This is a genomic window from Paraburkholderia sp. BR14320 (assembly GCF_040948665.1).
Taxonomy (GTDB): domain Bacteria; phylum Pseudomonadota; class Gammaproteobacteria; order Burkholderiales; family Burkholderiaceae; genus Paraburkholderia; species Paraburkholderia youngii.
This window is the reverse complement of the sequence record NZ_JBFPKG010000053.1, coordinates 1-50,636: the sequence shown is the minus strand read 5'-3', so window position 1 is coordinate 50,636 and position 50,636 is coordinate 1. Positions and strand designations below refer to the sequence as shown.

Annotated in this window: 41 protein-coding genes, 5 tRNA genes and 1 pseudogene; 18 read left to right on the top strand and 29 right to left on the bottom strand. The window is 65.1% G+C overall.

Going from position 1 to position 50,636, the window contains the following annotated elements:
- Positions 1–1,519: pseudouridine synthase (locus AB3X89_RS32485; protein ID WP_368586914.1), on the top strand; the 1,519-nt coding region annotated here is incomplete at its 5' end.
- Between the two features lie 96 nt (positions 1,520–1,615).
- Here the strand turns inward: AB3X89_RS32485 and def are convergent.
- From def to AB3X89_RS32460, 5 genes are all read right to left on the bottom strand, one after another.
- Positions 1,616–2,149: a peptide deformylase gene (gene def, locus AB3X89_RS32480; RefSeq protein ID WP_368586913.1), complete on the bottom strand. Its 534-nt coding sequence runs from the start codon at positions 2,147–2,149 to the stop codon at positions 1,616–1,618.
- The gene (gene ligA, locus AB3X89_RS32475; RefSeq protein ID WP_368586912.1) at positions 2,149–4,212 is read right to left on the bottom strand and encodes an NAD-dependent DNA ligase LigA; all 2,064 of its coding nucleotides are present in this window, start codon (positions 4,210–4,212) and stop codon (positions 2,149–2,151) included. Before ligA ends, def begins: the two co-directional genes overlap by 1 nt.
- A gap of 166 nt (positions 4,213–4,378) precedes the next feature.
- Positions 4,379–5,695 (bottom strand): cell division protein ZipA C-terminal FtsZ-binding domain-containing protein, encoded by a 1,317-nt coding sequence (locus AB3X89_RS32470; protein ID WP_368586911.1) that lies wholly within the window; start codon positions 5,693–5,695, stop codon positions 4,379–4,381.
- A gap of 113 nt (positions 5,696–5,808) precedes the next feature.
- The gene (gene smc, locus AB3X89_RS32465; RefSeq protein ID WP_368586910.1) at positions 5,809–9,327 is read right to left on the bottom strand and encodes a chromosome segregation protein SMC; all 3,519 of its coding nucleotides are present in this window, start codon (positions 9,325–9,327) and stop codon (positions 5,809–5,811) included.
- Between the two features lie 180 nt (positions 9,328–9,507).
- Positions 9,508–10,545: a DMT family transporter gene (locus tag AB3X89_RS32460; RefSeq protein ID WP_368586909.1), complete on the bottom strand. Its 1,038-nt coding sequence runs from the start codon at positions 10,543–10,545 to the stop codon at positions 9,508–9,510.
- Positions 10,546–10,919: 374 nt separating this feature from the next.
- Here AB3X89_RS32460 and dapC point away from each other — a divergent pair, with 374 nt between their 5' ends.
- The 6 genes from dapC to cls all read left to right on the top strand — a co-directional run bounded on the left by dapC (position 10,920) and on the right by cls (position 17,320).
- Complete coding sequence (gene dapC, locus AB3X89_RS32455; protein WP_368586908.1) at positions 10,920–12,140, top strand: succinyldiaminopimelate transaminase; 1,221 nt, start codon at positions 10,920–10,922, stop codon at positions 12,138–12,140.
- Positions 12,141–12,201: 61 nt separating this feature from the next.
- Positions 12,202–13,029, top strand: coding sequence for a 2,3,4,5-tetrahydropyridine-2,6-dicarboxylate N-succinyltransferase (dapD, locus tag AB3X89_RS32450; protein WP_008923562.1), 828 nt, complete (start codon positions 12,202–12,204; stop codon positions 13,027–13,029).
- A complete protein-coding gene (locus tag AB3X89_RS32445) occupies positions 13,029–13,394 on the top strand; it encodes an ArsC family reductase (protein ID WP_368586907.1) in 366 nt (121 codons plus the stop codon). Before dapD ends, AB3X89_RS32445 begins: the two co-directional genes overlap by 1 nt.
- Before the next feature lie 126 nt (positions 13,395–13,520).
- Entirely contained in the window at positions 13,521–14,660 is a 1,140-nt protein-coding gene (gene dapE, locus AB3X89_RS32440; RefSeq protein WP_368586906.1) for a succinyl-diaminopimelate desuccinylase, read from the top strand.
- 14 nt (positions 14,661–14,674) lie between these two features.
- A complete protein-coding gene (gene prmB, locus AB3X89_RS32435; protein ID WP_368586905.1) occupies positions 14,675–15,559 on the top strand; it encodes a 50S ribosomal protein L3 N(5)-glutamine methyltransferase in 885 nt (294 codons plus the stop codon).
- Between the two features lie 273 nt (positions 15,560–15,832).
- Positions 15,833–17,320, top strand: a complete 1,488-nt coding sequence (cls, locus tag AB3X89_RS32430; protein ID WP_368586904.1) for a cardiolipin synthase — start codon at positions 15,833–15,835, stop codon at positions 17,318–17,320.
- Positions 17,321–17,332: 12 nt separating this feature from the next.
- On the opposite strand, the gene AB3X89_RS32425 is transcribed toward cls, so the two are convergent.
- Positions 17,333–17,812, bottom strand: coding sequence for a glutathione peroxidase (locus AB3X89_RS32425; protein ID WP_368586903.1), 480 nt, complete (start codon positions 17,810–17,812; stop codon positions 17,333–17,335).
- 166 nt (positions 17,813–17,978) lie between these two features.
- Here AB3X89_RS32425 and AB3X89_RS32420 point away from each other — a divergent pair, with 166 nt between their 5' ends.
- Positions 17,979–19,934: an ATP-binding cassette domain-containing protein gene (locus AB3X89_RS32420; protein ID WP_368586902.1), complete on the top strand. Its 1,956-nt coding sequence runs from the start codon at positions 17,979–17,981 to the stop codon at positions 19,932–19,934.
- Positions 19,935–20,058: 124 nt separating this feature from the next.
- On the top strand, positions 20,059–21,114 hold the full coding sequence (locus tag AB3X89_RS32415) for a CaiB/BaiF CoA transferase family protein (protein WP_368586901.1): 1,056 nt from the start codon (positions 20,059–20,061) through the stop codon (positions 21,112–21,114).
- A 10-nt stretch (positions 21,115–21,124) separates the two neighbouring features.
- Here AB3X89_RS32415 and AB3X89_RS32410 read toward each other — a convergent pair whose 3' ends face one another.
- From AB3X89_RS32410 to alr, 3 genes are all read right to left on the bottom strand, one after another.
- Positions 21,125–21,403, bottom strand: a complete 279-nt coding sequence (locus AB3X89_RS32410; RefSeq protein ID WP_368586900.1) for a DUF2866 domain-containing protein — start codon at positions 21,401–21,403, stop codon at positions 21,125–21,127.
- Positions 21,404–21,555: 152 nt separating this feature from the next.
- A complete protein-coding gene (gene radA, locus AB3X89_RS32405; RefSeq protein WP_368586899.1) occupies positions 21,556–22,932 on the bottom strand; it encodes a DNA repair protein RadA in 1,377 nt (458 codons plus the stop codon).
- 3 nt (positions 22,933–22,935) lie between these two features.
- On the bottom strand, positions 22,936–24,006 hold the full coding sequence (gene alr, locus AB3X89_RS32400; protein WP_368586898.1) for an alanine racemase: 1,071 nt from the start codon (positions 24,004–24,006) through the stop codon (positions 22,936–22,938).
- A 218-nt stretch (positions 24,007–24,224) separates the two neighbouring features.
- On the opposite strand from alr, the gene lplT reads away from it, so the two are divergent.
- Positions 24,225–25,532 (top strand): lysophospholipid transporter LplT, encoded by a 1,308-nt coding sequence (gene lplT, locus AB3X89_RS32395; RefSeq protein WP_176108269.1) that lies wholly within the window; start codon positions 24,225–24,227, stop codon positions 25,530–25,532.
- A 61-nt stretch (positions 25,533–25,593) separates the two neighbouring features.
- On the top strand, positions 25,594–26,400 hold the full coding sequence (thiD, locus tag AB3X89_RS32390) for a bifunctional hydroxymethylpyrimidine kinase/phosphomethylpyrimidine kinase (RefSeq protein WP_368586897.1): 807 nt from the start codon (positions 25,594–25,596) through the stop codon (positions 26,398–26,400).
- 6 nt (positions 26,401–26,406) lie between these two features.
- Here thiD and AB3X89_RS32385 read toward each other — a convergent pair whose 3' ends face one another.
- Genes AB3X89_RS32385 through tsaB form a run of 4 tightly spaced genes read right to left on the bottom strand, consistent with a single transcriptional unit; the run spans position 26,407 to position 29,735 of the window.
- Positions 26,407–27,438: a DUF1853 family protein gene (locus tag AB3X89_RS32385; RefSeq protein ID WP_368586896.1), complete on the bottom strand. Its 1,032-nt coding sequence runs from the start codon at positions 27,436–27,438 to the stop codon at positions 26,407–26,409.
- Entirely contained in the window at positions 27,435–28,421 is a 987-nt protein-coding gene (locus AB3X89_RS32380; protein WP_368586895.1) for a uracil-DNA glycosylase family protein, read from the bottom strand. Before AB3X89_RS32380 ends, AB3X89_RS32385 begins: the two co-directional genes overlap by 4 nt.
- Positions 28,408–28,902 carry a ribosomal protein S18-alanine N-acetyltransferase gene (gene rimI / locus AB3X89_RS32375; RefSeq protein ID WP_368586894.1) on the bottom strand — a complete coding sequence of 165 codons (495 nt, stop codon included), beginning with the start codon at positions 28,900–28,902 and terminating at the stop codon, positions 28,408–28,410. The genes AB3X89_RS32380 and rimI overlap by 14 nt, the downstream gene beginning before the upstream one ends.
- A complete protein-coding gene (gene tsaB / locus AB3X89_RS32370) occupies positions 28,899–29,735 on the bottom strand; it encodes a tRNA (adenosine(37)-N6)-threonylcarbamoyltransferase complex dimerization subunit type 1 TsaB (protein WP_368586893.1) in 837 nt (278 codons plus the stop codon). Before tsaB ends, rimI begins: the two co-directional genes overlap by 4 nt.
- A 166-nt stretch (positions 29,736–29,901) precedes the next feature.
- Here tsaB and AB3X89_RS32365 point away from each other — a divergent pair, with 166 nt between their 5' ends.
- Positions 29,902–30,171 carry an acyl-CoA-binding protein gene (locus AB3X89_RS32365; protein WP_368586892.1) on the top strand — a complete coding sequence of 90 codons (270 nt, stop codon included), beginning with the start codon at positions 29,902–29,904 and terminating at the stop codon, positions 30,169–30,171.
- Positions 30,172–30,456: 285 nt separating this feature from the next.
- On the opposite strand, the gene AB3X89_RS32360 is transcribed toward AB3X89_RS32365, so the two are convergent.
- Positions 30,457–30,663, bottom strand: coding sequence for a hypothetical protein (locus AB3X89_RS32360; protein ID WP_152850989.1), 207 nt, complete (start codon positions 30,661–30,663; stop codon positions 30,457–30,459).
- Between the two features lie 8 nt (positions 30,664–30,671).
- Between AB3X89_RS32360 and AB3X89_RS32355 the strand changes: the two genes are divergently transcribed.
- Both AB3X89_RS32355 and aceA read left to right on the top strand, forming a co-directional pair.
- Positions 30,672–32,306 carry a DEAD/DEAH box helicase gene (locus tag AB3X89_RS32355; RefSeq protein WP_368586891.1) on the top strand — a complete coding sequence of 545 codons (1,635 nt, stop codon included), beginning with the start codon at positions 30,672–30,674 and terminating at the stop codon, positions 32,304–32,306.
- Positions 32,307–32,709: 403 nt separating this feature from the next.
- On the top strand, positions 32,710–34,014 hold the full coding sequence (gene aceA / locus AB3X89_RS32350; RefSeq protein ID WP_368586915.1) for an isocitrate lyase: 1,305 nt from the start codon (positions 32,710–32,712) through the stop codon (positions 34,012–34,014).
- A 268-nt stretch (positions 34,015–34,282) separates the two neighbouring features.
- Here aceA and AB3X89_RS32345 read toward each other — a convergent pair whose 3' ends face one another.
- Both AB3X89_RS32345 and AB3X89_RS32340 read right to left on the bottom strand, forming a co-directional pair.
- Complete coding sequence (locus AB3X89_RS32345) at positions 34,283–34,717, bottom strand: universal stress protein (protein ID WP_368586890.1); 435 nt, start codon at positions 34,715–34,717, stop codon at positions 34,283–34,285.
- A gap of 127 nt (positions 34,718–34,844) precedes the next feature.
- Positions 34,845–35,747 (bottom strand): LysR family transcriptional regulator, encoded by a 903-nt coding sequence (locus AB3X89_RS32340; protein ID WP_176108262.1) that lies wholly within the window; start codon positions 35,745–35,747, stop codon positions 34,845–34,847.
- A 161-nt stretch (positions 35,748–35,908) separates the two neighbouring features.
- On the opposite strand from AB3X89_RS32340, the gene AB3X89_RS32335 reads away from it, so the two are divergent.
- Together AB3X89_RS32335 and aceB are read left to right on the top strand one after the other, a co-directional pair.
- Entirely contained in the window at positions 35,909–36,724 is an 816-nt protein-coding gene (locus AB3X89_RS32335) for a haloacid dehalogenase type II (RefSeq protein WP_368586889.1), read from the top strand.
- Between the two features lie 79 nt (positions 36,725–36,803).
- Positions 36,804–38,396: pseudogene (gene aceB, locus AB3X89_RS32330) on the top strand (malate synthase A).
- Between the two features lie 126 nt (positions 38,397–38,522).
- On the opposite strand, the gene AB3X89_RS32325 reads toward aceB, so the two are convergent.
- Positions 38,523–38,924, bottom strand: coding sequence for a gamma-glutamylcyclotransferase (locus AB3X89_RS32325; protein ID WP_368586888.1), 402 nt, complete (start codon positions 38,922–38,924; stop codon positions 38,523–38,525).
- A gap of 182 nt (positions 38,925–39,106) precedes the next feature.
- Here AB3X89_RS32325 and AB3X89_RS32320 point away from each other — a divergent pair, with 182 nt between their 5' ends.
- The gene (locus tag AB3X89_RS32320) at positions 39,107–40,006 is read left to right on the top strand and encodes a helix-turn-helix domain-containing protein (protein WP_368586887.1); all 900 of its coding nucleotides are present in this window, start codon (positions 39,107–39,109) and stop codon (positions 40,004–40,006) included.
- Positions 40,007–40,053: 47 nt separating this feature from the next.
- Here AB3X89_RS32320 and AB3X89_RS32315 read toward each other — a convergent pair whose 3' ends face one another.
- The 7 genes from AB3X89_RS32315 to gltX all read right to left on the bottom strand — a co-directional run bounded on the left by AB3X89_RS32315 (position 40,054) and on the right by gltX (position 43,001).
- Positions 40,054–40,518, bottom strand: coding sequence for a GNAT family N-acetyltransferase (locus AB3X89_RS32315; protein WP_368586886.1), 465 nt, complete (start codon positions 40,516–40,518; stop codon positions 40,054–40,056).
- A gap of 150 nt (positions 40,519–40,668) precedes the next feature.
- A tRNA-Asp gene (locus AB3X89_RS32310) sits at positions 40,669–40,745 on the bottom strand.
- 80 nt (positions 40,746–40,825) lie between these two features.
- A tRNA-Glu gene (locus tag AB3X89_RS32305) sits at positions 40,826–40,901 on the bottom strand.
- Between the two features lie 61 nt (positions 40,902–40,962).
- Positions 40,963–41,039: transfer RNA gene (locus tag AB3X89_RS32300), tRNA-Asp, on the bottom strand.
- 90 nt (positions 41,040–41,129) lie between these two features.
- A tRNA-Glu gene (locus tag AB3X89_RS32295) sits at positions 41,130–41,205 on the bottom strand.
- Positions 41,206–41,394: 189 nt separating this feature from the next.
- A tRNA-Ala gene (locus AB3X89_RS32290) sits at positions 41,395–41,470 on the bottom strand.
- Between the two features lie 121 nt (positions 41,471–41,591).
- Complete coding sequence (gene gltX, locus AB3X89_RS32285; protein ID WP_368586885.1) at positions 41,592–43,001, bottom strand: glutamate--tRNA ligase; 1,410 nt, start codon at positions 42,999–43,001, stop codon at positions 41,592–41,594.
- Between the two features lie 490 nt (positions 43,002–43,491).
- Between gltX and AB3X89_RS32280 the strand changes: the two genes are divergently transcribed.
- Positions 43,492–44,436 carry a patatin-like phospholipase family protein gene (locus AB3X89_RS32280; protein WP_368586884.1) on the top strand — a complete coding sequence of 315 codons (945 nt, stop codon included), beginning with the start codon at positions 43,492–43,494 and terminating at the stop codon, positions 44,434–44,436.
- Positions 44,437–44,548: 112 nt separating this feature from the next.
- On the opposite strand, the gene AB3X89_RS32275 is transcribed toward AB3X89_RS32280, so the two are convergent.
- The 5 genes from AB3X89_RS32275 to AB3X89_RS32255 form a co-directional block, all read right to left on the bottom strand.
- Positions 44,549–45,214 (bottom strand): C40 family peptidase, encoded by a 666-nt coding sequence (locus AB3X89_RS32275; RefSeq protein ID WP_368586883.1) that lies wholly within the window; start codon positions 45,212–45,214, stop codon positions 44,549–44,551.
- Positions 45,215–45,349: 135 nt separating this feature from the next.
- Positions 45,350–46,981: an ABC transporter ATP-binding protein gene (locus tag AB3X89_RS32270; protein WP_368586882.1), complete on the bottom strand. Its 1,632-nt coding sequence runs from the start codon at positions 46,979–46,981 to the stop codon at positions 45,350–45,352.
- A complete protein-coding gene (locus AB3X89_RS32265; protein ID WP_368586881.1) occupies positions 46,978–48,084 on the bottom strand; it encodes an ABC transporter permease in 1,107 nt (368 codons plus the stop codon). The genes AB3X89_RS32270 and AB3X89_RS32265 overlap by 4 nt, the downstream gene beginning before the upstream one ends.
- A complete protein-coding gene (locus AB3X89_RS32260; RefSeq protein WP_368586880.1) occupies positions 48,084–49,121 on the bottom strand; it encodes a microcin C ABC transporter permease YejB in 1,038 nt (345 codons plus the stop codon). The genes AB3X89_RS32265 and AB3X89_RS32260 overlap by 1 nt, the downstream gene beginning before the upstream one ends.
- Positions 49,122–49,171: 50 nt before the next feature.
- Positions 49,172–50,636: extracellular solute-binding protein (locus AB3X89_RS32255; protein WP_368586879.1), on the bottom strand; the 1,465-nt coding region annotated here is incomplete at its 5' end.

Sequence of the window (50,636 nt, the reverse complement as noted above, 5' to 3'; positions counted from 1 at the left end):
CTTCGAAGGCAGCGCTCAGGGTGGCGAACGTGCCCCCCGGCGCGAATTCGGCGAGCGTGGCGAACGAGCACCGCGTCGCTTCCAAGGCGGCGCTGAGCGCGGCGAACGCGCGCCCCGTCGCGAATTCGGCGAGCGTGCAGAACGCGCGCCGCGTCGTTTCGAGGGCAATGCGGAGCGCGGCGAGCGCGCACCGCGCCGCGACGACGGCGAACGCCGTTCGTTCAGCGGTCCGCGCGCAGGTGCGGGCAGGCCGTCGGAAGGCGGCCCGCGTGACGACCGCCCGGTGCGCCGGGAGCGCGATACCGCCGACCGTCCGCGCTTCGGCAGCGATCGCGGTGAACCGCAACAGCGTCGTGGTGGCGATCGAGGCGAGCGCAGCGACAGCGCCCCGCGCCGCTTCGAAGGCGAGCGTGGCGAGCGCAACTTCGCGAAACCCGTAAAGGGCGGCTACGGCGAGCGCACCGAGCGTCCGGCGCGCGCCCCGCGTGAGGACCGCGGCGAGCGCGGTGCACGCGGCGGCGACTGGACGCCCACGCGACGCGAGTCTGGCGACCGTGCCGCACGCGGCGGTGAACGTACCGAGCGTCGCGAGCGTCCTGCGCGCAGCTTCGACGACACGCTGCCAGCCGCAAACCGCCGCTTCGGCGACGACCGGCCCGCCCGCGCCGCCAAGCCGCGAACCTCGGCATCGGCAACAGCCCAACCCGTTGACACCACCATCGACACCCCGCACCCGCCCCGCCGCGATCGAGAAGACGCGCCGGGCATGCTGCGTCTGTCGAAGCTGATGTCCAAGCTCGGCCTGTGCTCGCGCCGCGAGGCCGACGAGTGGATCGAGAAAGGCTGGGTCATGGTCGACGGCGAGCGCGTCGATACGCTCGGCACCAAGGTGTTCCCGGATCAGCGCATCGACATTGACCCGGCCGCCGAAGCCTTTCAGTCGAGCCAGGTGACCGTGATCGTCCACAAGCCGGTCGGCCTCGTGTCGGGACAGGCGGAGGACGGCTATCAGCCGGCCATCACGCTCGTCACGCCGGAGAATCGCTGGGAAGGCGACCATTCGGGCATCCGCTTCTCGGTGTCGCATCTGCGCCAGCTCGCGCCGGCCGGACGTCTCGACATCGATTCGACCGGCCTGCTGGTGCTGACGCAGGACGGCCGCATCGCGAAGCAACTGATCGGCGGTCATTCGGACGTGGACAAGGAGTATCTGGTGCGCGTCGCCTACGGCGATCACACGGTCGACGTCGAAAGCCATTTCCCGGCCGAAAAACTCGCTCTGCTGCGCCACGGCCTGTCGCTCGACGACGTCGCGCTGAAGCCCGCGCAGGTCAGCTGGCAAAACGGCGAGCAGTTGCGTTTCGTGCTGCGCGAAGGCAAGAAGCGTCAAATTCGCCGCATGTGCGAACTGGTCGGTCTCGAAGTGGTGGGCCTGAAGCGCGTGCGCATGGGCAACGTGATGCTCGGCGCGCTGCCGCCGGGACAGTGGCGCTATCTGTCGGAAGACGAATCGTTCTGAGGTTCGTCCAATGCGCGTCGTTGCTCGGAGCGGGCGCATCGGCACAACAAAAAACCCACGCACTCAGGCGTGGGTTTTTTGTTGGCGGCAGCCGTGTCAGTCGTCGCTATTCGGATCGAGATCGGGAAACAGGATTTCGGTAAAGCCGAACCTCGAGAAATCGGTAATCCGCATCGGATACAGCTTGCCGATCAGATGATCGCATTCGTGCTGCACGACCCTTGCGTGAAAGCCCTCGGCGACCCGATCGATCGGATTGCCGAACTGATCGAAGCCGTGATAACGGATCATCGAAAACCGGCTCACCACGCCGCGCAGTCCCGGCACCGACAGGCAACCCTCCCAGCTCTCTTCCATGTCCTGCGACACCGGCGTAATGGTCGGATTGATCAGCACCGTCTCCGGCACCGGCGGCGCGTCCGGATAGCGCTCGTTCGAGCCGAAGCCGAAGATCACCACCTGCAGATTGACGCCGATCTGCGGTGCGGCAAGACCCGCGCCATTTGCCGCGTGCATGGTCTCGAACATGTCTTCCACGAGCCGGTGCAGCTCGGGCGTGTCGAAGTGATCGACCGGCTCGGCGATTCGCAGCAAGCGCGGATCGCCCATCTTCAGAATGTCGTGAATCATCAGTGCCCCTCCAGGAGCTTGCGCATACCATCTTCGTCGAGTACGGGGATGCCGAGTTCCTCGGCCTTCGCGAGTTTGCTGCCCGCGTCGGCGCCCGCCACCACGTAACTGGTTTTCTTCGATACCGACCCCGCGACCTTCGCGCCGGCCGCCTCAAGCATTTCCTTCGCGTCCTCGCGCGACAGGTTCGGCAGCGTCCCGGTCAGCACCACCGTCTGGCCGGCCAGCACGCCCTGGGGCGCCTTCGGCGCGGGCGGACCCTCGGGCCACGTGACTCTGCCCGGCGCGCGCAGTTGCTCGATCACCGTGCGGTTGTGATCCTCGGCGAAGAACTGATGGATCGATTCGGCGACGACCGGCCCCACGTCGTTGACTTCGAGCAGCGCTTCGAGCGACGCATCCATGATCGGATCGAGCGAGCCGAAGTGCTTCGCAAGATCCTTCGCGGTCGATTCGCCGACATGGCGAATCCCCAGCGCGTAGATAAAGCGCGCGAGCGTCGTGTGCTTGGCCTTTTCGAGCGAGTCGAGCAGGTTCTGCGCCGATTTATCGGCGAAGCGGTCGAGCTCCGCGAGCGTCGCAAAGCCGAGATTGAACAGATCGGCCGGCGTGCGGACCAGGTTCTGCTCGACCAGCTGATCGATGATCTTCTCGCCGAGGCCGTCGATATCGAGCGCGCGGCGCTGCGCGAAGTGCCACAGCGCCTGCTTGCGCTGCGCCGGACAGAAGAGCCCGCCCGTGCAGCGCGCAATCGCCTCGTCGGGCAGCCGCTCGATCGCCGAGCCGCACACCGGGCACTGCGTCGGCATCACGAACTCGCGCGCATCGGCCGGACGACGGTCGAGCAGCGCGCTGACCACCTCCGGAATCACGTCGCCAGCACGCCGCACGATTACGGTATCGCCGATGCGGATGTCCTTGCGGCGCACTTCGTCTTCGTTATGCAGGGTCGCGTTCGTGACCGTCGCGCCGCCGACGAACACCGGCTCCAACCGCGCGACCGGCGTAATCGCGCCGGTGCGGCCGACTTGCACGTCGATCGCGACGAGCTTCGTCAGCGCTTCCTGCGCCGGGAATTTGTGCGCGAGCGCGAAGCGCGGCGCGCGCGACACGAAGCCGAGCCTGTCCTGCTCGTCGCGCCGGTTCACCTTGTAGACCACGCCGTCGATGTCGTACGGCAGCCTGTCGCGCTTTTCGCCGACCGCGTGGAAGAAGCCGAGCAGGCCTTCGGCGCCACGCACGACCGCCCGCTCGCCATTGACCGGCAAGCCCATTTCCTTGTACCAGTCGAGCAGTTCGCTATGCGTGGCTGGCATCTCGATGCCGTCGAGTACGCCGATCCCATATGCGAAAAACGACAGCGGCCGCTGCGCGGTGATCTTCGAATCGAGCTGGCGCAAGCTGCCCGCCGCCGCGTTGCGCGGGTTCGCGAATTCGCGTTGCCCGGCGGCGCGCTGGCGTTCGTTCAGACGCTCGAAATCGCGCTTGAACATCAGCACTTCGCCGCGCACGTCGAGCACGTGCGGCACGCGCTTGCCCTTCAGCTTCAGCGGAATCGAGCGGATCGTACGGACGTTTTCGGTGACGTTCTCGCCAGTCGTGCCGTCCCCGCGTGTGGACGCCTGCACGAACACGCCGTCGACGTAGCGCAGCGAGATCGCAAGACCGTCGAATTTCAGCTCGGCCGCGTAGTCGACGGGGACCGGCGGCTCGCTAGCGTTGTTGCCGAGCGCGTCGCCGATGCGCTTGTCGAACGCGACGATGTCTTCGTCGGCGAAACCGTTGTTCAGCGACAGCATTGGCTGATCGTGCACGACCGGTTCGAAACCGCTCGCGGCCTCGCCGCCGACGCGCTGCGTCGGCGAATCGGGCACGATCAGATCCGGATGCTCGGCCTCGATGCGCTCCAGTTCCTTGAACAGCTTGTCGTACTCGGCATCCGGCAGATCCGGCTGATCGAGCACGTAGTACGCGTAGTTCGCGCGTTCGAGTTCCGCGCGCAACCACACGGCCCGTTCGGCCGGAGCGCTGGTTGCGGAAGAAGGGACGGAGGATCGGGCCATGCTGTCGGAGGCTTCTCGAGATGAAAGTCGGACATCGGATTATCGCAGGAAGCGTGCCCCTTTACATCGGTGAATACCGGGCGAGCCATGCTGCAACGCAAGCCGGAAACGACGACGGCCGCACATCGTGCGGCCGTCGTCAAAACGGGTGGAACGCTGAAACGGCTTACTGGCTGAACAGGCGCCGCGTGGCCGGCGAACCGGCCGGAATGCCCGCTTGCTCCAGCTTTGCGTACAGCGTCATCAATTGCTTTTCGATCGCGAGCAGCGCGCTTTCGGGCAACGGCCGACGACCGTCGTCGACCACGCGGCCGCCGATGCGCTCAGACAGCGACTTCGCGTAATCGCACATCAGACGGAACGGCAGGATGTCTTCGTCGGCGACCGGCACGTCGAGCACCAGCGTGATCATCTCGCCGCCTTTGTACGTGAGGTCGTCGCGCAGGAAATTGGTGTCGCCGAATTGCAGCATGAATACCGGGTTTTGCCGCGAGTCGAGCTTGACGAAGCGCGTGCCGTCACGCGACAGCAGCAGACCGTCCTGCGACGCGACCGCCTGCACGTAATTGGCCGACCACGGCGCGCCGTCCGACAGCACGTTGATCGACAGCTGTGCGTCGCACTGGGCGGCAAAGCCGTCGAGCTCGCGCGCCATCGCGACGGTTTCGAGCATGTCGGGGAATTCCGGCGCGGCGTCGAGCGCGTCGGCGAACTGCTGCACGCCGGTCACGAACTCGGAAAATTCGAGCTCGTTGAGCGCGCCGCTGCGGTTCGCGAGCTGCGCGGCCGCGCGCAGTTCTTCGTAGCGCGTGCCGTTCTGCAGCAGCTCCCACGCGCCGCCGCCTTCAGGCTTGCCTTCGATATGCACCGGCTTGCTGCCCGCGCGACGCAAGCGCTGCGCGAGCGGCAACACTTTGTCGCCGGCCACGGGGCCATTCAGCCGGATCGGCACGATACAGTCGATGCGCCGGTCGACGATGGCCGGTGGCGCCGACGAAATCGTCGTGGCAGCCGGCAGGATCGGCTCGACCCGCTCGTGCTCGGTGGACGCCGGCTGGGGCGCGGCCGCTTCGGCGACGGGTCGCTCCACGTCCGCGTCCGGCGCCGCCGCATGCTCGCCTTCGCCGGCGGTATCGGCATCCGCCGACGGATAACCGTTCGGCGACGTCATCTCGGCCTGGATATCGGCCGGTGTATCGAGCGGCGCCGCGCCCGCGCCGAACGTCGGCTCCACGCGCGCGGCGCTCGAATGCGCGGTCGCTTCGGCGCTCACGCTGGGCTCACGCCGCGTGGTCGGCCGGGCCGGCTCGATGAACGGACTCTGCTCCTCATGCTCGTCGCGGGCAAAGCTCTCGGCGGTGTCGGCCGGCATCGGCCGCGGCATCTTGCGACGCACCTTCGCGCCCTGCCACGCGTTGTACACGACCACGCCCCCCACCACCACGGCACCTGCGCCGATCAACCCGAGTGTCAACTCGTCCATGCATGCTCCATCAGCAATTCTTCTATCCACGCGGGCCTGTCGTCCGCTCCACGTACCGCGCGGCTCTCATCGAGGCCGCTGCGCTGGATGCGGATGCCCGCGAAGGCGTTAACTCAAACAATATTCTGGGCGAAACCCGCCGCCGTTTCCATGTCGACCGCGACGATCCGCGAGACGCCCTGCTCCTGCATCGTCACGCCGATCAGCTGTTGCGCCATCTCCATCGCGATCTTGTTGTGCGAGATGAACAGGAACTGGGTTTTGTCCGACATCGCCCGGACCAGATTCGCAAAGCGCTCGGTGTTGGCGTCGTCGAGCGGCGCGTCCACTTCGTCGAGCAGACAGAATGGCGCCGGATTCAGCTGGAACATCGCGAACACGAGCGCGGTCGCGGTCAGCGCTTTCTCGCCGCCCGACAGCAGATGAATCGTCGAATTCTTCTTGCCCGGCGGCTGCGCCATCACCTGCACGCCGGCGTCGAGGATTTCGTCGCCGGTCATGATCAGCTTCGCCTGGCCGCCACCGAAGAGACGCGGGAACAGTTCGCCGAAATGACGGTTCACTTCATCGAACGTGCTTTGCAGCAGCGTGCGCGTCTCGGCGTCGATCTTGCGGATCGCGTCTTCGAGCGTTTCGATCGCGCTCGTCAGGTCGGCCGACTGCGAATCGAGGAAGCTCTTGCGCTCGGTCGCGGCCTTCAGCTCGTCGAGCGCGGCCATGTTGACCGGCCCGAGCGCGATGATCGCGTTGTTGATGCGGGTGACTTCGCCCTGCAGGTACGACGGCTTCAGGTCCGGCGTCAGCTTGGCCTGCAATTCGGCTTCATCGACCCCGGCCGCGCTCAACTGCTCGACGAACTGCTCGCCGTTGATGCGCGCGGCCTGCTCCTTCAACTGCAATTCGTTGATGCGGTCGCGCAGCGGCTGCAGCGCGCGCTCGGCGGTGAGGCGCGTTTCATCGGCCGAGCGCAGCTTCGCGGTCAGGTCGTCGAGCTCGACGCGCGCGGCGCGCAGCGCCTCTTCCTTGACGGCGCGGATATCGAGCGCGTCCTGCAGACCGGTGTGCGCGGTCTGCTCGTTGATCGTTTCGAGCTCGGCGCGAGCATCTTCGAGCGAGCCCGCGACGCGCTCGCTCTGCTCATGCGCGACCTGGATGCTGCGCTTCAGTTCGTCGATGCGGTTCGCCATGTTGCGCGCGGCGAAGCGCGCGTCGGTGGCGGCGCGGTCGAGATCGCGTGCCTCGCCGCGGGCGGTCGTCAGTTCTTCGTCGAGCGCTTCGAAGGCGAGCTGATGGTCTTCGAAGCGCGCCTGCAGTTCGGCGAGCTCGCCGTCGTGACGCTCGAAGTTCGCTTCCGATTCCGCGCGCAGCGCACGCTGCTCGTCGACCTGCGCGGCGATCTCTTCGAGTTCCTCGCGAATCTGCGTGCTGCGCTGTGTGTAGCGCTCGTGCGCCTGAGTGAGCTTCAGCACGTCCATCTGCAACGCGTGGACCCGCTGCGTCGCGCGCTCGGCCTGCTGACGCATTTCGGCGAGCGCTTGCGCGGCTTGCGTGTGCGCGGCTTCGGCGCGGATCGCGGCGGCCTTCGCCTCGTCGGCGAGCAAGGCCTGCGCACGCACCTGGCGGCCGAGGTTCTCGATTTCCTGCTGACGCGCGAGCATGCCGGCCTGTTCGGAATCGGCCGCGTACAACTGCACGCCGACGCGCGTGACCACGTGCCCCGCCTTCACGACGAATGCGCCGCCGTCGGGCAGCTGCGCGCGCATCGAAAGCGCCTGCTGCAAATCGTCGGCGACGTACGCGCGGCCGAGCCAGTCGGTCAGCACCGCGCGGATACCCGCGTCCTCGATGCGCACGAGCGACAGTAGCGAGCGCAGCGCGCCGGCCGCCAAGGCCGGCTGGCCGGCCGCGGGCGGTGCGTAGAACGCGAGCTTGGCGGGTGGCGCGTCGGTTGCGAACGCCTTGACCCAGTCGAGATTCGACACTTCGAGGGCCGCGAGGCGCTCGCGCAACACCGCTTCGAGCGCGGTTTCCCAACCGGCTTCGACATGCAGCTTCTTCCACAGACGCGGCAGGCTGCCCAATTCGTGCTTGTCGAGCCACGGCTGGATCTTGCCTTCGGTCTGCACGTTTTCCTGCAGCTGCTTGAGCGCGGCGAGGCGCGCATCGAGCTGATGGATCTGCGCGCTTTCGGCCTGCACGCGCTCCTGCGCGGCGCGCCGTTCGCCGTCGAGCCGCGGCAGTGTTTCCTGCGCATCGGCGAGGCGTTCCTGCGCGTCGTGCAGGATTTCCTCGTGCTCGGCGAGCTGCATGCGCAACTCCTCGAGCTGCGCCTCGTCGGGCGCGTCGAGCCCGCCTTCTTCCGATTTCAGCCGCTCCTGGCGCTGCTGCAGTTGCTGCAATTGCTGATCGGCATTGCGCTGATGCGCGGCTTCGAGCTTCAGCGCCTGCTCGGTCTGTGCGATGCCGGCGCGCTCGGTGTTCAGCTCCGCCTGCGCGTCGCGCCAGCGCGCTTCGAGCGCGGGCAGCGCGTCGTGCTTAGCGGCGGCGTCCTCTTCGGCCAGCAGGGCTTTTTCTTCGGCGACGGCCAATTGCTCTTCGGCGTCGGCGATATCGTCCTGCGCCTTGTCGGCTTGCGATTGCCATTGCTCGCGCTGCGCCGTGAGCGCAGCGATCTGCGCCTGCACGCGGTTGCGCGATTCGACGATGAAGCGGATCTCGGCTTCCAGCCGGCTCACTTCCGCGTTCGCCTCGTACAGCGCGCCCTGCGCGCCCTGCATCGCGTCGCTCGCCGAATAGTGCGCGACGCGCAGCGTTTCGAGTTCCGCCTCGACTTCGCGCAGCTTCGCGGTTTGCGCCTCGAGGTCGATCTGCGCCTGTTCGATCGCGCGCTGCTGGCGCTGCTGCTCGCCAGCCGCTTCGTTCTTGCGCAACAGCCACAGCAGACGCTGCTTTTCCTCGCCGTCGCTTTGCAGCTCGCGATATCGCGTCGCGACGACCGCCTGCCCCTCCAGCTTCTCGAGATTCGTGCCGAGCTCGCGGATGATGTCCTCGACGCGCGTCAGGTTCTCGCGCGTGTCGTGCAGACGGTTCTCGGTCTCGCGGCGGCGCTCCTTGTACTTCGACACGCCGGCGGCTTCTTCGAGGAACACGCGCAGCTCTTCGGGCTTCGCCTCGATCAGCCGCGCGATCATGCCCTGCCCGATGATCGCGTACGCGCGCGGCCCGAGGCCGGTGCCGAGGAAGATGTCCTGAATGTCACGGCGGCGTGCCGGCAGATTGTTGATGTAGTAGCTCGAGGTGCCGTCGCGCGTCAGCACGCGCTTCACGGCGATCTCCGCATACTGGCCCCACTGGCCGGCGGCGCGGCCGTCTGCGTTGTCGAACACGAGTTCGACGCTCGCGCGGCTGCCGGGTTTGCGGGCGGTCGAGCCGTTGAAGATCACGTCCTGCATCGACTCGCCGCGCAATTCGGAGGCGCGCGATTCGCCGAGCACCCAGCGCACGGCGTCGATGATGTTGGATTTGCCGCACCCGTTCGGACCGACCACGCCAACCAGTTGGCCTGGGACCTGGAAATGCGTGGGATCGACGAAGGATTTGAAGCCAGCGAGTTTGATCGAGGTGAGCCGCACGGCGATTTCGCTGTTTGAAAAGAGAGTGTGATAGGTGGCTCGCGAGGTTGCGCCAGTCGTTCACCGCCGTGGCGGGACGGCCCCACGCAACCTCGCGAGCCTTCGCAATTTGGTTGCCGGCTGCATGCGCTCATGCACATCGGAGGCACAGGTGCGCATGCGCCGGCTAATGAGGGGGAATCATACCATCGCGCGTGGACGATTCTTACCGCCCTTTCGGTGGTCGTCGCTGTCGCCGTCTCGGCCGTGTTGGTCACCGCGCGGGTCACCGCGCCCATCGTCGCCGCCCGGCCCGTCCGTGTCGCCGATGGCCGGATCGGGCGGCACCGTCTTCGTCCGATGCACCCAGCTCGACAACGCCGATGCGAGCACGATGCACGCGCCGCCGGCCCATTCGCGCGGCCCCGGTACTTCGCCGGCGAACAGCCACGCCGACAGCGCCGTCACGACGAGTTCGAACAGCATGATGATCGAAGCGCGATTGGCCGGCACACGCGAGAGCCCGTACTGCACCAGCATATTGTTCGACGCGAGCAGCAGACCGAGGCCGAGCACGAGCAGCGCCGCGGTACCCAGATGCGCGCCGGTGGGCGGCGCGGGCATCGGCTCGATGAGCGAGGCGAGCGCGCCGAACAACGCCGCGCCGCCGAAGATCACCGCGGTGCGCATTTCGGGCTTCATGTCCGGCAGGACGCGGCTCGTCTTCAGGATCAGCACATTGCTCATCGCGAAGCCCATGCCGCCGGCGAGCCCAGCCCATTCGGCGGGATTGCCAGGCACCGGAACGCCGAGCCGCGGCGACCACAGCATCGTCATCGCGCCCGCGAGCGACAGCGCGGCCAGCGCCGCGCCCGACCACGTGAGCCTCTCATGCAGGATGAAATGCGCGAACAGCGCGGTCCACGCGGGCGTCAGATAGAACAACAGCAGCACGCGCATCACCTGACCGTGAATCGCGCCCCACACGAAGCCCAGATTTGTGACGCCAGCGGCGAGCGCGAGCGCCGGCAGCAGCCAGTGCCATCGCACGGTCTTCAGCGCGCGATGCCGCACGAGCAGCACGAACAGGCAGCCGGTGCCGCTCGTCAGCGCGCTCGCTGCGGTGCCGGTCACGCCGAGCGCGGCGAGCATGCGCAGCGGGTACCAGACCATCCCCCAGACCGACGCGCCCAGCATGATCGCGAGCGTCGGCCAGCCGTTGCGAAGCCAGTTGGTCATGGGGCCGGACTCCGACGAGCGTCGCGGGTGGGTCGGATGAGGGCCCGGCCGGCCGTCTGCTGCTCTGCTGCGTACATTTGCTGCTCCTGCGTATTCTTTTACGCGAACCGTAGCGGATTCGCGCCGTTCCCGCCGCGGCGCGCCGGTGCGCCGCCTCACGGATTGCTGCCGCGCCGCGCGGCAAGCTCCCGCTTGGCCCGCGGGCGCGCCACGCTATAATCGTCCGTTCGCCGCCGCTGGTGGCCGGCTCGTCGCTGGCCAGTGCATCGCGCGCAGGGATGCCGATTCATGTTTGATGCGCCGACGCCCGCCGGCGCGCTTGCCCGGTTGTCCCGACTTTCATCCGCGTTCATTCCGATCAGGCCCACTCGTCCGTGAATCCGCTACTCGACTCCCTTCAGCCCTATCCGTTCGAAAAGCTGCGCCTGCTTTTCAAGGACGTCACGCCGCCGGCCGGCCTCGCGCATATCAGCTTCGGCATCGGCGAGCCTAAACATCCGACGCCGCCGCTGATCCGCGACGCCGTCATCGCTTCGCTCGGCGGCCTCGCTGCCTATCCGGCCACGCTCGGCTCGGCGCCGCTGCGTGAGTCGATCGCGAAGTGGGCCACGCAACGCTACAACCTGCCGCCGCTCGATCCGCTGACCGAGGTGCTGCCGGTGTCCGGTTCGCGCGAAGCGCTGTTCGCGCTTGCGCAGACGGTGCTGAACCCGCGCCGCGATGCCGACGGAGAGCCTGCGATCGTACTCTGTCCGAACCCGTTCTACCAAATCTATGAAGGCGCGGCGCTGCTCGGCGGCGCGCAGCCGTATTTCGTCAATAGCGACCCGGCGCGCAACTTCGCGTGCGACTACTCGGCGGTGCCCGCGGAGGTCTGGGCCCGCACGCAACTGCTGTACGTCTGCTCGCCGGGCAACCCGACCGGCGCCGTGCTCACGCTCGACGACTGGCGCGAACTGTTCGCCCTATCGGACCGCTACGGCTTCGTGATCGCGTCGGACGAGTGCTACTCGGAGATCTATTTCGACGAGTCGAAGCCGCCGCTCGGCGGTCTCGAAGCGGCCCACCGGCTCGGCCGCGGCTTCGAGCGCCTCGTGATGCTGTCCAGCCTGTCGAAGCGCTCGAACGTACCGGGCATGCGCTCGGGCTTCGTCGCCGGCGACGCGTCGATTCTGAAGTCGTTCCTGCTGTACCGCACGTACCACGGCGCGGCGCTCTCCACCGTGTACCAGAGCGCGAGCGTGGTCGCGTGGAGCGACGAGACGCACGTGCGCGAGAACCGCGCGAAGTACCTGCAGAAGTTCACGACCGTCACGCCGATGCTCGCCGACGTGCTCGACGTGCGCCTGCCCGACGCCGCGTTCTACCTGTGGGCCAATGTCGAGCGCACCGGCCTCACCGACACCGAGTTCGCCCAGCGCCTCTACGCCGACTATAATGTGACGGTTCTGCCGGGCTCGTTCCTCGCGCGCACCGCGCACGGCGTGAACCCCGGCCGCAATTTCGTGCGCCTCGCGCTCGTCGCCGATGTCGACGAATGCACGGCAGGCGCGCAGCGGATCGTCGAATTCTGCCGATCTCTCGCTGCGGCTTGAGCCGCACCCGAGCCGCACCGCACCCCATCTCCAGACATCAACCCTTCATAAAATCACGCATATGTCGCAACAACTTCAGAGCATCATCGATACCGCCTGGGACAACCGCGCCGAGCTGTCGCCGAAAGCCGCGCCGGCCGAAGTGCGCGAAGCCGTCGCCCACGCGATCGAGCAACTCGATAAGGGCGCGCTGCGCGTCGCCGAAAAGAAGGACGGCGACTGGGTCGTCAACCAGTGGCTGAAGAAGGCCGTGCTGCTGTCGTTCCGTCTGGAAGACAACGCGCCGATGCCGGCCGGCGGCTACAGCCAGTTCTACGACAAGGTGCCGTCGAAGTTCGCGAACTACACCGCTGAAGACTTCGCCGCCGGCGGCTTCCGCGTGGTGCCGCCCGCGATCGCGCGCCGCGGCTCGTTCATCGCGAAGAACGTCGTGCTGATGCCGTCGTACACCAACATCGGCGCATACGTCGACGAAGGCACGATGGTCGACACGTGGGCCACCGTCGGTTCGTGCGCGCAGATCGGCAAGAACGTGCACCTGTCGGGCGGTGTCGGCATCGGCGGCGTGCTCGAGCCGCTGCAGGCGAACCCGGTCATCATCGAAGACAACTGCTTCATCGGCGCGCGCTCGGAAGTCGTCGAAGGCGTGATCGTCGAGGAAAACTCGGTGATCTCGATGGGCGTGTACCTCGGCCAGAGCACCAAGATTTACGACCGCGAAACCGGCGAAGTCACGTACGGCCGCATTCCGGCGGGCTCGGTCGTGGTAGCGGGCAACCTGCCGTCGAAGGACGGCACGCACAGCCTGTACTGCGCGGTCATCGTCAAGAAGGTCGACGCGAAAACGCGCGCGAAGGTCGGCCTGAACGAGTTGCTGCGAGGCGACTGATGGCGCGCGGCACCAAAACCGTCATCTACGGTATTCCGAACTGCGACACCGTGAAGAAGGCCCGTGTGTGGCTCGAAGAGCACGGCGTCGAGTTCGAGTTTCACGACTTCAAGAAGGCCGGCGTAACCGAGCCGCTGGTGCAGGACTGGTTGAAGGACGTCAAACTCGACGCGCTGCTGAACCGCCGCGGCACGACGTGGCGCGCGCTGTCCGACGACATGAAGGCGGCCGCGGAAACGCAGCCGGGCGCGATCGCGCTGATGATCCACAAGCCGTCGGTGATCAAGCGGCCGGTGCTGGTCGTGAACGGGCGCGTGAAGTCGCTCGGTTTTTCCGCTGACGAGTACGCGGCGCTGTTTGCCTGAGCGACTGCCAGGCACGAGGTAGCATGACGCGCGGCCTCGCGCCGCGTCGTTCAAAGGCTGTTGCCGGCTGCGGTGGCTCACCGCGAGCCGGCATTTTTTCATTTCAAAGTGGCTTGTACTGAATCCATGTCCGGCACCCTCGCCCTTACCGAACAACTGATCGCGCGCGCGTCCGTGACGCCCGACGACCAGCATTGCCAGCGTCTGCTGATCGAGCGCCTGGCCGCGCTCGGCTTCGAGCACGAGACGATCGAATCCAACGGCGTGACCAACCTGTGGGCCGTAAAACGCGGCGTCGACGGCACCGCGGGCAAGCTGCTCGCGTTCGCCGGTCACACCGACGTGGTGCCGACCGGCCCGCTCGAACAATGGCGCTCGGCGCCGTTCGAGCCGACCCAGCGCGACGGCAAGCTGTACGGCCGCGGCGCGGCGGACATGAAGGCGTCGATCGCCGGCTTCGTCGTCGCGAGCGAGGAGTTCGTCGCGGCCAACCCTCAGCACCGCGGCTCGATCGCGTTCCTGATCACGAGCGACGAGGAAGGCCCCGCCACCGACGGCACCGTCAAGGTCGTCGAAGCATTGCAGGAGCGCGGTGAGCGCATGGACTACTGCATCGTCGGCGAGCCGACGTCGAGCGAGCGGTTCGGCGACATGGTCAAGAATGGCCGGCGCGGCTCGATGTCGGGCAAGCTGATCGTCAAGGGCGTGCAAGGCCATATCGCTTATCCGCATCTGGCGAAGAATCCGGTGCACCTGCTCGCGCCCGCGCTCGCCGAGCTCGTCGCCGAGCGCTGGGACGATGGCAACGAATATTTCCCGCCGACCACCTGGCAGGTGTCGAACATCCACAGCGGCGCCGGCGCGACCAACGTGATCCCCGGCCATGCGGACGTGATGTTCAACTTCCGCTTCTCGACCGCGAGCACCGTCGAAGGCCTGCAAAAGCGCGTGCACGCGATTCTCGACAAACACGGCCTCGAATACGAACTGCATTGGACCGTGAGCGGCCTGCCGTTTATCACCCCGCGCGGCGAGCTGTCGAGCGCGCTCGCGCAAGCGATCAAGGACGAGACCGGCGTCGACACCGAGTTGTCGACCACCGGCGGCACGTCGGACGGCCGCTTCATCGCGCGCATCTGCAAGCAGGTGATCGAGTTCGGTCCGCTGAACGCAAGCATCCACAAGATCGACGAACATATCGAAGTCGCCGATATCGAGCCGCTGAAGAACGTGTATCGCCGCGTGCTCGAACAACTGATCGCATAACCAGGAACCTTGCGATGACGCTTCCTTTTTGCACCGTCCGCGACCTGCTGCGTTATGCAGTGTCGCGTTTTAGCGAGGCCAAGCTGTCGTTCGGCCACGGCTCGGCCAATGCCTACGACGAAGCCGCCTATCTGATCCTGCACACGCTGCACCTGCCGCTCGACCTGCTCGAGCCGTTTCTCGACGCGCGCCTGACCACGGCCGAAATCGAGGCGGTGCTGAAAGTGATCGAGCGACGCGCCGCCGAACGCGTGCCGGCCGCGTACATCACGCAGGAAGCGTGGATGCATGGCTATCGCTTTTACGTCGACGAGCGCGTGATCGTGCCGCGCTCGTTCATCGGCGAGTTGCTGCAGGACGGCCTGCAGCCGTACGTCGAGGACCCCGAGCAGGTCGGCGCGGTGCTCGAGCTGTGCACCGGCTCCGGCTGCCTCGCGATCCTCGCCGCCCACGCGTTCCCGAACGCCGACGTCGACGCGGTCGATCTGTCCGCGCCCGCGCTCGAAGTCGCGACGCGCAACGTGCTGGACTACCACCTCGACGACCGCATCGCGCTGTTCGAAGGCGATCTGTACGCGCCGCTCGCCGAGCGCCGCTACGACGTGATCATCAGCAACCCGCCGTACGTGAACGCGAAGTCGATGCAGGAGTTGCCGGCCGAATACAAGCACGAGCCGGAGATGGCGCTCGCGGGTGGCGCGGACGGCATGGACATCGTGCGCCGGATCATTGCCGGCGCGCGCAACTGGCTGACCGAAGACGGCGTGCTCGTCATCGAGATCGGCAACGAACGCGAGCACGTCGAGGCGGCGTTCGGCGGTCTCGACCTCGTGTGGCTGTCGACCAGCGCCGGCGACGACAACGTGTTCCTGATCCAGGCCAGCGACCTGCCGGTCTGAGTTCGGCATGCTGTCCGTTTGATCGCGCGGCGTGCGCGGCGCCGGCTTGCGTCGGATTTCGCAAGTGACGCGCGCCGCAGCACACACGGTTTATTCGTACGAGTTTTTGCGCTATTTTTTAGCGCGTGTTTTTAGGCCGTTTTTGGCGCTTTCCCAGGCGCCGCAGCCGCAGTCTGAATTCGTTGCCCGACGCGTTCGCCGCAGACCACGAAGCGAGCCTGTGCCCGCCTCCGTTTCCTGAACCCCGGCGCTTCGCCAACTGTTCGCGAGCTTATGACATTCGACCTGCTTCACGTCGGCCCGCTGGTTCTCCTTGCCCACATTCTCGGCATCATCGCGGCCGGTCACGCGATTCTCCATACCCGCACCTCGCAAGGGGCGATCGCGTGGGCCGTATCGCTGGTCGCGATGCCTTATCTGACGCTCGTGCCCTACCTGTTCCTTGGCCGCAGCAAGTTCGCCGGCTACGCGGACGCGCGCCGAGTCGAAAACGAGCTGCTGCGCACACGCGCGCATCCGCAGGTGTGGGACACGCACGCGTCGTCGGCCGGGGTGCCGACGCAGCAGCTCGGCTCGCGGCTCGTGCAGTCGCTGACGCGCCTCGGCGGCATGCCGTTCCTACCCGGCAATACCGTGCGCACGCTGATCAACGGCACGGCGACTTTCGAGGCCATCTTCGACGCGATCCAGAACGCGCGCCACTATGTGATTGTGCAGTTCTTCATCGTGCGCGACGACGCGCTCGGCGACATGCTGAAAGACGCGCTGATCGCGAAAGCGCAACAGGGCGTGCGCGTGTACTTCCTGTACGACAGCATCGGCAGCTTCGATCTGCCGCACCGCTACGTCGCGACACTGCGCGCGGCCGGCATCGAGATGCAGCCGTTCGCGACGAACCGCCGCTTCGTCAACCGTCTGCAACTGAATTTCCGCAATCACCGCAAGATCGTGGCGGTCGACGGCGAGCGCGCGTTTATTGGCGGTCATAACGTCGGCGTCGAATATCTGGGCGCGAAGCCGCCGCTGTCGCCGTGGCGCGATACGCATATCGAGGTGCGCGGCCCGGCGGTCGCCAGCATCCAGTTCGTCTTCATCGAGGACTGGTACTGGGCCACGCAGCAGTTGCCCGAGTTAGACGCGCCGGCCGCCGAATCAGCCGCCCCCTCCGCCGATCAGCGCGGCGACCACGACGCCCACGAACGCGCCGCGAACAACATGCACTGCATCGTGCTGCCAAGCGGCCCAGCCGACAAGCAGGAAACCTGCTCGCTGTTTTTCGTCGAAGCGATCAACGCGGCGCGCGAACGGATCTGGATCACGACGCCCTACCTGGTACCCGACGAAGCCGTGTTCGCCGCGCTGCGGCTCGCGGCGCTGCGCGGCGTCGACGTGCGCATCCTGATTCCGAGCCGGCGCGATCACCGGGTGGTGTTCGAGGCTTCGAAGCTGTATGCATACGACTCGCTGCGCGCGGGCATTCGCATCTTCCGCTATCAGCCGGGTTTCCTGCACCAGAAGGTCGTGCTGATCGACAGCAGCGCGGCCGCGATCGGCAGCGCCAATCTCGACAACCGCTCGTTCCGTCTGAACTTCGAGATCATGGTGCTGACCGTCGACCGCGGTTTCGCGCTCGAAGTCGAAACGATGCTGCTCGACGACTTCGCCGAGTCGCGCGAAATCGACCGCGACGAGTACCGCAAGGCGAACGCGCTGCGACGCATGCTGATGCACGTCGCACGGCTCTTTTCGCCGATCCTGTAGAGGCGCTCGTGCTTACAGCAGCGCTTCGATATCCTCGGTGATCGCCTCGGGCTTGGTCAGCGGCGCATAGCGCTTGACCACGTTGCCGTCGCGGCCGATCAGAAACTTCGTGAAATTCCACTTGATCGCCTCGAGACCGAGCAGCCCCGGCGCTTCGATCGTCAGGTAACGGAATAGCGGGTGCGCGTTCGGGCCGTTCACGTCGATCTTGTCGAACATCGGGAACGTCACGCCGTAATTCTTCTCGCAGAAGCTGCCGATCTGCGCGGCGTCGCCCGGCTCCTGCTTGCCGAACTGGTTGCACGGAAAACCGAGCACCGCGAGCCCGCGCGCCGCGTACGTGTCGTACAGCTTCTGCAAGCCCGCGTACTGCGGCGTGAACCCGCATTCGCTCGCGGTATTGACGATCAGCATCACCTTGCCTTGGTACTTCGCGAGACTCGCTTCCTCGCCGCCGAGCGTGCGTGCCGAAAACGAATAGATCGATGTCATGTGCCCTCCCGTGAAAGCCGTCAGTCTATGCCAAAAGCGCTGCCGATACAGTCGGCCGAATGGCCGATGGCGGCTGCGCTCAATGCGACAGCCGGGCAATCGGCGCCGCGCGCCCGGCAACCCGCCGGGCAGTCTAAAATAGCGGTTTTCTTCAGCCGGCCACGTCGTGATCCGCTTCAATCAGTTCAGCCTCGCGCGCGGCACCAAGCCGCTTTTCGACAACACCACGTTCACGTTGAACCCCGGTGAAAAAGCCGGCCTCGTCGGGGCGAACGGCGCGGGCAAGTCGACGCTGTTCGCCGTGCTGCGCGGCGAGCTGCATGCGGACGGTGGCGATTTCTCGATCCCGCCGACCTGGCGCATCGCCCACGTCGCACAGGAAACGCCTGCCGTCGACAAAACCGCCCTCGCCTACACGCTCGACGGCGACGCCGCGCTGCGCGACATCGAAGCGCGCATCGCGGCCGCCTCCGCGGCGCACGACGGCGCGGCCGAAGCCGAAGCGCACGCCGCCTTCGCCGACGCCGACGGCTACACCGCGCCGGCACGCGCCGAAGCGCTGCTGCTCGGCCTCGGTTTCACGCTCGACCAGACCCGCGAGCCGGTCAGCAGTTTTTCGGGCGGCTGGCGCATGCGGCTGAATCTCGCGCAGGCGCTGATGTGCCGCTCCGACCTGCTGCTGCTCGACGAACCGACCAACCACCTCGACCTCGACGCGATCGTCTGGCTCGAAGACTGGCTCAATCGCTATGCGGGCACGCTGATCGTGATCTCGCACGACCGCGAGTTTCTCGATTCCGTCTGCAACGTCACGCTGCATCTCGAGAACCAGCAGATCAAGCGCTACGGCGGCAATTACTCGCAATTCGAAGTGCTGCGCGCGCAGCAGATCGCCCTGCAGCAGAGCGCGTACGAAAAGCAGCAGCGCACGGTCGCGCATCTGCAAAGCTACATCAACCGCTTCAAGGCGCAGGCCACCAAGGCGCGTCAGACGCAAAGCCGGGTGAAGGCGCTCGAGAAGATGGAGCTGATCGCGCCCGCGCACATCGCGTCGCCGTTCACGTTCGAGTTCCGTACGCCCGACTCCGCGCCGAATCCGATGATGGTGATGGAAGATGTGCGCTGCGGCTACCACGCCGAAGACGGCAGCGAGATTCCGATCGTCGAGCGCGTGATGCTGTCGATCCAGAATGGTCAGCGCATCGGCCTGCTCGGCGCGAACGGCCAGGGCAAGTCCACGCTGATCAAGACGCTCGCGGGTACGCTTGAACCGCTCTCGGGCCACGTACGCGAAGGCAAGGGCTTGCGCATCGGCTACTTCGCGCAGCATCAGCTAGAAACGCTGCGTCCGGACGACACGCCGTTGCAGCACCTCGCGCGTCTCGCGCCCGATACGCGCGAGCAGGAACTGCGCGACTTCCTCGGCAGCTTCAACTTTTCCGGCGACATGGCGACCGCGAAGATCGCGCCGTTCTCGGGCGGCGAGAAAGCACGCCTCGCGCTCGCGCTGATCATCTGGCAGAAGCCGAACCTTCTGCTGCTCGACGAGCCGACCAATCACCTCGACCTCGAAACGCGCCACGCGCTGACGATGGCGCTCGCGCAATTCGAAGGCACGTTGATTCTGGTGTCGCACGACCGCCATCTGCTGCGCGCGACGACCGATCAGTTCATGCTGGTCGCGAAGCATCGTCTGCAGGAATTCGACGGCGATCTCGACGACTATCGCGACTGGCTGCTGCAGCATGCGGCCGAGCAGCGCGCGGCGTTGAAGGCGAATGCTTCCGGTGCGTCGGACGCAGCGTCCAGCGGCGCGGCAAATGGCGACAGCAACGTCAATCGCAAGGAGCAGCGCCGCCTCGAAGCTGAAACGCGGCAGAAGCTCGCGCATCTGAAGAAGCCGCTGCAAAGCCGCATCGCGAAGATCGAAAAGGAAATGGACGCGCTCAACGCGGAGAAGACGACGCTCGATACATTCGTCGCCGATCCCGCGAGCTACGAGCCGGAGCAGAAGAGCAAACTGACGGAGGCGATCCGCCGTCAGGCAGACGTGAACGCGCGCCTCGATACGCTCGAAGCCGAATGGCTCGAGACGCACGAGGAACTCGAACAGATCGGCTAGCGGCACGCAACGGCCGGGCCGCGCCGGCATCCACGGGAGCTTGGCTTTGTCATTTGCGAACTCGTCGTCCCCGTCATCGGTGTCTGGACCCGCGGCTGCAACGGCAACCGAGGTGCCGCCACCGTTGCAAGGACTCCGCGTGCTCGACCTCACGCGCCTCTTGCCGGGGCCGGCGGCCGCGCTGCGCCTCGCCGAGCTCGGCGCCGATGTGCTGAAGATCGAAGCGCCCGGCGCGGGCGACCCGACGCGCACGATGATGCAGTCGTCGAGCGATCGTGTCGCGGGTAGGCCCGGTGCGTTCTACCGGATGGTCAATCGCGGCAAGCGCGAGACGCGCCTCGACCTCAAATCCGAAGCGGGACGCAACGTGCTGCGCGCGCTCGCGGCCGAAGCCGACGTGTTGATCGAGAGCTTCCGGCCCGGCGTGATGGAGCGGCTCGGCCTCGGCTACGCGACGCTCGGCGCTGCCAATCCGCGGCTCGTCTATTGCGCGATCAGCGGATATGGCGCAAGCGGTCCGTTCGCGGACCATGCGGGCCACGATCTGAACTACATCGGCTATGCCGGCGTGCTCGATCAACTGGCAAGCCGCGACGGTGCGCCGATCCTGCCGAACTTCCAGATCGCCGATCTGCTCGGTGGCGCCTTGAGCGCGGTCACGCAGATTCTCGCCGCGCTCTGGCATGTCGCGCGTGGTGGCGCGGGCCGCTTCGTCGATGTATCGATGACGCACACGAGCTATGCGCACAACTTCGTCGCGCAGGTGTCGCTGGTCAACGAAGGGGCGGCGCCCGCAGCGGGCAGTGGCCTGCTAAATGGCGGCGTGCCCTGCTACAACCTGTACCGCACGAGCGATCAGCGCTGGCTCGCGGTCGGCGCGCTCGAACTGAAGTTCTGGGAAACGCTGTGCATGGCGCTCGATCGGCCCGAATGGGCGACGCGTCACTGGAGCCTGGGGCAGGCGATCGGCGGTCCCGATGCGTTGGCACTCATCCGGGAACTCGCTGAGGTGATCGCGACCCGCACGCTCGGCGAATGGGTGGAATCGTTGGAGTCGCTCGATTGCTGCGCGTCGCCGGTGCTGACGCCCGCTGAAGCGGCGCAGCATCCGCTGTTCAATCCGCACACGTATGCGGCGGCGGCCGCGAGCGCCGCCGACTCAGACGACGACGGGGCCTAACCCGCCGCCGTCAACGCCGCGTCGCCGTCTGCCTCGGCAGCGTTTGACGCGGCGACTTCTCGTCGTCGTACAGCAAGTGCTTGCGACCTTCCACATGGCGGCTGATCGTGGCGCGCACTTCGGCGGCGGTCACGTCTTCGGCCACCACGCGCCGCGAGATCTGCCCCGCGGTGTCGATCCACTCGACGATCCGGCAAGCGCCGCCCCATGGCCGATGAATCGGTGCGGAGACCCGGCAGCCGCGCACCTGGATGTGCGGGTCGGCAGCGGTTTCATGTGACTGTTTCAAAGCGCGATCCTTTTTCGAGCATCAGAAGGGATGCATATCGTTACAGCTTAGGAAAAAGGTATGGCGGCCAGGTTACAGCCAATATGGCGATATTTACAGGGCATTACGGGACCGCGAGCGCGCAATGTACCGGCGAGCCGTCCCGGCCCCGTCTATTCGAGCGTGCGGACGCGGTCGATGGCCTGTTCGATCCGTTCGACCGCAACGACCTGTAAGCCTTCGATCGGCTGTTTCGGCGCATTGGCCTTCGGAATCACCGCCACCGAGAAGCCGAGCTTGGCCGCTTCCTTCAGGCGTTCCTGACCGCGCGGCGACGGCCGGATTTCCCCGGCGAGGCCCACTTCGCCGAATACGACGAGCCCCTTCGGCAGCGGCTTGTTGCGCATCGACGAATGAATCGCGAGCAGCACCGAGAGGTCGGCGGCGGGCTCGGAGATCTTCACGCCACCCACCGCGTTCAGGAACACGTCCTGATCGAAACAGGCGATGCCCGCATGCCGATGCAGCACCGCGAGCAGCATCGCGAGCCGGTTCTGTTCGAGGCCGACCGCGAGGCGGCGCGGATTCGGCGCGTTGGCCGAATCGACGAGCGCCTGCACTTCGACGAGCAACGGCCGCGTGCCCTCCTGCGTGACGAGCACGCACGAACCCGGCACCGACTGCTCGTGCTGCGACAAAAACAATGCCGACGGATTCGCGACGCCGCGCAAACCACGCTCGGTCATCGCGAACACGCCGAGCTCGTTGACCGCGCCGAAACGGTTCTTGATCGCCCGCACGAGACGGTACGACGAGTGCGTATCGCCCTCGAAGTACAGCACCGTATCGACGATATGTTCGAGCACGCGCGGCCCCGCGAGCGCGCCCTCTTTCGTCACGTGTCCGACCATGATGATCGTGGTGCCCGACTGCTTGGCGATGCGCGTCAGTTGCGCGGCGCACTCGCGCACTTGCGAGACCGAGCCCGGCGCCGATGTCAAAGCATCCGAATAGACGGTCTGGATCGAATCGATCACGGCGACTTCGGGCCGTTGCTCGGTGATCGTCGCCTGAATTTTTTCGAGCTGGATTTCCGCGAGCAATTGCAGTTCGCTCGCCTTCGAGCCGGGTTCGAGCAGTGCGAGCCGTTGCGCGCGCAACGCGATCTGCGCGCCCGACTCTTCGCCGCTGATATAGAGCGCGCGCTTGTCCGCGGCGATCTCGGCGAGCGATTGCAGCAGCAATGTAGATTTACCGATGCCCGGATCGCCGCCGATCAGGACCACGCCGCCCGGCACGAGGCCGCCGCCGAGCACGCGGTCGAATTCGCTGACGCCGGTGGAAAAGCGCGGCACGTCCGACGCGTCGATGTCGGCGAGGCGCCGCACTGGCGTGCTCTTCGCGAGCGACTGGAAACGGTGAGCGGACGGCGCCTCTGCGACCGATTCGACGAGCGTGTTCCACGCCTGGCAAGACGGGCATTGACCGGACCACTTGGGCGACTGTCCGCCGCATTCCCCGCAGATATACAACGTCTTCGCTTTCGCCACGCGTCACTCCGCCCGAACCGGCACACGCGGCGCGACCGCGCACATCAGCTCGTAGCCGATCGTGCCGCAGGCTTGCGCGACGTCGTCGATGGGCAGCGCGGTACCCCACAGTTCCACGCGCGAGCCGACGTTGGCGGTCGGCACCGGGGTCAGGTCGACGGTCAGCATGTCCATCGACACGCGTCCAACGATTCGCGTGCGCACCCCATCGACGATCACCGGCGTGCCTTCGGGCGCGACGCGCGGATAGCCGTCCGCGTAACCGCACGCGACCACGCCGATGCGCATCGGCGCGCGCGCGGTGAACGTGGACCCATAGCCGACCGAACTGCCTTCGCCGAGCGTCTGCACGGCGATCAGTTCCGACGCGAGCGTCATCGCGGGCTGCAGTCCGGTGCCGTCGATCGCGGCCGTCACGCCGGATGGCGACGCGCCGTACAGGATGATGCCCGGACGCACCCAGTCGAAATGCGCTTCGGGATGCCACAGTGTCGCGGCCGAATTCGACAGGCTGCGCGCACCGGCGATGCCCTGCGCGCCGCGCGCGAACGCCTCCATCTGATGCGCGATGCCGCGCTCGGCATCGGCATCGGAAAAATGCGTCATCAACGTGATCTGGCCGACGCCCTGGCAGGCGCGCGCGCGCTCCCATGCGGCACGAAATTTTTCCACCGTGTAGCCGAGCCGGTTCATACCGGTGTTCATCTTCAACTGGATATTGACCGGTTTCGACAGGCGCGCCATTTCGAGCATGCGCAGCTGCTCGTCCGAATGCAGCGCCGTGGTCAGGCTGTAGCGATCGATTACGTCGATGTCGGTCGGCCGAAAAAAGCCTTCCAGCAGAAGAATTGGGCCTGCCCAGCCCAATTCACGCAACTTCACCGCTTCTTCGAGGTCCAGCAACCCAAAGCCGTCCGTCGCGCGCAATCCGGGAAACACGCGCGCGAGGCCATGCCCGTAGGCATTAGCCTTGACGACGGCCCAGACTTTTGATTTCGGCGCATAGCGCCGCGCGACAGCGAGGTTATTGGCGAGAGCAGCGGTATGAATCGTGGCGGAAAGGGGGCGCGGCATGGGATTTTTTCGAAAAGACACTTGCGAATCAGCGGCTTACAAGGCGTTTTCAGCGCTCTGCGGCCCGCTGGGCGGTGCGATCAAGGATTCTGCTAGTCTGAATCCATCTATTTTCATGATATAAAGCCGTGCGCACAACCCATTTCGATCGGCATAAGCCCGGACGCATAACAAACGGCCGGGGCGGACAGACCGCAGCGAGGACAGCATCGCATCAGATGAAAAAAGGCTTTTACACCATCATGGCCGCGCAGTTTTTTTCGTCGCTGGCCGACAATGCGCTTCTGATCGCTGCTATCGCACTGCTGAAAGATCTTCACGCTCCGAACTGGATGACGCCGCTGCTCAAGCTGTTTTTTGTGCTGTCGTACGTCGTTCTTGCCGCTTTCGTCGGCGCATTCGCCGACTCCCGTCCGAAAGGACGCGTGATGTTCATCACCAATACGATCAAGGTGGTCGGCTGCATCACGATGCTGGTCGGCGCGCATCCGCTGATTGCGTACGGCATCGTCGGCTTCGGCGCGGCGGCCTACTCGCCCGCCAAATACGGCATTCTCACCGAACTGTTGCCGCCTGACCGGCTCGTCGCCGCGAACGGCTGGATCGAAGGCACCACGGTCGGCTCGATCATTCTCGGCACGGTGCTCGGCGGCGCGCTGATCAGCCCGCACATCGCCGCGCCGATTCTCAAATGGCACGTCCCCACCGTGAACACGCCCGCGGAAGCCGCGATGCTCGTGATCATGGGCATTTACGTGGTCGCCGCGCTCTTTAATCTGCGCATTCCCGACACCGGCGCGCGCTATCCGCGCCAGGAACACGGGCCGATCCGCCTGATCACCGATTTCGCCGACTGCTTTCTCGTGCTGTGGCGTGACAAGCTCGGACAGATTTCTCTCGCTGTGACGACGCTGTTCTGGGGCGCGGGTGCGACGCTGCAATTCATCGTGCTTAAATGGGCCGAGGTGTCGCTGGGCATGTCGCTGTCCGAGGCGGCAATCCTGCAGGCGGTGGTCGCAGTCGGCGTCGCGGGCGGCGCGATTTTTGCGGCTTCGCGCGTGCCGTTGAAGAAGTCGCTGTCGGTCTTGCCGGTCGGCATCATGATGGGTATCTCCGTGATGCTGATGGCGTTCTACACGCGCGATCTGTTTCCCCCGCACTGGGGCATTTATTTTGGCCGCATGCACGTGTCGGGCTATCTGATCTTCGCGTATATCTTCCTGATGTTCGTGGGCGGCCTGTCGGGCTTTTTCGTCGTGCCGATGAATGCGCTGCTGCAGCATCGCGGGCACGTGCTGCTGTCGGCGGGCCATTCGATCGCCGTGCAGAACTTCAACGAGAATCTGTCCGTGCTCGTGATGCTGTGCCTGTACGCGGTGCTCGTTTGGCTCGACGTGCCGGTTACCGTCGTGATCGTGCTGTTCGGCACCTTCGTGTGCGTGATGATGTGGCTCGTGATGCGGCGCCATCAGGCGAACCAGCGCGCGTTCGATTCGGTCGCGCTGATCGGCGAAGCCAAGCACTGATCAACCGCGCCGGGCCGGCCGCGACACGCACGAGCGGGCCCTTCTTCTTCCTCGCTCGACCATGACTCAATCGATTCCCAATGTGCTGACGATCGCCGGCTCCGATTCCGGCGGCGGCGCTGGCATCCAGGCCGATCTGAAGGCCTTCTCCGCGCTCGGCGCCTATGGCGCGAGCGTGATCACCGCGCTGACCGCGCAGAACACGCGCGGCGTGACCGCGATCCACGCGCCGGACCCTGGCTTCATCACCGCGCAGCTCGACGCGGTGTTCGACGACATCCGCATCGACGCGGTGAAGATCGGCATGCTCGCGAATGCGCCGATCGCGCGCGCGGTTGCCGACGCGCTGCGCCGTCACCGGCCCAAACACATCGTGCTCGACACGGTGATGATCTCGAAGAGCAATCACGCACTATTGCTGCCCGATGCGGTCGCGGTGGTACGCGACGAACTGCTGCCGCTCGCCGATCTGCTGACGCCGAATCTGCCGGAAGCGGCCGCGCTGCTCGGCACGCAGCCCGCCACCGACGAAGCCGGCATGGTCGAGCAAGGCGAAGCGTTGCGCGGGCTCGGCGCGCGCGCGGTGCTGATGAAGGGCGGCCATCTGAGCGCGACCGATAGCCCCGACTGGCTCGTGCAGGAAAGCGGCACGCTGCGCCTCGGCGGTCCGCGCGTGCCGGTGAAGAACACGCATGGAACGGGCTGCACGTTGTCGTCGGCGATCGCGGCGTTGATTCCGCAGCGCGACGATCTCGCTAGCGCCGTGGCCGATGCGAAGGTTTATCTGACCGGCGCGTTGCAGGCGAGCGAGCGGCTCGACGTCGGCCACGGCGTGGGGCCGGTGCATCACTTTCATCGGTGGTGGTAAGCGACGCTATTGCTTCGCGTAACGCCGCGCGTGCTCGGGCCAGTCGTCGGGCACGATAAAGCCGCGCGAGCGTTCGAGCAGATGTCCCGTATCGTCTTCGATGAATCCGGCGACCATCGTCGGGCCGTGTTGCGGTGAGATTTGAGCGGCGAGCGTGTTTGCGTCGACATAGCACGAATCGTGCGCGCCGGCTTGCATTCGATACTCCGGCGCAAGCCATTCGAGCCGCGGCAACACCCGCCACCTATGCGTGTGCGCGCACTCGAAAGCCGGCCAGTCGCGATGCGTAATCCACCAGCCGCGGCCATGCGCGGGATCGAGTTCGGCAGGATCGGTGGGCGTGGCCCCATGCCGGTAGAACAGCCAGCCTTTGACGAACATCTGCGGCGTCCACGTGCCTGCATAGCCCGTCGATGCAAATTCCTCGCGTGCGCTGAGCGGCAACTGATGATCGAGCAGATGCGCGAGCTTCAGATCGAAGCGGTCCTTCAGATTGGGGCCGACGTAATCGGCGAGATGCGCCGCCTCTGCCCTATTCGGATCGCCCGCATGCAGATAGCACTTCACCGCGAGTTCCCAATGCAGTCGCGCGCCCTCGCGCGTGCGCACGAGGAAATCGCATTCACCAAGCGTGCGGCCGGCGTGCCGTAGCGGCACACCCGCTGCGATCAATTGCGTCGCCGGCCCATGACGAAGGAAAAAACCCAGCAGGCGTTCGGCGTAGCGGCCAAGACGCGTGATGCGCGTTGCCGCGAGATCCTGATGCAGAGATTCTGGCGTGGTGTCGAGCGCGCGCAGCCAGTCGAGCGTGGCCTGCAATTCCTGCGGTGTATCGAAGGGAGCCGCGAGCGCGCCCGCGGGAGGCTGAGGGCGCAACAGATCGGGACTCAGCAGCAGCCACGCGAGATCGCGGACGGCGGGTTCGCGCAGTGCATCGACTGAAGCACAGTCGCGCAATCCCAGCAACCTATCGAGAAGCGCCGCGTGGCTGATAGACGCGGCGGGCATGCGCGCCGCCGGGCCCTCGGGGATCGTCACTTTGATTCGTTCGACGGCGCGCCGCCGTTCGCCAGCCACGTGGCGCGCGCAAGGCACAGGTCCGTCCATGCCTTGGCCTTGTCGGGCAGGCTACGCAGCAGATAGGCCGGATGATAGGTGACGATCACCGGCACGCCCTCGTACGTATGCACGCGGCCGCGCAGCGACGAAATGCTCGCGTCGGTCTTCAGCAGACTCTGCGCGGCGAAACGGCCGAGCGCGACGATCAGCTTCGGCTTCACGAGCGACACCTGACGCTGCAGATAAGGTTCGCAACGGGCGACCTCGTCCGGCTGCGGATTCCGGTTGCCGGGCGGCCGGCACTTGATCACGTTCGCGATATACACGTTGGTGCCGCGCGCGAGCGCGAGCGAATGCAGCATGTTGTCGAGCAGCTTGCCGGCCTGGCCGACGAACGGTTCGCCTTGACGGTCCTCGTTCTCGCCGGGCGCTTCGCCGATCAGCATCCAGTCGGCCTCGCGATCTCCGACGCCGAACACCGTGTTCGTGCGTTTCTCGCACAGCCGGCAGGCCTCGCATCCAGCGACGCGCTCGGCGAGCGCGTCCCAGTCGAGCGTGTGGATAGCCGGCAGCGCGGGCGCGTCGCGGCGTGCTTCGGCGGGTGCGGGGGCCGATGCGGTGGGATCGTCGAACCACGCGAAGTCGTCGTCGGGTGGGGCGTCGAAAGTCGGCGGCGCTGAAAAGTCCGGTTGCGGTTGTGATGTCTCGCGGCGTGCGGCGGTTTCGTCGAAGCGCGGTGCGGGTTCACTCGGCGCTTGTTGCGGCTGCGCGTCGGCCGATGCGCGCAACGGTTCCCGCGAGGTCTGCGGCGCCGGCTCCGCGCGTCGCTCGTCGTCTGCGTCTGCCGGTATCGACTGCGACGCATCACCCTGCCCGGCCTCCGGCTCGCGCCCGGCGAGTCCGCGACGCACCCACAACGGCGCGAGTCCAAATTCTTCGAGCACCGATTCATGCAGCGCCATCTTCGCCCTCCGTGGCAAACGACAGACGCATCACGATCGCGTCCTCCCGGGCGCGATGCCGCGCCGGATAATAATTTTTGCGCCGGCCGATCGATGCGAAGCCAAAGCGCTCGTACAAACGGATCGCCCGATGATTCGACGGCCGCACTTCGAGCAGCAGCCCCTCGAGCTTCTCCGCGTGCGTGATGCGCACCGCCTCGCGCAGCAGCGCGAGGCCCGCGCCCGCGCCTTGAGCTTGGGGTGCCACGCACAGATTCAGCAGATGCATTTCATCGACGACCGGCATCAGCACGCAATAGCCGATCAAAGTGCCCGTCACGTGGCGCAGACAGACGCCGAAATAGCCGTTGCGCAGCGAGTCGCCGAAGTTGCCGCGACTCCACGGAAACTCATACGCAAGCTTCTCGATCGCGGCGACTTCATCCAGGTCGCTTTCGGTCATCGGCGACATGTAGCGGTCCGTGAGCAGCACACCGCTCATGGGCGCGCCTCGTCGTGGGACGGCTGGCCGGACGCGCTGTCGGGCGCGCTCTGCGCGGACTGCCCGGCGTTGTGAGCCGCTTTGGCTGATTTCGCCGCCTTGTCGGCCATGCGCTCGGCGGTCGTCTGCGCGACCTTGTCGCGCACGTACTCGGGCGCAGCCCGATCGGCGGGTACCGTGCGACCCGCATGGAACGCGCGCAGCGCCGCGTACGCCAGCGGCAACGCATGCGGCAACGCTTCGCCATCGACGCTTCGCGCGGCCGCGACCGCCGGCAATCGCTCGCCGAACGCGGCGGCCGCATTGCCGGCAAGCGTGAACGGCCCGTCGGGCAGCACGATCCGCTCAGGCGCATCGAGCGACGCCGTCTGCACGGTGCGCCATTCGTGTTGCGCGTCGTCCCACGCGTAGTCGGCCCAGTAGATTTCGCCCATGCGCGCGTCGAGCGCGGCGAGCACGCGCGTCGTCGACGGATCATGCAGGCGGGCGCTCTCCGCGCACGCGAGCAGCGTGCCAATCGGCACGACCGGCAGGTCCAGGCCGAACGCGAGGCCTTGGGCGACGCCGGTCGCCGTACGCAGTCCGGTGAACGAACCCGGGCCCGAGCCGAACGCGATCGCGTCGCAGTCCGCCAACGTGAGGCCGGCTTCGTCGAACAGTTCGCGGATCGCCGGCAGCAGGCGGGTACTGGACACCGCGCCGGTTTGTTCGTGACGAACCCAGACGCGCGGTTCGGCGCTGGGCTGACCGGCGGCATCGACGGACGCGGACACGAGCGCCGCCGAACAGAATTCAGTCGAGGTATCGAGGGCTAGGAGCACTGTTTGAGTCATGGACCGTATTGTAATCGGCACGGTGCGCGTGAATGGTGGTTTGCGCGGCCTTGCTGCCCCGCTTCGCAGCCGCCCAGTTTGGAATAAGCCCTCGGCCCCGTTGCGTCAGGCAATTGTTATGATTTTCGGCCGATCTCATCTATCCCGCGACGCAGGCCAAACCACCATGACCGATATCAACTCCCAGTTCGAACAAGCCCAGCAGGACGTCAAGCAGCTGCCCGAGCGCCCGGGCAATCTGACGCTGCTGCGTCTCTATGCACTCTTCAAGCAGGCGAGCGAGGGCGACGTGCACGGCGACAAGCCGGGCTTCACCGACCTCGTCGGCAAATACAAGTACGAAGCTTGGGCGGCGCTCAAGGGCACCGCGCAGGACGCTGCGAAGCAGCAATATGTCGAGCTCGTCGAATCGCTGAAGAGCGGCGCGGCGGCCTGAGTTTCCGGCGCGCCAATCATCTGTGGAAATGGCCGTATGGGAACCCCGCCACGGCCTCGCGGGGTTCCGGACGCGAGGCTCCGGGCCATCGCCCTCACGTCCCTACTGCATTCCGGCACTTTTTTCTGTCGGATTTGCCTGAATGGTGGCGCAGTGCAGCAAAGTTCGCTATAATGCCGCCTGCGCTTCACTGCTTTGGCCGTTTTTCCAGCGGTCCTCGCGGCGCAGCGTCCCATAGCGTTTGCTCCAATCCAGTTTAGAACCTGTCCCCTTCTGCCTAGCCCCCTACGGGCTCAAGTCCCAGGCTGGCGGCTCGCCATGTTGGCACGTCGCATCCGATACAGCTTCTAACGAAAAACTCGCCTTCATTGTCGCGAGTTGCCCCCGTTTTTCGATTTGCTCGCTGCTTTTTTGCTCGCTGAATCCGACGACTTGGGTATGCCGATTGGCGTTGACGTTTTCATCCGATGAACCACCCAGGATCGTTTTCAAGGATTCACATGACTTTGAGCAACACCCCCAGCAGCCCGTTGAACGCCATCGCCGACGAAGCACTTGGTCTCGCGCCCGCCGCTCCCGCAGCCGCCGCGCAAGCTGACACCAAGCCGAGCTTCGCGTCGCTCGGCCTGTCCGCGGAAGTCGTCTCCGCGCTGACCGCCGCTGGCTACGAGCACCCGACGCCGGTGCAGCAACGCGCGGTGCCGGCTGGTATCGCCGGCCGCGATCTGCTGGTTTCGAGCCCGACCGGTTCGGGCAAGACCGCCGCCTTCATGCTGCCCGCCATCGAGCGTTTCGCGCAGCTGCAAAAGGCCCAGGCGAGCCAGCCGCGCGAACCGCGTCCGGCCGACGGTGGCCGCGGCCGCCGTCCGCAGCCGGTCGCGCGTCCGACCATGCTGGTGCTGACCCCGACCCGCGAACTCGCGATGCAGGTCACGACCGCCGCCGCCACGTACGGCAAGCACCTGAAGCGCCTGCGCACCGTCAGCATTCTGGGCGGCGTCGCTTATGGCCAACAACTGATGCTGCTCGCGAAGAACCCTGAAATCCTCGTTGCGACGCCGGGCCGTCTGATCGACCACCTCGAGCGCGGCCGCATCGATCTGTCGCAACTGCAGATCCTCGTGCTCGACGAAGCCGACCGCATGCTCGACATGGGCTTCATCGACGACATCGACACGATCGTCGCCGAAACGCCGGCTACCCGTCAGACCATGCTGTTCTCGGCCACGCTCGACGGCAAGATCGGCTCGCTGACCGGCCGTCTGTTGAAGGACCCGGAGCGTATCGAAATCGTCCAGCGCATGGAGCAGCGCACCAACATCGCGCAAACCGTCCATTACGTCGACGACCGCGATCACAAGGACCGTCTGCTGGACCATCTGCTGCGCGACTCCGGCCTCGACCAGGCGATCGTCTTCACGGCAACCAAGATGGACGCAGACCAACTGGCGGGCCGTCTGGCCGACGCCGGTTTCGAATCGGCTGCGCTGCACGGCGACCTGCCGCAAGGGGCGCGTAACCGCACGATCCGCGCGCTGCGCGAGCGCCGCGTGCGCGTGCTGGTTGCGACCGACGTCGCCGCTCGCGGTATCGACATCCCGGGCATCACGCACGTGTTCAACTACGACCTGCCGAAGTTCGCCGAAGACTACGTGCACCGTATCGGCCGTACCGGCCGCGCGGGTCGCTCGGGTATCGCGGTGAGCCTCGTGCATCACGCCGAACAGGGCGCGTTGAAGCGCATCGAGCGCTTCGTGCGCACGCCGCTGCCGGTCAACGTCGTCGAAGGCTTCGAGCCGCGCAAGGCGCCGCCTTCGGGCAACGGCCGTCCTGGCTTCGGTGGCCGCGGCCGTCCGGGCGGTAACGGCCGTCGCTTCGGCAGCGGCTCGGGCAAGCCGGGCGGCTACGGCGGCTCGCGCAACGGGAACGGCAATGGCAACGGCGGCGGCTGGGGCAACAAGTCGGCCGGCGGTTCGCGTGACGGCTACGGCTCGCGCGAAAGCCACGGCGGTTCGCGTGACGGCTATGGCTCGCGCGAAGGCTTCGGCGGTGGTTCGCGTGACAGTTACGGTTCGCGTGACGGCTACGGCGCGCGCCGCAACGACGGTCCCCGTTCGGCACGTCGCGGCAGCTGATAGCTACGCACAAGACTGACCGGACGGCTTCGCGCCGTCCGTGAGAACAGCAGAAAACCGGCGCTCAGGCGCCGGTTTTTTTTCACCTGTCCGCTGCCCGCCCCAAATTTCGCGATGTGGAAAAATTTTTTGCGTCGTAAAAAATCATGCTGCAAGGCACAAGAACGACTGTTGCAACAGGGAAAATATCGTTTCTCATCGCGAAATGCGACATTCAAGCCATTGATTTAACGTAAAAATAAATATTGGAAAAACGCTTTGCGGTGTCTATTGCGCGTCCATCGATTTGCCTAGACTCTTATATAAGACTTCACGAACCACAGCGCCCTCTCAGGGCCCGGCGCTTCGAGAAGACAGAGTCACCCATCCTCCATAACTGGCATCGAAGGAGCACATCATGACAATGACCCGCGAACAGCAAGTGCAGCAACTCAAGCAGCAATGGGAAACGGACCCGCGTTGGAAGGGTGTCAAGCGCACCTACTCGGCTGAAGACGTGGTGCGTCTGCGCGGCTCGGTGCAACCCGAGCACACGCTCGCGAAGCGCGGCGCCGAAAAGCTGTGGGCCGCAGTGAACAGCGAGCCGTTCGTGAACTCGCTCGGCGCGTTGACGGGCAACCAGGCGATGCAGCAGGTGAAGGCCGGTCTGAAGGCAATCTATCTGTCGGGCTGGCAGGTCGCGGGCGATGCCAACGTCGCTGGTGAAATGTACCCGGACCAATCGCTGTATCCGGCCAACTCGGTGCCGCTCGTCGTCAAGCGCATCAACAACACGCTGACGCGTGCCGACCAGATCCAGTGGTCGGAAGGCAAGAACCCGGGCGATGAAGGCTACGTCGATTACTTCGCGCCGATCGTGGCCGACGCGGAAGCCGGTTTCGGCGGCGTGCTGAACGCGTTCGAACTGATGAAGGCGATGATCGAAGCGGGCGCGTCGGGCGTGCACTTCGAAGACCAGCTCGCCTCGGTCAAGAAGTGCGGCCACATGGGCGGCAAGGTGCTCGTGCCGACCCGCGAAGCCGTCGCGAAGCTGACCGCCGCACGTCTGGCCGCCGACGTCTCGGGCGTGCCGACCGTGCTGCTCGCCCGCACCGACGCGGAAGCCGCCGACCTCGTGACATCGGACGTCGACGACAACGACCGCCCGTTCCTGACCGGCGAGCGCACCGTCGAAGGCTTCTATCGTACGAAGCCGGGCCTCGAGCAGGCAATCTCGCGCGGCCTCGCGTATGCGCCGTACGCCGACATGATCTGGTGCGAAACCGGCAAGCCGGACCTCGAGTTCGCGAAGAAATTCGCCGACGCGATCCACAAGGAGTACCCGGACCAGCTGCTGTCGTACAACTGCTCGCCGTCGTTCAACTGGAAGAAGAACCTCGACGACGCAACGATCGCGAAGTTTCAGCGCGAGCTCGGCGCAATGGGCTACAAGTTCCAGTTCATCACGCTGGCCGGCTTCCACGCGCTGAACTACTCGATGTTCAACCTCGCGTACGGCTATGCGCGCAACCAGATGACCGCGTTCGTCGAAATGCAGCAGGCGGAGTTCGCGGCGGCCGAAAAGGGCTTCACTGCGGTCAAGCACCAGCGCGAAGTCGGCACCGGCTACTTCGACGCCGTCACGCAGACGGTCGAGCGCGAAGCATCGACGACCGCGTTGCATGGTTCGACGGAAAACGAGCAGTTCTTCGACAAGAAGGTCGCCTGAGATGAGCCGGTCGGGTCACGCAATCCCGTGGCCTGAACGCAGCAACGATTGGCAAATGTCGAGGGGCAACGTCAGAGTGCCGCCGACACTGGGAGGACCGCGCCGTACCAGATTGGCAGGAACATTAGTGCGCATGCCAGCGGCCGGGGTCTGAGAGAAGCCAGCACGCGGCAGGCGTGCGGCGAACCTGAACGCGCCGGCTTCGCCGCCGGCGCGTTTTTTTTCGAAGGCCGCGCATGCCGGCACGCTGCCGGCGGTGCAAAGCGATTCAGCGATAGACGATCACAGGAATTTTCGTATGCGTGAGCACCCGCTGCGTTTCACTGCCGATCAACAGGCTTCCGAGCCCACGCCGCCCATGCGACGCCATGAAGATCACATCACAGCCGCCCTGCTCGGCCGCTTCGATGATGCCGAGATACGGCGCCGGATGCACGCTCGTGCGGCTCTCGACGTGGACGCCGACGCGGTGCGCCGCATGCTCGACTTCGCGCAGATGCACGCGCGCTTCGCGCTCGCTGCGTTGCAGGAACTCGCCTGGTGGTTCGATCGCGACATCGGAGAACGGCGAATACGGATACTGCGGCAGACATGCGTACGCGGTCACGCGGGCGCCCACGGCCTGCGCGAGATCGATCGCGCCCGCTATCGCTTTGCGTGAAAGATCTGAACCATCGGTCGGAACCAGGATGTGCCTGAACATGATGCCCTCCGTCGCCGGCTGCGCGCAGCACGGGGTCAGCGTCCAACAAAGCCCAGGGTGCAGGCTGCCCGAAACGATTGTAATGCGTATGAATGCGAGTAATTGCGACCGTCTGGGGATTGGCGGGTCAGTCCCAGTAACCGGGTTCGCCGTACGTATGCTTGAGAAAGTCCAGAAACAGCCGCACTCGCAGCGGCAGATGACGGCGCTGCGGGAACACCGCGTGGATGCCGATCGGCGGCGCGGCGAATTCGTCGAGCACCGTGACGAGGCGCCCCGCCGCGAGGTCCGCGCCGACCTCCCACCACGAGCGCCACGCGAGCCCGTGTCCGGCGAGACACCATTCGTGCAGCACCGCGCCGTCCGAGCATTCCATCGTGCCGGACACCTTGATCGACACGACCTTGCCGTCGTGCTGGAACATCCAGCCGCGCTGCTGGTTCGCGCTCGCGCCGAGCGCGAGGCAGTTGTGGCGCGCGAGCTCGGCGAGGCTGTGCGGCGCGCCGCGCCGGTTCAGATACGCGGGCGACGCGACGCACACGCGGCGGTTTTCGGCCAGCTTCAGCGACACCAGCGACGAATCGGGCAACTCGCCGAGCCGCACCGCGCAATCGAAGCCTTCGTTGACGAGATCGACGAGACGATCGGACAGATCGAGCGTGATCGACACGTCCGGATGCGCGACCGTGAATGCGGGCACCAGCGGCGCCACGTGCCGGCGTCCGAAGCCGGCCGGCGCCGACAGCCGCAAATGGCCGCTCGCCTTCACACCGCCCGCCGACACGCTCGCCTCGGCGTTCTGCATGTCGTGAAGGATGCGCTGGCAGTCTTCAAGAAAGGCCGAGCCTTCGAAGGTGAGCGTGATCTTGCGCGTCGTGCGCACCAGGAGCTTGACGCCGAGGCGCTCCTCGAGCGCGTCGATGCGCCGGCCGATGATCGCGGGCGCGACGCCCTCGGCGAGCGCCGCCGCGGACAGGCTGCCTTTGGCCGCGACGGTGGCGAAGGTCTCGATCTGCTTGAAACGGTCCATGAACGATACGCGCCGCGAAAGCAATTAAGTCGGCGCAAAAGTGAGGGTTGTGTGTGAGATTAGGTATATGAAAGTAAAAGATCAAGTGATCTTTAGCCTATTTTTTAGTACCTAACGTCACCAATACAATCGATCCCGACCTCTGACAGGAGCGCATGGCAATGTCGGCCACAACGACAGCTTCACCGCGAGCAGTGATTTTCGACGCCTACGGCACGTTGTTCGACGTGCATTCGGTGATCGCCGCCGCGGAACAACTATTCCCCGGACACGGCGACGCGCTGTCGCAGCTGTGGCGCCAGAAGCAGATCGAATACACGCAACTGCGCACGCTCGCCGCGCGCAGCGACGCCCCCGGCGAACACTACCGCCCGTTCTGGGACATCACGCTCGACGCACTGCGCTTCGCCGCGAAAAGACTGCAGCTCACGCTCGGCCGCTCGGCCGAAAAGCGTCTGATGGACGAATACGCGTGTCTGTCCACGTTTCCCGACGCCGTGCCGGTGCTGCGCGCGTTGCGCGAGCCCGCCGCCGTGCCGCATGTCGGGCTCGGACCCGGGCTCGCGATCCTGTCCAATGGCAATCCGCAAATGCTCGACATCGCGGTCAAGAGCGCCGGCATGAGCGCTCTCTTCGATCACGTGCTGTCGGTCGATGCGGTGCGCGCGTACAAACCCTCTCCCGCCGCGTATGCGCTCGGCCCCGATGCGTTTGGCGTGGCGGCGCGCGAGATCGTGTTCGTGTCGTCGAACGGCTGGGACGTCGCAGGCGCGACGTGGTTCGGCTTCACGACGTTCTGGCTGAACCGGCAGAACCTGCCCGTCGAAGAGCTCGGCGTGACGCCGCATGGCACCGGCGGCGGGATGAACGATCTGCTGGGCTTTCTGCAAACGCTCCCGACGGCGTCGCGCTCGACTGGCGGCCGTCCCGGAACTCATGGCAGTGGCGGCCGCAAGCGCGCCAGCCCGCGCGTATGACGGCGCCCCTCGCTTTCGGGAACCCACTCCCCTTTTCAACCTTCGCACTTTCTGCAATCTGACCGACCAAGGAGAAAACATGGCTAATCCGCTGTCGATGCCGCAAGGCATGGAAATCACCGGCGACATCAAGCCCGGCTTTGAAGCGATCCTCACCCGCGAAGCGCTGGAACTCGTCGCGGCCTTGCACCGCACGTTCGAGCCGCGCCGTCAGCAGTTGCTGCAGGCGCGCGTCGAACGTGCGAAGCGGCTCGACGCGGGCGAGCGCCCCGACTTCCTCGCCGCCACGAAGAGCGTGCGCGAAGGCGACTGGAAGATCGCGCCGCTGCCGCAGGATCTGCAGTGCCGGCGCGTCGAGATCACCGGGCCCGTCGAGCGCAAGATGATCATCAACGCGCTCAATTCGGGCGCGGACTCCTACATGACCGACTTCGAGGATTCGAATGCGCCGAGCTGGGACAATCAGATCACCGGTCACATCAATCTGAAGGACGCGGTGCGCCGCACGATTTCGCTCGAACAGAACGGCAAGTCGTACCGGCTCAACGACAAGACCGCGACGTTGATCGTGCGTCCGCGCGGCTGGCATCTCGACGAGAAGCACGTGAAGGTCGATGGCAAGCGCGTGTCGGGTGGCATCTTCGATTTTGCGCTGTACATGGTGCACAACGCGAAGGAGCTGATCGCGCGCGGCTCGGGTCCGTACTTCTATCTGCCGAAGATGGAGAGCCATCTCGAGGCGCGGCTGTGGAACGACATCTTCGTCGCCGCGCAGGAAGCGCTCGGCGTGCCGCGTGGCACGATTCGCGCGACGGTGCTGATCGAGACGATCGTCGCCGCGTTCGAAATGGACGAAATCCTGTACGAGCTGCGCGAACATAGCTCGGGCCTGAACGCGGGCCGCTGGGACTACATCTTCTCCGCGATCAAGAAGTTCAAGAGCGACCGCGACTTCTGCCTCGCCGATCGCTCGCAGATCACGATGACCTCGCCGTTCATGCGCGCGTATGCGCTGCTGTTGCTGAAGACCTGCCACCGCCGCAACGCGCCGGCGATCGGCGGCATGAGCGCGCTGATTCCGATCAAGAACGATGCGGCCGCCAACGAAAAGGCCATGGCCGGCGTGCGCTCGGACAAGGCGCGCGACGCGGGCGATGGCTACGACGGCGGCTGGGTCGCGCATCCGGGTCTCGTGCCGGTCGCGATGGAAGAGTTCGTCAAGGTGCTCGGCGACCGGCCGAATCAGATCGACAAGCAGCGCGTCGACGTGCTCGTGACCGCGACCGATCTGCTCGACTTCCGCCCGGAGACGCCGATCACCGAAGCGGGCTTGCGCAACAACATCAATGTCGGCATCCACTATCTCGGTTCGTGGCTCGCGGGCAATGGCTGTGTGCCGATTCACAATCTGATGGAAGATGCCGCCACCGCGGAGATTTCGCGCTCGCAGGTGTGGTAGTGGATCCGCTCGCCGAAGGGCAAACTCGATGACGGCCGCAAGGTGACGGTCGAACTGGTGCGCGAGCTCGCGGGACAGGAACTCGACAAGGTCAAACAGACGGTGGGTGGAGATACGAAGCCGTATGAGCGCGCCGCGCAGATCTTCGAGCAGATGTCGACCGCGGAGCAGTTCACCGATTTTCTGACGCTGCCGCTTTACGAAGAGATTTGATGGTGTCGATGATGCGGGCTCGGGCGCGTTGGACCGGCTCGCGCCCGTTGATCCCTTCTGCTTGAATGACGGCGCGCCGCGGACATACATGGCGCGCCGTTTTGTTGGCCGCTGGCGTGCACCGGCTCAGCGCGTGCGCCGATGTTTGACCCAATCTCCCGAACGGATTTCGGGCAGCCCTTTTACCGCGTTCGGCGCGACCGGATAGAAGCGGCAGTTCACGACGTTGCCGTCTACCTTGACCATCACCTCGCGGGCCAGAAAACGGTCGTCGACGCCCGGATATACGGCTTCGATTTCGTCGAGCACCGCGACGAGCGCATCGTCGATTTCATAGACGTCGCCGACCACGTCGACGCCCCCTTCGTCGACGACGAGACCCGGATAGTCGCCAAAATCGAACAGATGGCCGCGCACCGTGGTGCTGCCGAGCAGGCTCGGCGCGGGGAGGTCGTTGCGCGCGGCGGCTTCGCTGATGTCGTTGGTTTCACCGGCACGCAGTGTGCCGTAGACAAAGACGGTCTGCATCGTCGTTGAGTCTCCGTGGTCAGGGGTGATGTTGGTGGCTCGGCGGCCATCGGGACATTATGCAACGGTGGCTCGACGGCATCAGCAACCAGGCACGATCTACAATGCTTACAGCCCGCGCCGGTGAATGGCCTCGACTGAGCTTCGCCCTTGCCGGCTCCATTATCCGAACCGACCTTGCCATGCCCTCGTCCGCCGAGTCCAACCCGTTGAGCCGCGTGCGTTTCGCCGACATACCGCCCGAGTTCGCGCCGAACGACACGCATCCGATCCGCGTGCGTTCGCGGCCCATGCCGGCGGGCTGGCATATCGCGCGTCATACGCATGCATGGGCGCAGGTCGCGTATGCGTCGCGCGGCGTGCTGCGCGTCGCGACAACGGGTACCACGTGGATGGTGCCGCCATCGCGCGCGATCTGGTTGCCGCCGCATGTCACCCACGAAGTGGTCGCCGTCGAGGATGCGTTCCTGCGCACGCTGTACATCACCGAGAGTACGGTGCCGGCCGGGCTCGATACGCCGCGCGTCGTCGAAGTATCGAACCTGTTGCGCGAGGTGATTGCCGCGCTCGATACGCCCGGCCTGTCCGCCGCGCGCGAGCAACTGCTCGGCGCGCTCGCTCTCGATGAACTGACGCGCTCCGAACCATTGCCGCTGTCCGTGCCGATGCCCAGCGAAAAGCGCCTGCGCGCGCTGTGCGAGGCTGTGATCGCCGACCCGATGCATGGCGAGTCGCTCGAACAGTGGGCATCGACGGTCGGCGCGAGCACGCGCACGATCGCGCGGCTGTTTCGTCAGGAACTGGGGGTGAGTTTTTCGCAGTGGCGTCAGCAGGCGATTCTCGCGCGCGCCATTCCATTGTTGAGCCAGGGGCGGCCGCTGTCGCATGTCGCGCAGGAATTGGGCTATCAGAGCCAAAGCGCCTTCTCCGCGATGTTCCGGCGCGCGTTCGGCGCGAGTCCACGCGCGTTTATCGAGCGAGGCGCCGAGCATCGCGCGAGCAACGGCGAGCATGATGACGCGCAAGCGGATGATGAAACGGCACAGGATCAAGCCGGTTCGGCTGATGTTGCCGAGCGGTGAATGACGATACCTGGCGATGGGTGTCGGCGATCCACGCAGACCAGGCCTCAAACCCGCCGCGCCAGATGACGGATTGCACCTAGCTGCGCGAGCCGCGGCCCGGCGAGCTTATAGCCCTTGCGCTGATAGAGCCGCGCCGCCGGATTATCGACGAAGACGCGCAACTGCAACTCGCGCAACCCGCGCTCGCGCGCCCATTGATGCGAGATGTCGAGAAGAAACGTACCGGCGCCGAGCCTCCGATATCCTTCGGCAATCTGCACGTCGCGGATATGCAGCGAATCACCTTCCTCGGTGATACGCAGCACGCCCATCGGCACGCCATCCACTTCGAGAATGAAATTCTCCGATTCCCGCCAACTGCCGAGAAACAGATCGCTGCGCCACACCAGATGATGCCGGCGATAATAGCCGCCCATGTTGTTGCGGGTCAGCGCCTCGGCAAACTCGAAATCTTCCATGCTTGCCGTGCGCAGATGAAACGGTGACGGGGCTTCGGTGGGATCGAACATGGCGGGACCGCGAGGATGAGTCGGATCAACGGTAAAACAGGCCGCGCGCGCTGGCAATGGCTGTTTGTCCCGAGCCTTCCGGGAGGCGTCTGGCAGCGGACAGTAGAAATAAAAAAGCCCACTTCTTGCGAAGTGGGCTTTCTCAAAATCTGGCGGAGCGGACGGGACTCGAACCCGCGACCCCCGGCGTGACAGGCCGGTATTCTAACCAACTGAACTACCGCTCCAGATTTTGCATCGCAGCCTGCGAGCCATGCCCTCAGTCTGCTGCACCGTTCAAACTTCCAACCGAACGACGCCGATGTTCTGGCGTCCCCTAGGGGATTCGAACCCCTGTACTCACCGTGAAAGGGTGATGTCCTAGGCCTCTAGACGAAGGGGACAACGTACTGCTTACACCTTTAATGAAAAAGCCCGTTCAGGTATGTATGAACGGGCTTTGTCTGGCGGAGTGGACGGGACTCGAACCCGCGACCCCCGGCGTGACAGGCCGGTATTCTAACCGACTGAACTACCACTCCAGTCTTTACACCTTGCTTGCGAGCGTCGGTTAATTCTCTGCAAGCTGCGCTGCTTTACTACTACTCGAATACTAAAGCGACGCTGATGTTTGGCGTCCCCTAGGGGATTCGAACCCCTGTACTCACCGTGAAAGGGTGATGTCCTAGGCCTCTAGACGAAGGGGACAAAATCTTTTCAGATCCGTCTTAACTCGCTTTCGACTTATTCAACCCGCTCTAACTTTTCAGTTAATCCGTAAAGCTGTTTATCGTCAACTGCGAAGACCGCTATTTTAACTACGTTTCAGCGATTTGTGAAGTCTTTTTTTCTACAAGTTTCAGACTTCGTCACCACTTTAACTTCTCTCTGCTGTGTTGGTGGAGGTAAGCGGGATCGAACCGCTGACCTCTTGCATGCCATGCAAGCGCTCTCCCAGCTGAGCTATACCCCCGCGCACATCAGAGAAACGAGATTCTAGAGGGCGACCTGCGGTTTGTAAATACCCTTTGAGCAATTACATGCGATTTTTTCCGAAGGCGTGCGAGACACCTGTCACGCACGCCCGCAGTCGATCAGCCAAGCGCTTTTTCGATACGGCCAACGACGACGTCGCGACCGAACAGCATCAGCACGCTATCGATCGACGGCGTATGCGTCGTACCTGCCACCACCAAACGCACCGGCATCGCGAGCTGCGGCATCTTCAGCTTGTGCGCGCCGAGCGTAGCCTTCAATGCGGCGGCGATCGCCTCCTTGGTCCATTCGACCGTCTTCAGTGCAGCGGCCAGATCAGCGAGCGCCGGGCGAACCGCGTCGGTCACGTGCTGGGTGAGCGACTCGGCATCGGGCGCCGGCGTGCGATAGAACATCGCGGCATTCTGCGCGATCTCCTTCACGGTCGACGCACGATCCTTCATCAGGCCCACCACGCCCGTCAAATCCGGACCTTGCGCGAGCGAGGCTTCCTCGATGCCGAGCTCGGCGAAGAACGGTTTCGCCAGTTCGGCGAGTCGTGCGTTGTCGGCTTCCTTGATGTAGTGCGCGTTGAGCCAGTTCAGCTTGTCATGGTCGTACTGCGCCGGCGACTTGCCGAGGTGCTCGAGATCGAACCACTCGACGAACTGCTCGCGCGTGAAAATCTCCGCGTCGCCATGCGACCAGCCGAGGCGCGCCAGATAGTTGACGACCGCTTCCGGCAGATACCCTGCATCGCGGTAACCCATTACGCTCATCGCGCCGTGGCGCTTGCTCATCTTCTCGCCCTGCTCGTTCAGCACGGTCGGCAGGTGTGCATACACCGGCGGCTCGCCGCCGAGCGCGCGCAGAATGTTGATCTGCCGCGGCGTATTGTTGACGTGATCGTCGCCGCGGATCACGTGAGTGATGCGCATGTCGAGATCGTCGACGACGACGCAGAAGTTATACGTCGGCGTGCCGTCCGGACGGGCGATCACGAGATCGTCGAGTTCTTCGTTCGAGATTTCGATGCGCCCTTTCACCGCGTCGTCCCACGCGACCACGCCGGTCAGCGGATTACGAAAGCGCAGCACCGGCGTCACGCCCGCGGGCGGCTGCGGCAGGACCTTGCCCGGCTCCGGGCGCCACGTTCCGTCGTAGCGCGGCTTTTCGCCCGCTTCGCGCTGACGCTCGCGCAGCGCGTCGAGTTCTTCGGTCGACATGTAGCACGGGTAGACGAGCCCCGCGTCCTGCATCTGCCTCAGCACTTCGCGGTAACGGTCCATGCGCTGCATCTGGTAAAACGGGCCTTCGTCGAAATCGAGACCGAGCCATGCCATGCCCTCGAGAATCGCGTCGACGGATTCGGTCGTGGAGCGCTCGACGTCGGTGTCCTCGACCCGCAGCACGAAGGTCCCTTTCATCTTGCGCGCGAACGCCCACGGATACAGCGCGGAGCGGATGTTGCCCAGGTGGATGAAGCCAGTGGGACTCGGTGCGAAACGGGTACGAACGGAGGTGATCATTAGCGGTTACTCGGAAAACAGGCGCCGGCGCTCGAGCGAACATGACTGCGAAACGCGGCAGCGAAGCGTGCCCATGCTGCGCGCGATGTCACGCACGGCCACGAGTGAAATAGGTGCAAGAGGCGAATTATACCTTCCGCACGCGGGTTGCCGCCCTCGTCCGAAAGGCCTAAGGCGTATGAGCGAACGGCGTCCGGACACCTGCGCAGGCACCTTCCCAGCGCTCGCCCCACCGATCTTGCAAAGACGCGGCCCCAGTTCCGAATACTTCCTCTGCAACGTTTCATTACAGCGGACCGCGCGCGCCGATCGTTTGCATTAAGATGTGCGCGCGCTGATATAAGGGCTTGCCCCCGCACATCGATCCGATAGGAACGGGACGCTCTCCAGCGCGCGAAATCGCCGCCGGCGATCCGCCTGGCCTGACCTCAGCCTGATCGCGGTACGCGCGACGCCGCCTGCGTCGCCCGCGCCGTTGCTGGAGAACTCGTTGAAACCCTTATCCCCCAGTTTGAGCCGCCGCAGCTTTTCGCTAGCGGCAGCCTCCGCGGTGCTTGCCGCCTGCACCACGACCAACGGCAAACTCAATGGAGCGCCGATCACCGCGACGCCCCCCGTTGCGCCGCCTGAAAAAGCGCAACAGAAACCAGTTCGCGTCGCGCTCGCTCTCGGCGGCGGCGCTGCGCGCGGCTTTGCGCACATCGGCGTGATCAAGGCGCTCGAGGCCCGCAATATCCAGATCGACCTGATCGCCGGCACGAGCGCTGGCTCGGTGGTCGGCGCGCTGTACGCGTCGGGCATGAACGGCTTCGCGCTCAACAAGCTCGCGCTGTCGATGGACGAAGCGTCGATAAGCGACTGGGCGATGCCGTTTCGTACCCGCGGCTTCCTGCAGGGCGTCGCGCTTCAGAACTACCTGAACACGACGCTGAACAACCGCCCGATCGAGAAGATGGCGAGGCCCCTCGGCGTAGTCGCGACAGATCTGCAAACCGGCCAGCCGATCCTGTTCCAGCGCGGCAACACCGGCACCGCCGTGCGCGCGTCGTGCAGCGTGCCGTCGATTTTCGAGCCGGTGAAGATCGGCGGCCACGAGTATGTGGATGGGGGTCTCGTGAGCCCGGTACCGGCGTCGTTCGCGCGCAAGATGGGCGCGGATTTCGTCATCGCCGTCGATATTTCGCAGCGACCGGAGACCGGCCTCACCACGAGTTCGTTCGACGTGCTGATGCAGACCTTCACGATCATGGGCCAGACGATCAAGGCCTATGAGCTCGACAAGTACGCCGATGTGGTGATCCGGCCGAATCTCGCGGCGATGAGCGGCAGCGATTTCTCGCAGCGCAATGCGGCGATCCTCGCCGGCGAGGAAGCGGTCGCGAAGATGATGCCGGAATTGCAGCGCAAGCTCGCCGCGCGGCGCATGGGAGCCTGAACGCCTGGTGGCGCACAGTCGCTGTGCCCCACCAGGGGCAACAGCACGTATCAAACGCAAAAAGCCTGCTTCGAACGAAGCAGGCTTTTTTATCGCTGGGCTCAGCGCGGAATCAGTTATTCCCGCCGATCGTCGCGGTCACGCGCTTGCGCAGATCGTCGGCCTGATACGAGGTCTCGATCCGACGCGCACCCGTGAAGCGCTTTTCCCAGTAGCCGTCATCCATGTCGTCGACGCGGATCGTGCTGCCGGTGGACGGCGAGTGCACGAACTTGTTGTCGCCGATATAGATGCCGACGTGCGAGAACGTGCGGCGCATCGTATTGAAGAACACCAGATCGCCCGGCTTCAGGTCGCTGACGCGCACCTTCTCGCCCATCCGGCTCATTTCCTCGGCGCGGCGCGGCAACGCGAGGCCGAGCGTGTCCTGGAACACGTAGCGCACGAAACCGCTGCAATCCAGCCCAGAATCCGGCGTATTGCCGCCCCAACGGTAGCGAACGCCGATCATGTTCAACGCGCCGACCACCACGTCGCCCGCTTTGCCGGCCATGCCGGAAAAGAATGATTTGGCGCCGCTGCTTTCGGTGCTAGCAGCCTTGGGTTGGGGAGCGAGGAGGGAGAGAGGATCCGAGCCGTTGGTGGTCGGATACGAGGCATTCTGATTAAAACCGCTTACTTCATCGGCGAATGCGCCGGGAGCTGCTGCCATCAAGACGCCAATGAACATCCCGGCGACGACGCGCGTGCAAGCCTGGGTGAAGTTTCTGTGCTGCATTGGTCGGTAGTTTTTGCAAAAAAATCAGTCGTCTACGAAAAAGTTTGGTCGATACTAGCCAGTAAGTATTTGCGTGTCAAAAGGAATAGAAAAAATCAATCGAGATACGCACTCAATTGGTGAAAGGGTGAAAAATCAACGATCAAGTGCCGCTTTCAGCAGCTTTCGAGTGTAAGGATGCGCGGGTGCCGCAAAAATTTTCTCGACATCGCCGGTCTCGACGATTGATCCGTTTTGCATCACCACGACGCGGTGCGCCATCGCCCCGATTACCTCCAGGTCGTGGCTGATGAACACGAAGCCGAGGTTGTACTTGTGCTGCAAACCGGTGAGCAGCTTGAGCACCTGCTGTTGAATAGACACGTCGAGCGCGCTGGTCGGTTCGTCGAGGATCAGCACGCGCGGCTCGAGTACCAGCGCGCGCGCGATTGCGATGCGCTGCCGCTGCCCGCCCGAAAACTCATGCGGATAGCGATACAGCGCGGTACGGTCGATGCCGACTTCACGCAGCACCCCGACCACCTTGTCGCGCCGCGCCTGCGGGCTCATCTGCGGCCGATGCAGCGCGAGCCCCTCGCCGACGATCCGCTCGATCGTCTGCCGCGGTGAAAGCGAACTAAAAGGATCTTGAAAAACAACCTGCATATTCGAGCGCAGCGCGGTCTTTTCGGCGCCGCGATAGCTCGCGAGCGCCCTGCCCTGAAACTGGATCTCGCCGTGCGCGGTGCGCTGCAGACCGAGCAGCGCCATCGCGAGCGTCGACTTGCCCGACCCCGATTCGCCGACGATTCCAAGCGTCTCGCCCTGGCGTACCGACACGTTCGCCGCGTCGACCGCGCGAAACCGCCCCGCGCCGAACCAGCCGCGCAGGCCCGGCAGCTTCGTTTTGAAGTCGACCGACACGTCGCGCGCTTCGAGCAGCACCGGCGAGATCGGCAGCACCGGCGCGACCTCGCGCTGCGGCCGACTCGCGAGCAGCCGCTGGGTATACGGATGGCGCGGTGCCTCGAACACCTGCTCGACCGTGCCGGTTTCGACCAGCACGCCCCGCTCCATCACCGCGACGCGCTGCGCAAAGTGACGCACCAGGTTCAGGTCGTGCGTGATCAGCAGCACGGCCATGCCGCGCTTTTGCGCTTCGTCGCGCTGCAACTCCAGCAGCAGTTCGACGATCTGCGCGCGAATCGTCACATCGAGCGCGGTGGTCGGCTCGTCGGCGAGCAACAGGCGCGGCCGGCAGGCGAGCGCCATCGCGATCATCGCGCGCTGCCGCTGGCCGCCCGACAGCTGATGCGGATAGCTGTTGACGCGCTTCTCCGGTTCAGTGATGCCGGTGCGCGCAAGCAACGCGACCGCCCGCCGGCACGCCTCGGCCACGCTGACGCCGTCATGCACGACGATCGTCTCGGCAATCTGGTCGCCGATCGTATACAGCGGGTTGAGCGCGGTCATCGGCTCCTGGAAGATCATCGCGATGTCCGAGCCGCGCAGCCTGCGCATCGAGCGCTCGCTCTTTGCGAGCAGGTCTTCGCCACCGAAGCGGATTGCGCCGCTCACCTGCGCGTCGTTCAGCAGGCGCAGCACCGACAGCGCGGTCACGCTCTTGCCCGAGCCCGACTCGCCGACGAGCGCGACGCGCTCGCCGCGCGCGATCGCGAGCGTGACGTCGTCGACGGCCACCGTGTCGCCGAACGCAACGCGCAGATGGTCGAGTTCGAGCAGCGGCGTATCCGGCGCTTCCCGATCGATTCGCGGCAGCGCGCTCATTGGCCACCTCCGGCGTGTATCGCATCGGAGATACGGGTGTCGAGCGCGTTGCGCAGCGCGTCGCCCATGAAGGTCAGCAGCAGCAGCATCGTCACCAGCACGCCGAAGGTCGACACCGAGATCCACCACGCGTCGAGATTCGCCTTGCCCTGAGCAAGGAGCTCGCCGAGGCTCGGCGTCGGCGGCGGCACGCCGAGGCCGAGGAAGTCGAGACTCGTCAACGCGAGAATCGCGCTGCTCATGCTGAACGGCAGGAACGTGATGACCGGCGTCAGACTGTTCGGCAACACGTGACGCCACATGATCTGCCAATGCGACAGGCCCATCGCGCGAGCGGCGCGCACATAGTCCTGCTGGCGATTGCGCAGGAATTCGGCGCGCACGTAATCGGACAGGCCGATCCAGTTGAACAGCGACAGCAGCACGATCAGCAGCGCGAAGCTGCGCTCGAAGATCGATGAAAAGATGATCAGCAAATAGAGCTGCGGCATCGCGTTCCAGACTTCGATCAACCGCTGCCCGACGATATCCGTTCGCCCCCCGAAGTAACCTTGCACCGCCCCCGCGACGATGCCGACTATCGTGCTGATCACGGTCAGCACGAGGCCGAACACGACCGACACGCCGAAGCCATACAGTAGACGCGCGAACAGATCGCGGCCGCGGTCGTCGGTGCCGAGCCAGTTTTCGCGCGACGGCGGCGCCGGGTTGGGCGCCTTCGAGAAGTAGTTGAGCGTGTCGTAGTAGTAATGATTCGGCGGATACAACGCGAAGTTGCCCGGCGCATCGAAGCGGTGACGGATGTACGGATCGAGAAAATCGGTCGGCGTCGGGAAGTCGCCACCGAAGGTGGTCTCGGCGTAGGTCTTCACGAGCGGGAAATACAGATGGCCGTCGTAGCGCACGACGACCGGCTTGTCGTTCGACCACAGCGGCCCCACTAGGCTCGCCGCGAACGCGACCACGAAGATGATCAGGCTCCAGTAGCCGAGACGCTGCTGGCGAAACCGGTGCCACACGCGACGCGCCGGTGACGGCGACATCAGTGCCTGCGCGGGTTCGGTGCGCGCCGCAGCATCGGCGGAAAGGCGGGCTCGATTCATCAGCGCTCCAGTTGTTCGAATTGGATGCGGGGATCGACCCACACGTAACAAAGGTCGGAGATCAGCCGCGTGACGAGGCCGATCAGCGTGAACAGATACAGCGTGCCGAGCACGACCGGATAGTCGCGCCGCATCACCGATTCGTACGACAGCAAGCCGAGCCCGTCGAGCGAAAACAGCGTTTCGATCAGCAGGCTGCCGGTGAAAAATGCGCCGATGAACGCACCCGGGAAATTGACGATCAGCGGCAGCAGCGCATTGCGAAACACGTGCTTCCACAACACGCGCCGCTCGGACAAACCTTTGGCGCGCGCGGTCAGCACGTACTGCTTGCGGATCTCGTCGAGGAACGCGTTTTTCGTCAGCATCGTGACGACCGCGAAGCTGCCCACTACCGACGCCGTGATCGGCAACGTGATATGCCACAGATAGTCGAGCACCTTGCCGACGAGGCTCAGCTGGTCCCAGTTGTCGGACGTGAGGTTGCGCAGCGGAAACAGCTGCAGGAACGTGCCGCCGCCGAACAGCACGAGCAGCAGCACGCCCAGCACGAAGCCCGGAATGGCGTAGCCGACCAGCACGACGAGGCTCGTCGCGATATCGAAGTGCGAGCCGTTGCGCACCGCCTTCGCGATGCCGAGCGGCACCGATATCAGATAAGTGAGAAAGAAGGTCCATAGGCCGATGCTGATCGACACCGGCAGCTTCGACACGATCAGCGACCACACGCTCTGATGCCGGAAATAGCTCTGCCCGAGATCGAAGGTCGCGAAGCGCTTGAGCATCAGCCCGTAGCGTTCGAGCGGCGGCTTGTCGAAACCGTAAAGCTGCTTCAGTTGCGCGATCTGCTGCGCGTCGACGCCGCTATGCGAGCGCAGCCCGAACGGCGAGGCGCCCTCCGCGCCCTTGCGCAGCTCGTGCTGCATCTGCTCGACGGGACCGCCCGGCACGAACTGGATCACGACGAAGGTCAGCGTCAGCACGCCGAGCAGCGTCGGGATCATCAGCAGCAGGCGTTTGAGGATGTAGCTCCACATAGGCGGTGTTCCAGTGCGAACGCGTTGGTTGGGGGCGACGGCTCTGCGGATCAGTCGGCGCTGGCCGTGTGCGCGTGCGCCTGCGGATCTTCGTACCACCACATCGTCGTGATCCAGCCCTCCGCGCCATAGTACAGCGGCAAAGTCTTCGGCCACGCGAGCCCGCGCTTGTACGCGACGCGATGCGTGCCGCTGTACCAGTGCGGCACCACATAGTAGCCATGCATCAGCAGACGGTCGAGCGCGTGCGCGGCGTCGGTCAGTTGCTCGCGCGTTTGCGCGTGCACGAGCGCGTTCAACACCGCGTCGACGGCCGGTGACTTCAGGCCGATCGCGTTGTCCGAGCCGGGGGTATCGGCGGCCTTGCTGCCGAAGCGGGTGATCTGCTCGGAGCCGGGCACCTGCACGTCCGGCATCCGAATCGTCGTCACGTCGAAATCGAATGCGTCGAGCCGCTTCTGATACACCGCGAAGTCGGTGGTGCGGAAGTTCACTGTAATGCCGAGCTTCTGCAGATTGCGCGTGAATGTCGCGATGATCGGCTCCATCGACGAGGCCGAACCCGCGTCGTCGAGTATCTCGAACTGGAACGGCTCGCCGTTGGCGTTGCGCAGCGCGCCGTCGCGATAGGTCCAGCCGGCCTGCTGAAGCAGATCGCGCGCCGCCAGCAGATTCGCGCGCAGCGAGCCGGGCGGATCGGTATCGGGCTGCTTCGACAGCGGCCCGAATACCGCCGGGTCGAGCTGCGAGCGAAACGGCTCGAGCAGCGCCAGCTCGCCGGGTGACGGCGGTCCCTTCGCCTGCCATTCGGTGTTGGCGAAATAGCTATCGATGCGCGTGTACTGGCTGAAAAACAACTGGCGGTTCAGCCATTGAAAATCGAGCGCGAGATCGAGCGCCTTGCGCACCCGCACGTCCTGGAACAGCGGCCGGCGCGTGTTCAGGAAAAAGCCTTGCATCCCGGTGCCGTTGTGCTGCGGAAACTCGCGCTTGATCAACTCGCCACTGTCGAACCTTTTGCCGACGTCGCGCCGCACCCAGTTGCGCGCGATGTATTCGACCAGTGCATCGTACTCGCCGGCCTTGAACGCCTCCAGCCGCGCGGTGCTATCCGCGTACAGCTTGTAGACGATGCGATCGAAATTGTTCATGCCGACGCGCACCGGCAGAGCGGCGCCCCAGTAGTTCGGGTCGCGCTTAAACGTGATCGTGCGGCCGTTGTCGAAACTGTCGATCACATACGGCCCGCTGCCGATCGGCTTTTCGAACGCGAGCTGATCGAACGGAATGCGGCTGCCGTCGGGCTTCAGCCCCCACTTGCGGGAGAACACCGGCATGCTGCCGGCGAGCAGCGGCAACTCGCGATTACGCTCGCGAAACTCGAAGCGCACCGTGGCCGGATCGACTACGACCGCGCCCTTGATCTCGCTGAAAAGCGATGCGAACTGCGGCGCGGCCTGCGGGCTCTTCAGCGTGTCGAGCGAGAACTTGACGTCGTCGGCGGTCACGGGGTCG

Bases quoted from the DNA above. Each gene is read 5' to 3' on its own strand.
- alr (WP_368586898.1), bottom strand. From the start codon at position 24,006: ATGCCGCGCCCCCTTTCCGCCACGATTCATACCGCTGCTCTCGCCAAT.
- dapE (WP_368586906.1), top strand. From the start codon at position 13,521: ATGTCCGGCACCCTCGCCCTTACCGAACAACTGATCGCGCGCGCGTCC.
- cls (WP_368586904.1), top strand. From the start codon at position 15,833: ATGACATTCGACCTGCTTCACGTCGGCCCGCTGGTTCTCCTTGCCCAC.
- AB3X89_RS32335 (WP_368586889.1), top strand. From the start codon at position 35,909: ATGTCGGCCACAACGACAGCTTCACCGCGAGCAGTGATTTTCGACGCC.
- AB3X89_RS32470 (WP_368586911.1), bottom strand. From the start codon at position 5,695: ATGGACGAGTTGACACTCGGGTTGATCGGCGCAGGTGCCGTGGTGGTG.
- AB3X89_RS32270 (WP_368586882.1), bottom strand. From the start codon at position 46,981: ATGAGCGCGCTGCCGCGAATCGATCGGGAAGCGCCGGATACGCCGCTG.
- lplT (WP_176108269.1), top strand. From the start codon at position 24,225: ATGAAAAAAGGCTTTTACACCATCATGGCCGCGCAGTTTTTTTCGTCG.
- tsaB (WP_368586893.1), bottom strand. From the start codon at position 29,735: ATGACTCAAACAGTGCTCCTAGCCCTCGATACCTCGACTGAATTCTGT.
- AB3X89_RS32315 (WP_368586886.1), bottom strand. From the start codon at position 40,518: ATGTTCGATCCCACCGAAGCCCCGTCACCGTTTCATCTGCGCACGGCA.
- rimI (WP_368586894.1), bottom strand. From the start codon at position 28,902: ATGAGCGGTGTGCTGCTCACGGACCGCTACATGTCGCCGATGACCGAA.
- AB3X89_RS32460 (WP_368586909.1), bottom strand. From the start codon at position 10,545: ATGACCAACTGGCTTCGCAACGGCTGGCCGACGCTCGCGATCATGCTG.
- AB3X89_RS32325 (WP_368586888.1), bottom strand. From the start codon at position 38,924: ATGCAGACCGTCTTTGTCTACGGCACACTGCGTGCCGGTGAAACCAAC.
- AB3X89_RS32320 (WP_368586887.1), top strand. From the start codon at position 39,107: ATGCCCTCGTCCGCCGAGTCCAACCCGTTGAGCCGCGTGCGTTTCGCC.
- def (WP_368586913.1), bottom strand. From the start codon at position 2,149: ATGATTCACGACATTCTGAAGATGGGCGATCCGCGCTTGCTGCGAATC.
- ligA (WP_368586912.1), bottom strand. From the start codon at position 4,212: ATGGCCCGATCCTCCGTCCCTTCTTCCGCAACCAGCGCTCCGGCCGAA.
- dapD (WP_008923562.1), top strand. From the start codon at position 12,202: ATGTCGCAACAACTTCAGAGCATCATCGATACCGCCTGGGACAACCGC.
- gltX (WP_368586885.1), bottom strand. From the start codon at position 43,001: ATGATCACCTCCGTTCGTACCCGTTTCGCACCGAGTCCCACTGGCTTC.
- aceA (WP_368586915.1), top strand. From the start codon at position 32,710: ATGACCCGCGAACAGCAAGTGCAGCAACTCAAGCAGCAATGGGAAACG.
- AB3X89_RS32275 (WP_368586883.1), bottom strand. From the start codon at position 45,214: ATGCAGCACAGAAACTTCACCCAGGCTTGCACGCGCGTCGTCGCCGGG.
- AB3X89_RS32365 (WP_368586892.1), top strand. From the start codon at position 29,902: ATGACCGATATCAACTCCCAGTTCGAACAAGCCCAGCAGGACGTCAAG.
- AB3X89_RS32265 (WP_368586881.1), bottom strand. From the start codon at position 48,084: ATGAATCGAGCCCGCCTTTCCGCCGATGCTGCGGCGCGCACCGAACCC.
- prmB (WP_368586905.1), top strand. From the start codon at position 14,675: ATGACGCTTCCTTTTTGCACCGTCCGCGACCTGCTGCGTTATGCAGTG.
- AB3X89_RS32380 (WP_368586895.1), bottom strand. From the start codon at position 28,421: ATGGCGCTGCATGAATCGGTGCTCGAAGAATTTGGACTCGCGCCGTTG.
- AB3X89_RS32445 (WP_368586907.1), top strand. From the start codon at position 13,029: ATGGCGCGCGGCACCAAAACCGTCATCTACGGTATTCCGAACTGCGAC.
- AB3X89_RS32340 (WP_176108262.1), bottom strand. From the start codon at position 35,747: ATGGACCGTTTCAAGCAGATCGAGACCTTCGCCACCGTCGCGGCCAAA.
- AB3X89_RS32260 (WP_368586880.1), bottom strand. From the start codon at position 49,121: ATGTGGAGCTACATCCTCAAACGCCTGCTGCTGATGATCCCGACGCTG.
- AB3X89_RS32345 (WP_368586890.1), bottom strand. From the start codon at position 34,717: ATGTTCAGGCACATCCTGGTTCCGACCGATGGTTCAGATCTTTCACGC.
- thiD (WP_368586897.1), top strand. From the start codon at position 25,594: ATGACTCAATCGATTCCCAATGTGCTGACGATCGCCGGCTCCGATTCC.
- AB3X89_RS32425 (WP_368586903.1), bottom strand. From the start codon at position 17,812: ATGACATCGATCTATTCGTTTTCGGCACGCACGCTCGGCGGCGAGGAA.
- AB3X89_RS32355 (WP_368586891.1), top strand. From the start codon at position 30,672: ATGACTTTGAGCAACACCCCCAGCAGCCCGTTGAACGCCATCGCCGAC.